The following is a 51,308-nucleotide window of genomic DNA, read 5'->3' as shown; positions in this document are numbered from 1 at the left end:
CATGAAATGTGAAAAGCCAGCGTCTTTAGGCGCTGGCCGGTTTTAGGGGCTTATAGCCCCAGAGCAAACCACCCTTTTGAAGGGTGGTGCTGATTGAGAAGGATAATTTTGAAAAGTATTGCTGTTTAGCTTTGGATAAGTTACGATATTTTTTGAGAAGGTATAAAAAAGAAAGCGAAGGAGTTGGAGAAATGGAAAAGATTTTAAAAAGGGTTGTATTTTCCGGGGTAGTTTTATTGGTGTTGGGAACTTTAGTTGGTTGTTTTGCGAAAAAAGAAACGAGAGTTTTTAAACAAGAGGTAGCGAGTATGATGGAGACGGAGATGGTTTTTGAATGTAGCGGTAATGTTGTAACTGAAAACACGATACGTATTACCATTTTCTATGATGTATTTGGCGTTCGTTCGGAAGAAGAAGCCGAAGAACAGTTTTCCGACGAACTTGAAGAAGAAGTATGTGATGGTTACACGATTGAAATAGATTATCAAAAAGATCGTGTGGTGAAAACTGCGATTATTGATTACAAAAAGGTGGATTTAGTTGAATTTGCAGCGTTGCAAGGCGTAGAAGAAGAACTTGCTGAGCAAGGCGGTAAAAATGCTTATGTCAGCATGGGAAAAGTTGAAAAGACGTTGCTAGGGAGAGGTTTTGAAGAGGTAATAGAATGAGTTGGGATAAGTTGGGCATTGATGCTCAACTTATTTTTTATCGAAATTATTATTTTTTTCTATTTATAAATGAAGTTTTCAGAGAAAAAAATAATTTTTATAAAAAGTTTTCTTTTAGGGAGTTTTTTTGCCGAAATCAGTGATTGAAAATTAACAAAAGAAAATTGCTGAAAACGCAAAAAAAGCTTGCACCGCCTCGATTTTTATACTATAATGACAAAGGTGCTGTCTGTGGAAACACGGAAAAGCATTGGTAGGGGTGAAAAAAATCCTACCGGCTAAGAAACGAGAGGTTGCGACACGCCCGGACGCTTTGCCACGAACGAGCGTGACGGAAATTTTCGTGGAGCTATGTCTACTTTCAAAATAGACGAAGGAGGGAACAAGATGGCAAAACAAAAAATTCGTATCCGTTTAAAAGCGTATGAACATCGTATTTTAGATCAATCAGCGGATAAAATCGTGGAAACTGCAAAAAGAACTGGTGCTAGTGTATCTGGTCCAATTCCATTACCAACTGAACGCAGTTTGTACACAGTTATTCGTGCGACTCATAAATACAAAGATTCACGCGAACAATTCGAAATGCGTACTCACAAACGTCTTATCGACATTGTGAACCCAACACCAAAGACTGTCGATGCTTTAATGAAGCTTGACTTACCATCAGGTGTGAATATTGAAATCAAACTATAAGAAAAAAATTAAGATGGAGGTGTACTCATGACCAAAGGAATCTTAGGGAAAAAAGTGGGGATGACGCAAATCTTTACTGAATCTGGTGAACTTATTCCAGTTACCGTTGTAGAAGCTACTCCAAACGTAGTTTTACAAGTGAAAACTGTTGAAACTGATGGCTACGAAGCTATTCAAGTTGGTTACCAAGATATGCGTGAAGTTTTGTCAAACAAACCTGCGAAAGGTCATGTTGCAAAAGCAAACACGGCTCCTAAGCGCTTCATTCGAGAATTCAGAAATGTTGAGCTGGGAGAATATGAAGTAGGAAAAGAAATTACAGTTGATGTTTTCCAAGCAGGAGACATTATTGATGTTACAGGGACTTCAAAAGGTAAAGGATTCCAAGGGGTTATTAAACGTCACGGCCAAAGCCGCGGACCAATGGCTCACGGTTCTCGTTATCATCGTCGTCCTGGGTCAATGGGTCCAGTTGCACCTAACCGTGTTTTCAAAAATAAAAAACTTGCTGGCCGTATGGGTGGCGATCGCGTAACAATCCAAAACTTGGAAATCGTTCGCGTTGATGCAGAAAGAAACGTAATCTTAATTAAAGGTAACGTTCCTGGAGCTAAAAAATCATTAATTACAATCAAATCAGCTGTTAAAGCTAAATAATTACATGTAGAGGAAAGGAGGAACTAAGGAATGCCGAATGTAGCATTATTCAAACAAGATGGTAGCCAAAATGGCGAAATCACTTTAAACGAAGAAATCTTCGGAATTGAACCAAATGAAAGTGTTGTATACGATGCAATCGTTATGCAACGTGCTTCATTAAGACAAGGAACACACGCAGTGAAAAATCGTAGCGCTGTTCGTGGCGGTGGCCGCAAACCATGGCGTCAAAAAGGAACTGGCCGTGCGCGTCAAGGTTCTATTCGTTCACCACAATGGCGTGGAGGGGGCGTTGTCTTCGGACCAACACCACGTTCATACAGCTACAAACTTCCTAAAAAAGTTCGTCGTTTAGCAATGAAATCTGTATTATCAGAAAAAGTTGCTTCAAATAACTTGGTAGCAGTTGAAGCGTTAAGCTTTGAAGCACCAAAAACAAAAGAATTCAAGCAAGTTCTTGCTAACTTATCAATTGAATCTAAAGTATTGGTAGTTGTTGAACCTGATAATGACTTTGCAGCATTAGCAGCACGCAACTTACCTAAAGTATCAGTAGTTTTCTCTGATAATATCAGCGTTCTTGACGTTGTATCAAGCGATAAAATGTTAGCAACACAAACTGCTCTTACTCAAATTGAGGAGGTGCTTGCATAATGAACTTATTAGACGTAATTAAACGCCCAGTAATCACTGAGAAATCAATGCTTGCTATGGACGAAAAAAAATACACTTTCGAAGTGGATACACATGCCAATAAGACATTAGTAAAACAAGCAGTTGAAGCAGCCTTCGACGTAAAAGTGAAGAACGTAAATATCATCAACGTGCGTCCTAAATTCAAACGCATGGGTAAATACGCTGGTTACACTAAAAAACGTCGCAAAGCGGTTGTTACCTTAACTGAAGATTCAAAAGAAATTCAAATTTTCGAAGCTGAATAAGCGTTGAAGGATAAAATAAAAAATTAGGAGGGAATAGACGTGGCGATTAAAAAGTACAAACCTACCACAAATGGTCGTCGTAACATGACAAGCTCAGACTTTGCTGAAATTACAACTTCAACACCTGAGAAAACATTGTTACAACCTTTGAAAAACAACGCCGGTCGTAACAATAACGGACGTATTACAGTTCGTCATCAAGGTGGCGGCCACAAACGTCAATATCGTGTGATCGACTTCAAACGTAACAAAGATAACGTTGTCGCACATGTTAAAACGATTGAATATGATCCAAACCGTTCTGCAAACATTGCTTTGTTGCATTACGAAGATGGGATTAAAACATACATCTTAGCACCAAAAGGATTAGAAGTAGGTATGACTGTTGTATCTGGCCCAGAAGCCGATATTAAAGTTGGTAACGCACTTCCATTAGCAAATATCCCAGTAGGTACTGTGATTCACAACATTGAAATGAAACCTGGTAAAGGTGGACAATTAATTCGTTCGGCTGGAACAAGCGCTCAATTGCTTGGTAAAGAAGGCAAATACGTATTAATCCGCTTAAACTCTGGTGAAGTTCGTATGATCTTAGCAACTTGCCGTGCTACAATCGGTGCTGTTGGTAACGAACAACACGAATTAATCAACATTGGTAAAGCCGGTCGTTCTCGTTGGATGCGTAAACGCCCAACTGTTCGTGGTAGCGTAATGAACCCTAACGATCACCCACACGGTGGTGGTGAAGGTAAAGCACCAATCGGACGTAAAGCGCCAGTTTCACCTTGGGGCCAACCAGCTATTGGTTACAAAACTCGTAACAAAAAAGCTAAATCAGACAAACTTATTGTTCGTCGTAAAAATAAATAATCTTTTAGACCGTGTGTCGCAAATTTTGAGAGGAGGTTCACCATGGGTCGTAGTTTAAAAAAAGGTCCATTTTGTGATGATCATTTGATGAAAAAAGTTGAAGCACAAGCAGGTTCTGAGAAGAAAAAAGTTATCAAAACTTGGTCTCGTCGCTCAACAATTTTCCCGAACTTCGTAGGTTACACTATCGCAGTTTATGATGGCCGCAAACATGTACCAGTTTACATTCAAGAAGACATGGTAGGACATAAATTAGGTGAATTTGCACCAACTAGAACTTATCGTGGGCATGCCGCCGATGATAAGAAAACTAGACGTTAATTTGAGGGGAGGATAAATTTCCAATGGCAGAACAAATCACATCAGCGAAAGCAATTGCTAAAACAGTTCGCACTTCACCTCGTAAAGCACGTTTAGTAATCGACCTTATCAGAGGGAAAAGCGTGGCGGATGCAATTTCAATTTTGAAATTCACGCCAAACAAAGCTGCAGGCTTAATTGAAAAAGTATTAATGTCAGCAGTTGCTAACGCAGAAAATAATTTCGACTTAGATGTTGAAAACTTAGTTGTAAGTGAAGCTTACGTAAATGAAGGACCAACAATGAAACGTTTCCGTCCTCGTGCGAAAGGTTCAGCTTCACCAATCATGAAACGCACTAGTCATATTACTGTAGTCGTATCAGAAAAATAAGGAGGGACAATCAGTGGGTCAAAAAGTACATCCAATTGGAATGCGTGTAGGCATCATCCGCGACTGGGATGCAAAATGGTATGCTGAAAAAGAGTATGCTGAATACTTACACGAAGATTTAAGAATCCGTAAGTTTATCGCAACTAAACTTGCTGACGCTGCTGTGTCTACTATTGAAATTGAGCGCGCTGCAAATCGTGTTAATGTTTCAATCCACACAGCTAAACCAGGAATGGTTATTGGTAAAGGCGGATCTGAAGTCGAAAACCTAAGAAAAGAATTAAATAAACTAACAGGTAAAAAAGTCCACATTAACATTATTGAGATTAAAAAACCTGATTTAGATGCAAAATTAGTCGGCGAAGGAATTGCTCGTCAACTAGAAAACCGTGTCGCTTTCCGTCGTGCACAAAAACAAGCTATCCAACGCACAATGCGTTCAGGAGCTAAAGGTATTAAAACTCAAGTATCTGGTCGTTTGAACGGCGCGGATATCGCTCGTAGCGAAGGGTATTCAGAAGGCACTGTGCCATTGCATACTTTACGTGCAGATATTGATTATGCTTGGGAAGAAGCAGATACAACATACGGAAAATTAGGAGTTAAAGTGTGGATCTACAGAGGCGAGATCCTTCCAGCTAAAAAGAACACTGAGAAAGGAGGGAATTAATCATGTTAGTACCTAAACGTGTAAAACACCGTCGTGAATTCCGCGGAAAAATGCGTGGAGAAGCTAAAGGTGGCAAGGAAGTATCTTTTGGAGAATATGGCTTAAAAGCTGTTGAATCTCATTGGATTACTAACCGTCAAATTGAAGCAGCCCGTATTGCAATGACTCGTTACATGAAACGTGGTGGGAAAGTATGGATTAAAATTTTCCCTCATAAATCATATACATCAAAAGCCATTGGCGTACGTATGGGTAAAGGTAAAGGGGCTCCTGAAGGTTGGGTAGCACCAGTTAAACGTGAAAAAATCATGTTTGAAATTGCTGGCGTACCAGAAGAAGTAGCTCGCGAAGCATTAAGACTTGCTTCTCACAAATTACCAATGAAAACTAAGATCGTAAAACGTGAGGAAATGGGTGGTGAATCGAATGAAGGTTAAAGAAATCAGAGAATTAACCACTGCCGAAATGCTTGATCAAGAAAAACAATTGAAAGAAGAATTGTTTAATCTTAGATTCCAATTAGCAACAGGTCAATTAGAAAACACTGCACGTATTAAAGAAGTACGTAAATCGATTGCACGCATCAAAACAGTATTGCGTGAACAAGCTAACTAATAGTGGAAGGAGGCCATTACGCGTATGACTGAAGAAAGAAATCAACGCAAAGTTTACCAAGGTCGTGTGGTATCTGACAAAATGGACAAAACAATTACTGTTTCTGTCGAAACTAAGAAAAACCACCCAATCTACGGCAAACGCATGAACTATTCTAAAAAATACAAAGCTCATGATGAAAACAACACAGCTAAAGTTGGCGACATCGTGAAAATTATGGAAACTCGTCCATTATCAGCTACCAAACGTTTCCGTTTACTTGAAGTAGTCGAAGAAGCAGTTATTATCTAATAACACGAGATTTTCCTATATAGATTGAAGCCAAAATCTGAAAGGAGGATACAACTGTGATCCAAACAGAAAGCCGTTTAAAAGTTGCAGACAACTCAGGCGCTAAAGAGATTTTAACAATTAAAGTCTTAGGCGGATCTGGTCGCAAAACTGCCAATATCGGTGACATTATTGTTGCTACCGTTAAACAAGCAACGCCAGGTGGTGTTGTCAAAAAAGGTGAAGTTGTAAAAGCAGTAATCGTTCGTACAAAAACTGGAGCGCGTCGTGCCGACGGTTCTTACATCAAATTTGACGAAAATGCTGCCGTAATTATTCGTGACGACAAGAGCCCTCGTGGTACTCGTATCTTTGGCCCAGTAGCTCGCGAATTACGTGAAGGCAACTTCATGAAAATCGTTTCACTAGCACCAGAAGTTTTATAATCGGAAGCATTTACTTAAAGGAGGTGCGAACAAAGCATGTTTGTTAAAAAAGGCGATAAGGTAAAAGTTATCACTGGTAAAGACAAAAATAAAGAAGGCATCGTTTTAGAAGTCTTTCCTAAACAAAATAAAGTCGTGGTTGAAGGTGTCAATATGATTAAAAAACACCAAAAACCTTCTCAAGCTGCTCCTCAAGGCGGAATCGTTGAAAAAGAAGCGCCATTACAAGCGTCAAACGTGATGGTCTTAGATGCAAATGGTGTCGCTGGCAGAGTTGGCTACAAAGAAGCAGACGGCAAAAAAGTCCGTTTTTCTAAAAAAACCGGTGAAGTTTTAGATAAATAAAAGTAAGGAAGGAGGGGCCTAAAGAATGAACCGCCTAAAAGAAAAATATCTTAAAGAAGTAACACCATCATTGATGGAAAAATTTAATTATAGTTCAGTAATGCAAACACCTAAAGTTGATAAGATTGTCATCAACATGGGGGTTGGTGATGCGGTGTCAAACGCTAAAAATTTAGATAAAGCTGTGGAAGAGTTAGCATTAATTACTGGTCAAAAACCATTAATTACCAAAGCTAAAAAATCAATCGCAGGATTCCGCTTACGTGAAGGAATGCCAATCGGCGCTAAAGTTACTTTACGTGGAGAAAGAATGTACGAATTTTTAGATAAATTAGTATCAGTTTCTTTACCTCGTGTACGTGACTTCCATGGAGTTAGTAAAAAAGCCTTTGATGGTCGTGGAAACTATACTTTAGGTATTAAAGAACAATTAATTTTCCCAGAAGTTGATTATGATTTAGTAGATAAAGTACGTGGTATGGACATCGTTATTGTTACAACAGCTAACACAGACGAAGAGTCTCGTGAGTTGTTGACACAATTAGGCATGCCATTCCAAAAATAATTAAAGGAGGCGAACTACATGGCTAAAAAATCAATGATTGCTAAAAACAAACGCCCTGCAAAATTCTCAACGCAAGAATACACTCGTTGCGAACGTTGCGGACGTCCACATTCAGTTTATCGTAAATTTCATCTTTGCCGTATTTGCTTCCGCGAACTTGCCTATAAAGGACAAATTCCCGGCGTGAAGAAAGCTAGCTGGTAAAAATAAGAAACTTGCAAGGAATGCTTATTCTGCCTAGTGCAACCGCACAATGGCAGTAACCTAGGCATAACAAAGTGAAGGAGGTAAATCACTCAATGGTCATGACAGATCCAATTGCAGATTTTCTAACACGTATTCGTAACGCTAACATGGTTAAGCACGAATCTTTAGAAGTGCCTGCATCAAAAATCAAACGTGACATCGCTGAAATCTTGAAAAATGAAGGTTTCATCCGTGATGTAGAATATATCGAAGATGACAAACAAGGTGTGATCCGCGTTTTCCTTAAATATGGTAGAAATGACGAACGCGTAATTACAAACTTGAAACGTATCTCTAAACCAGGTTTGCGTGCCTATGTAAAAGCTGATGAAGTACCAAAAGTATTGAACGGTTTAGGTATTGCAATCATCTCTACTTCTGAAGGTGTAGTCACTGATAAAGAAGCAAGAGCAAAAAACGTCGGCGGCGAAGTATTAGCTTACGTATGGTAATTTAAATTAATAAACAAGGAGGTGCCATCAAGTGAGTCGTATTGGTAATAAAATTGTTGTATTACCTGCAGGAGTTGAAGTAACTCAAAAAGGTAATCAAGTCACTGTTAAAGGACCTAAAGGCGAATTAACTCGTGAAATTTCTGCTGATATCAAAATGAGCATTGAAGGAAACGAAGTTACTTTCACTCGTCCAGATGACAGCAAAGAAATGAAAACAATTCATGGAACAACTCGCGCGAACTTCAACAACATGGTTGTTGGTGTCAGTGAAGGTTTCCAAAAAGCTTTAGAATTAATCGGGGTTGGGTACCGTGCACAATTACAAGGAACAAAACTTGTATTGAACGTTGGTTATTCTCATCCTGTAGAAATTACACCACCAGCTGGTGTGGTTGTTGAAGTGCCTGCTAACACACAAGTAATCGTTAAAGGCATCAACAAAGAAGATGTTGGCGAATTAGCTGCAAATATTCGTGGCGTTCGTCCTCCAGAACCTTACAAAGGCAAAGGTATTCGTTATGTTGGCGAATTCGTACGTCGTAAAGAAGGTAAAACTGGTAAATAATAGTTGGCAACAACTATTATCAGCGGCTTAGGCTAGCTTAAATAAAGAGGTGACAATTGTGATTACAAAACCAGATAAAAATAAAACACGCCAAAAGCGCCACCGTCGTGTACGTAACAAAATCTCTGGTACTGCTGAGTGCCCACGCTTGAACGTTTTCCGTTCTAATAAAAACATCTACGCACAAATAATTGATGACGTAGCGGGTGTGACGCTTGCAAGTGCCTCTGCCATGGATAAAGAAATTTCAGGTGGAACAAAAACTGAACAAGCAGCAGCTGTCGGTGAATTAGTAGCAAAACGTGCTGCTGAAAAAGGTATTAAAGAAGTAGTCTTTGACCGTGGTGGATACCTTTACCATGGCCGTGTAGCAGCATTAGCAACAGCAGCTCGCGAAAATGGACTAGAATTTTAGGAGAAGGAGGAACACCATTCATGGTTTATATTGATCCAAAATACATGGAACTAGAAGACCGCGTTGTTTCAATTAACCGCGTAACAAAAGTTGTTAAAGGTGGACGTCGTTTACGTTTCGCAGCTTTAGTTGTCGTAGGTGATAAAAACGGACACGTAGGATTTGGTACTGGTAAAGCACAAGAAGTACCTGAAGCAATCCGTAAAGCAATTGAAGATGCGAAGAAAAACTTAATTGAAGTACCAATGGTCGGTTCTTCAATCCCTCACGAAGTTATCGGTGTATTCGGTGGCGGACGTATCCTAATGAAACCTGCTGTAGAAGGTTCTGGGGTTGCTGCTGGTGGACCAGTTCGTGCCGTATTGGAATTAGCTGGGATAGCAGATATCACATCTAAATCTTTAGGTTCAAATACACCAATCAACGTTGTTCGCGCAACTGTTGAAGGGTTAAAACAATTAAAACGTGCTGAAGAAGTTGCGCAATTGCGTGGCAAATCAGTAGAAGAATTAATCGGTTAAGGAGGACAATAAATAATGGCTGAAGTAAAAATTACTTTAAAACGCAGTGTTATTGGTCGTCCTCAAAACCAACGTGACACAGTGAAAACTTTAGGTTTAGGCAAAGTTAACAGCTCTGTTGTTAAAACTGTCAATCCTGCTATTACAGGCATGATTAACACTGTTTCACATTTAGTTGACGTAGAGGAAGTCTAATTTCTGATTTAGATTGATTAAGGAGGTGCCAAGTAATGAAACTTCATGAATTAAAACCTGCAGAAGGCTCTCGCAAAGTACGTAACCGTGTTGGTCGTGGTACTTCATCAGGTAACGGTAAAACATCTGGTCGTGGTCAAAAAGGACAAAATTCTCGTTCAGGTGGTGGTGTACGTTTAGGTTTTGAAGGGGGACAAACTCCTTTATTCCGTCGTTTACCAAAACGTGGCTTTACTAACGTAAATCGTAAAGAATATGCTGTTATCAACTTAGATGTATTAAACCGCTTTGAAGATGGAGCAGAAGTAACACCAGTTGCTTTAGTTGAAGCTGGAATCGTGAAAAATGAAAAAGCTGGAATTAAAGTTTTAGCTAACGGCGAATTAACTAAAAAATTAACTGTTAAAGCTGCTAAATTTTCAGGAGCTGCTAAAACAGCTATCGAAGCCGCTGGTGGATCAGTTGAGGTGATCTAATGTTCAAACTTTTAAAAGACGCCTTCAAAGACAAAGAAATTAGATCACGAATATTTTTCACTTTATTCATTCTGATCGTCTTTCGAATTGGGGCACATATTACCGTGCCAGGCGTTGATGCGAGTAAATTGCAAGAACTTAGTGATCTACCTTTTCTAAACATGTTAGGTATGGTTAGTGGTGGTGCAATTGAAAACTATTCCATTTTCTCAATGGGGGTTTCACCATACATCACAGCTTCAATTATCGTTCAACTTTTACAAATGGATATCGTTCCCAAATTTGTGGAATGGTCCAAACAAGGTGAAGTTGGTCGTCGTAAATTGAATCAAGCTAACCGCTATATCGCTTTAGTTATTGGTATGGGTCAGTCAATGGCGTTGACAGCAGGCTTTAACAGCTTGTCAACTTTCAATGTAACTGACCAAACTGATTTCAAAACTTACCTTGTAATTGGTGTTATTTTAACAGCCGGTTCAATGTTTGTGACATGGTTAGGTGAGCAGATTACTGAAAAAGGAATTGGTAATGGCGTGTCTATGCTGATTTTTGCAGGGATTGTTTCACGAGTACCGGGTGCTGTGAAAGAAATCGTTGATGATTACTTCATTAACGTTGACCCATCAAGAATTGGTAAATCTGCGGTCTTTGTAGCTGTGTTACTTGTTGCAATTTTAATTATTGTAACAGCAGTAACTTTCTTCGAACAAGCAGAACGCAAAATTCCGATTCAATACACAAAACGCGTAACTGGTGCACCACAAAGTAGTTACTTACCATTAAAAGTCAACGCTGCTGGCGTAATTCCAGTAATTTTTGCAGGTTCTTTGATTACCTTGCCAAGTACCATTTTGAGAGCTTTTGGCACTCAATTTGAAGGTGCAGGCTGGTATAAAGTCATGATGGAACTGTTTAGCTACAATACAACACCAGGAGCAATCCTTTATACGGTGTTAATTGTTGTCTTCACATTCTTCTATGCCTTTATTCAAGTTAATCCTGAAAAAATGGCTGAAAATTTACAAAAGCAAGGAAGTTATATTCCGAGTGTTCGTCCAGGTAAACCTACTGAAGATTTTGTTTCAGGTCTTTTAACCCGTATGAGTGTTGTTGGGGCTGCGTATTTAGGCATAATTGCTTTATTGCCAATTATTGCGCAAAATACATGGAACTTACCACAAGCGATCGGTCTTGGAGGAACAAGTTTACTAATCTTAGTCAGTGTTGCTTTGGATACTTCTAAACAATTAGAAGGACTATTATTGAAACGTAAATATAATGGCTTTATGCATTAAGATATAAGAAGTGTGTGTTGAGGTTTTACCTCAGCACCATTCTCACATCTAGTAGAAGGCTGCTAGGAAAATTTCCTTCAGCTAGAAACTAATGAACTAGGAGGACATATAGTGAATCTCATTTTGATGGGTTTACCAGGTGCTGGTAAAGGAACTCAAGCTGAAAAAATTATTGATACTTATGGTATTCCTCAAATTTCAACAGGTGACATGTTTCGCGCTGCAATCAAAAATGAAACGCCCCTAGGTTTAGAGGCAAAATCATTTATGGATAAAGGTGAGCTTGTTCCTGATGAAGTGACTAATGGCATTGTGAAAGAACGATTAGCGGAACCAGATACTGCCAATGGCTTTTTGTTAGATGGTTTTCCAAGAACAATTGAACAAGCACAAGCATTGGATACAATGCTTAAAGACTTAAACAAAAAAATTGATGCTGTCATTGAAATTTTTGTTAAAGAAGATGTGTTAGTCGATCGTTTAGCAGGTCGTTTTATCTGTCGTGATTGCGGTGCAACTTACCATAAAATTTTCAATCCTACAAAGGTTGAAAATACTTGTGATCGTTGTGGCGGACACGAATTTTACCAAAGAGAAGATGATAAACCCGAAACGGTTAAAAATCGTCTAGCTATTAATATTGAAAGTAGTTCGCCAATTCTTGCTCATTATAAAGAAGCTGGCTTATTACAGACAATCGACGGCGATCGCCCAATCGATGAAGTCTTTGTTGATGTAAAATCAATTATAGATAACAAATAGTGATTGCGCGCAAACCTGTGTAATTGTGGTTTCTCTTGTCAAATGTGGCGGTTTGTGATAAAATATGTCAGTCCGACTTCTAGATGATTTGTTTTATTTAGAAGGAGTCAAGTTGAAAGTTCAAGGTGGGAGCTTGAAGTTTCCGCCATTTTATCGTGTGAATACACGAAACAAGTACAAGGAGGTACTATGCGTGGCAAAAGATGATATGATTGAAATCGAAGGTACAGTCGTCGAAACTTTGCCGAATGCAATGTTTAAAGTCGAGTTGGAAAACGGACACGAAGTACTTGCTCACGTATCTGGTAAGATTAGAATGCACTACATTCGAATTCTTCCTGGAGATAAGGTAACAGTTGAACTGTCACCTTACGATTTGAGCCGTGGTCGGATTACCTATCGGTTTAAATAATTGTACTCCGTAAAACCACAGGAGGTATAATCATGAAAGTAAGACCATCAGTAAAACCGATGTGTGAACATTGTAAAGTAATTCGTCGTAACGGACGAGTTATGGTGATTTGCCCAGCAAATCCAAAACACAAACAACGTCAAGGATAATTGGAGGTGTAACAAGAATGGCTCGTATTGCAGGAGTAGATATTCCTCGTGAAAAACGAATCGTAGTTTCCCTTACTTATATTTATGGTATTGGTAGAACTACTGCAGAACAAGTATTAGCGAATGCTGGCGTATCTGAAGATGTACGTGTACGTGATTTAACGAACGAACAAACAGATGCGATTCGTGCAGAAGTTGATAAATTAAAAGTTGAAGGTGATCTTCGTCGTGAAGTGAACTTAAACATCAAACGATTAATGGAAATCGGTTCTTACCGTGGAATGCGCCATCGTCGTGGCTTGCCAACTCGTGGACAAAACACGAAAAACAATGCCCGTACGCGTAAAGGCCCAGCTCGCACAGTAGCAGGTAAGAAAAAATAATTCTTAAGTAAAGGAGGCCAACATTTCATGGCAAAGAAAGTGAATCGTAAACGCCGTGTGAAAAAGAATATTGAAGCAGGAATTGCCCATATTCATTCAACATTTAATAATACAATCGTCATGATTACTGATGTACACGGTAATGCAATTTCATGGTCATCAGCTGGTTCATTAGGTTTTAAAGGAAGTAAAAAATCTACACCATTCGCAGCGCAAATGGCAGCAGAAACTGCTACTAAAGCAGCAATGGAACATGGTTTGAAAACTGTAGAAGTAACAGTTAAAGGTCCTGGTTCTGGACGTGAAGCAGCAATTCGTTCATTACAAGCAACAGGATTAGAAGTAACAGCAATTCGTGACGTAACTCCAGTTCCTCATAATGGTGCCCGCCCTCCAAAACGCCGTCGTGTTTAATGAGTGCCGCTCATTTTGAGTAACTTAAAAACATCATTGAGCAGAGACGTTTCGTTTGAAAGGGGTAAAGATAAGAATGATTGAATTTGAAAAACCAAGAATCGCTAAAATCGATGAAAAAAAAGATTATGGTAAGTTCATTGTTGAACCTCTTGAAAGAGGTTATGGAACTACTTTAGGGAATTCCCTACGTCGTATTTTATTATCTTCTTTGCCGGGTGCTGCAATTACAAATATTCAAATAGATGGTGTTTTACATGAATTCTCAACTGTTAAAGGCGTGAGAGAAGATGTAACACAAATCATTCTGAACATTAAAGGTTTGGCACTTAAGTTATATAGCCAAGAAGAAAAAACCCTTGAAATCGATATTACTGGACCTGCAACAGTAACTGCCGGCGATATTCTCGTTGACAGCGATGTTGAAATCCTAAATAAAGATTTGTATATCTGTGAAGTTTCTGAAGGTGCTACCTTCCATGCTCGCTTATCTGTTAAACCAGGTCGCGGTTATGTACAAGCAGATGAAAATAAAAAAGAAGATATGCCTATCGGTATGCTTCCTGTTGATTCAATCTACACACCAGTTCGTCGTGTAAACTACCAAGTAGAAAACACTCGGGTTGGTCGTCGTGATGACTTCGATAAATTAACAATGGAAATTTGGACAGATGGTTCAATTGAACCATTAGAAGCGATGAGTTTATCTGCAAAAATCTTGACTGAACATTTAGATATCTTTGTGAATTTAACTGATGAAGCCAAAAATGCTGAAATTATGGTGGAAAAAGAAGAAACACATAAAGAAAAAATGTTGGAAATGACAATTGAAGAATTAGACTTATCAGTTCGCTCATACAACTGTCTAAAACGTGCAGGCATTAACACTGTACAAGAATTAACAAATAAATCTGAACCTGAAATGATTAAAGTTCGTAACTTAGGCCGTAAATCTCTTGAAGAGGTTAAAGCTAAATTACACGATTTAGGTTTAGGATTACGTAGAGAAGACTAGAACTTTTTACGAAATGCTTAGATATTATCTAAGTAGAAGACGTAATGAAGGAGGGAAAACAACGTGAGTTACCGTAAATTAGGCCGCACATCAAGCCAACGTAAAGCTATGTTACGTGATTTAACTACTGACTTGTTGATTAACGAACGTATCGTTACAACTGAAGCACGCGCGAAAGAAGTTCGTTCAACTGCAGAAAAGATGATTACTTTAGGTAAACGTGGTGATTTGCATGCACGTCGTCAAGCTGCTGCTTTCGTTCGTAATGAAATCGCAAGTGTACGTGAAGAAGAAGAAAAAATTGTTGTTGAAACAGCTTTACAAAAGTTATTCAACGATATTGCACCTCGTTACGCAGAACGTCAAGGTGGATACACTCGTATCTTAAAAACTGAACCTAGACGTGGTGACGGTGCACCAATGGTAGTTTTAGAACTTGTCTAAAAATCACATAACTATCACTTTATAGATGTGGAGTTTAGAGTGTTATGATGTTGGAGCTAATGGCTCCGAGTCTAGCTCGATGCTACTCTCCAGTTTTTAACTGGAGAGTATGCACTCATCATAAAGTGTTTTTTTTATCTTATGAACTGTCTTGACAGGTCTTAATTTAAAAAAAGCACTTTATTTTTGTATCATTTGCAGAAATCTTTCAGTTGTGGTGAAATAAAGGCAGCTTATGAATAGAAAAAGAAAAGGCTCAGCGCATTAGCAGTAAGATGAAACTAATGTTCCAGCCAAACTAGGCGGTGTAAATAGTGATGCAACCAATCGTGAAATTAGAAAATATTGATTTTAAATATCCGAATGATGAAGAAAAGTATGCTTTAAAAGATGTTTCTCTAGAGATTCAAAGAGGAGAATGGATTGCCATCATTGGCCATAATGGCTCAGGAAAATCGACTTTAGCTAAAACGATTAATGGTTTACTGTTACCAGAAAATGGTGCGGTGACAATTAATGACAAACCGTTGAATGCTGAAAACATTTGGGATATCCGCAAAATGGTGGGGATGGTTTTTCAAAATCCTGACAATCAGTTTGTTGGTGCAACAGTTGAAGATGATGTCGCTTTTGCGTTAGAAAATCAAGGTGTTCCCCGTGATGAAATGTTAGTGCGAGTAAAAGCCGCTTTAACGAAAGTTCGCATGTGGGATTTTGCCAGTCGTGAACCCGCTCGTTTATCAGGTGGACAAAAACAACGGGTAGCCATTGCTGGTGTAGTTGCTTTACGACCAGATATTATTATTTTAGATGAAGCGACTAGTATGTTGGATCCTGAAGGTCGAGAAGAAGTGATTCAAACGATTAAAGAGATTAAAGAAGAGAGCAATTTGACGGTAATTTCCATCACTCATGATATTGATGAAGCCGCCAATGCCAATCGAATATTTGTTATGAAGCAAGGAGAATTGATTAAAGAAGGACAGCCAGCAGAGATTTTTTCAGCGGGACCAGAATTAATTAGTTTAGGGCTAGATTTACCTTTTCCTGAAAAATTGAAATTAGCTTTAAAAGAAAAAGGGATTGCGGTTCCTGATCGCTATTTAACTGAAGAAGGGATGATTGATTGGTTATGGACATCCGTTTTGAACAAGTAGGCTATACTTATCAGCAAAATACACCTTTTGAGCAACCAGCTTTATTTGATTTAGATTTAACCATAAAAGAAGGTTCTTATACAGCAATTGTTGGTCATACAGGCAGTGGGAAATCCACTTTGTTGCAGCATTTAAATGCTTTAGTCAAACCGACTAAGGGCAAAGTTTGGATTGGTGATCGGGAAATTTTGCCAGATTCAGATAATAAAAATTTAAAACCGATTCGCAAAAAAGTCGGCATTGTTTTTCAGTTTCCCGAAGCGCAATTGTTTGAAGAAACGGTTGTAAAAGATATTGCTTTTGGCCCAAAAAATTTCGGCGTTAGCGAAGAGGAAGCTGCTAAATTAGCAGCAGAAATGCTGCAGTTGGTGGGCTTAGATGAAAGTTATTTAGAGCGTTCCCCGTTTGATTTATCTGGGGGACAAATGCGTCGGGTGGCCATTGCGGGCGTGCTAGCGATGGAACCTGAAATTTTAGTTTTAGATGAACCAACAGCTGGTTTAGATCCACAAGGTCGTAAAGAAATGATGCAAATGTTTCAAGAGTTGCATCAAAAGAAAAATTTAACAATCGTCTTAGTTACGCATTTAATGGATGATGTTGCCAATTATGCTGATTATGTTTATGTTTTAGAAAAAGGCCGGATTGTGAAAAATGGTAGTCCGAAAGAAGTTTTTGACGACATTCAATGGTTGAAAGACAAACAATTAGGGGTACCGACTGCTGCTGATTTTGCTCAGAAATTACAAGCAAAGGGCTTGGTTTTACCAGATTTACCGTTAACTGCTGAAGCATTGGCAGAAATGATTGTTGATTTAGCAGGAGGTGAGGGAAATCATGAATAAATTGATTTTAGGCCGTTATATTCCTGGTGATTCAGTCATTCATCGTTTGGACCCTCGTTCTAAATTAATTGCTAGTTTTTATTATATTGCGATTATCTTTTTAGCGAATAATTGGCAAAGTTATCTATTGGTAGCTGCCTTTACGCTAGGAGCAATTGCTTTATCGAAAATTGATTTGATGTACTTTATTCGTGGTGTGCGCCCGTTAATCTTTTTAATGCTTTTCACGGTGGCGCTACAGATTTTCTTCACTAAAGGTGGCGAAGGAGATATCACCTATTGGAGTTGGGGGATTTTTAGTATCACCGCTTTTGGGGTGAAAAACGGGATTTTTATCTTCTGCCGTTTTGTTCTGATTATTTTTATGTCTACTTTGTTAACGTTAACGACGCAACCACTGGAGTTGGCGGATGCGATTGAATATTTATTACGTCCTTTAAATGTCATTCATTTTCCTGTACATGAAATTTCATTGATGTTGTCAATTGCGCTACGCTTTGTGCCAACTTTAATGGATGAAACTGAAAAAATTATGAATGCGCAACGAGCTCGTGGGGTGGACTTTGATGAAGGTAGCATCCTTGAGCGAATGAAAGCAGTCGTACCTTTGCTGATTCCTTTGTTTGTTTCCAGTTTTAAACGAGCAGACGACTTAGCAACTGCCATGGAAGCCCGTGGTTATCAAGGTGGCGACGATCGTAGTAAATATCGCGTGTTAGATTGGCATGTCAAAGATACTTTGGTGATTATCGCTTTAGCAGTTTTAACAATTATTTTAGTTTTCATCAGACAATAAGGCTGGGAAACCAGTCTTTTTGTTACTTACTTAAAGGGAAATGTGAGAGGAGTTGCAGAATGGTTCGTTATAAAGCGATTATTGCTTATGATGGCAGGAAGTTTAATGGTTTTCAAAGTCAACCCAATGGCCGTACTGTTCAAGGAGAGTTGGAAGCAACTTTAACTAAAATGGCCAATGGTAAAAGGATTACTGTTTTTGGTTCCGGACGCACTGATGCTGGCGTTCATGCCAAAGGACAAGTGATTCATTTTGATTTTCCTTATGAACGCCCCTTAGAAAAAATGCGTTTTGGTCTAGATACTCAATCGCCAGAAGATATTGCGGTTAAAGAAGTGACAATTGTAGCCGAAGATTTTCATGCTCGCTATTTAGCGCAAGAAAAAACTTATGAATTTCGGGTAGATATTGGTAAACCCCGCAGTCCTTTCCGGCGTTTTTACGCTAGCTATTTTCCTTATCCAGTTGATATTGCTTTAATTCAGCAAGCTTTACCTGATTTGTTAGGGACCCATGATTTTACTTCTTTTTGTGCGACAGGTAGTTCGGTGGAAGATAAAGTGCGAACGATTTATCAAGCGGACTTAGCGGTGAATCCAGCAGGGGATGAATTAGTCTTTACTTTTCGAGGAGATGGCTTTTTGTATAAGATGGTGCGGATTTTAGTGGGTACCCTTTTAAAAATTGGCAATGGTCGCATGGATCCGACTAGTATCCCTGAAATCATTGCTGCTAAAGATCGCAATGCTGCGGGACCCACCGCTCATCCCGAAGGATTATATTTAGTCGAAGTCGCTTATGAACATCAATCATAATAAAAGGCAGAAAAAGTAAATTTTTTCTGCCTTTTTTGCTATAATGAAGAGGTATATGAATTGCCATGAAAAAAATGAACATGGAGGGTAACATGAAAAAAAGTGAACGCCAACAGTTGATTAAGCAAATTATTTTGCAAAATGTTATTGGTAGTCAAGAAGAATTGTTAAGCAAGCTGGAAGAAGCTGGGGTTAAAGCCACCCAAGCAACTATTTCGCGAGATGTCCGAGAGTTAAGTATTGTAAAAAATCACGATAATAATGGCAATGTTCGCTATGGTATTTTTGCACAACAAACAGAGGCCAATAAAGAAGATAAATTGGCAGCTTCTGTTAAAGATCATGTTTTGCGAATTGAACAAGTTCAATTTACCGTGATTATTCATACTACGCTAGCTAGCGCTAATGTGGTTGCCAATTGGATGGATGATATTAGTTATCCAGAAATTGCTGGAACTGTTGCCGGTGAAGATACGATTTTAATTATTTGTCGTAGCGAAGCCGAAGCAACTAGTTTTGCCGCTAAAATACAAGAAATGCGAGATTTTAGTTAGTTTCTATAAAATGATTGTTAACAAGAAATACAAAAATATTTTTGGGAGGATTTTTAATGGATTTAGCTACCTTACAAAATGGTTCAGATATTCGGGGAATTGCCATTACCAACGAAACAGAAACCGCTAATTTAACACCAGCAGCTGTTGCTGAAATCGGTAAAGGTTTAGTCGCTTGGCTGCGACAAATGGATGAAACGGGCTACCAACAAGGAAAATTAAAAGTGGGTATCGGCTATGATAGTCGTTTAAGTGGCCCAGCTTTAAAAGAGGCCTTGATGAATAGTTTGTTAAGCCAAGGCATCGATGTAATTGATTTTGCTATGGCGACCACGCCAGCGATGTTTATGGCGACGCAATTTCCGCAGTTTGACTGCGATGCCAGTATTATGTTAACTGCCAGCCACTTGCCTTATTATTTTAACGGTATTAAAATTTTTAGCCGTAAAGGTGGCGCTGAAAAAGCCGACATTAAATATATTTTGACGCATTTGACAGAAAATACTAACGGTCAAACCGGAGCGGTCAGCAATGCCGATTTAATTACACCTTATGCGGCTGATTTGGTAACTAAAATTCGTAAAGGCATGCAGACAACGGCTGAAAAACCATTAGCTGGTTTGAAAATTATTGTCGATGCTGGTAACGGTGCAGGTGGTTATTTTGCAGAGCAAGTTTTAGCAGTTTTGGGGGCAGATACGACAGGTTCACAATTTTTAGAGCCAGACGGTCATTTTCCAAATCATATTCCGAATCCTGATAATAAGGAAGCGATGGCAAGTATTCAGGCTGCGGTTTTAGCGACTGGCGCTGATTTAGGGGTAATTTTTGATACCGATGTCGACCGTTCAGCGATTGTTGCGAAAAATGGTGAGGCCATCAACCGCAATAATTTAATCGCTGTACTGAGTAGCATTACTTTAGCGGAGCATCCTGGTACCCGCATTGTGACTAATTCACCAACCACCAATCATTTAAAAGCTTTTATTGAAGCAAAAGGTGGCATTCAAGTTCGTTATATTTCAGGCTATCGGAATGTCATTAATAAGGCGATTGCCTTAAATGAAGCGGGCTTAGATTGTCAATTAGCGATTGAAACTAGCGGTCATGCGGCTTTTAAAGAAAATTATTTCTTAGATGATGGCGCCTACGTGATTGCTAAAATTTTAATGCTATTACCCCAGCTGCAAAAAGAAGGTCGCTCGATTGATGAAATAATTCGTGAATTAAAACAACCTGTTGAAACGATTGAGTTTCGTTTTAAACTAGCGGGAACTGATTATCGTCCTTTAGGAGAAAAAGTAATTGCTGAGTTGCCTGCTTATTTGGTAGATAAACCAGGCTTTAGCTTTGACCCTGAAAATGAAGAAGGGGTTCGTTATACAGTTGATACCCCTTATGGCAGCGGTTGGTTTTTATTGCGGATGAGTTTGCATGAGCCACTATTAGTTTTACAAGTTGAAAATGATTCTGCAGGCAATAACCGCAAAGTTTTAGCGGCTTTGGCTGAGCATTTTACTAGTTACGCTGCAGCTGGCGTTGATGCCAAAAATTTAGTTGCTTATTTAGCTGAATAAAGCAACTTAGGACCTTTCAATTATTTTCTTGCAGAAGATGATTGAAAGGTTTTTTGTGTGTGGAGAACCATTCTCTTCGCTTTTTTATAAAAATTTCAGCTATTTATTTGCGGTTATTAAGCAATTCGTGCTATTCTATCAATGATTGTTATTTTAGTAAATGTGGGAAAAATGGAGGAGAACAATTATCATGGATCTTTTTCGTAAAAAAAGCTTAAAGCCAAGTGTTTTAAGTGGTATGAAAAAAGAATTAAAAACGAAAGATTTAATATTTTTAGGGATTGGTGCTATTATTGGAACCGGGATTTTTGTCATTACAGGAGAAGCAGCGGAAGCTTATGCAGGACCGGCGTTGACGTTGTCCTTTTTATTAGCGGCGGTTGTCGTTGTATTGGCTGGTTTTTGTTTTGCGGAATTTGCTTCGCGAGTACCGGTTTTAGGTGGCGCTTATGCTTATATGTATGCCGTATTTGGCGAGTTGATTGCTTGGCTAACGGGTTGGTTTTTAATCTGTGAGTTTATGTTGGCTGTTTCGGCGGTGGCATCTGGCTGGTCGGGCTATTTTCAAGGCTTTTTAAAAGCGATGGGCATCGAAATTCCCCATGCTTTAACAGCTGCTTATAATCCGGCAAAAGGCACTTATATTGATATTGTCGCGGTAATCGTTTTATTATTTGTCACTTATTGGGTTTCTTTGGAAGCTAAAACCGCTTTACGTTTAAACAACTGGATGGTTTATGTAAAATTTGCAATTATTATTTTATTTATTGTGGTAGGCGTCTTTTTTGTAAAACCAGGAAATTGGACACCTTTTATGCCTTATGGTTTTAGTGGGGTAGTGGATGGTGCTGCTTTGGTGTTCTTCGCCTTTTTAGGTTTTGATGCGGTGGCGATGGCAGCTGAAGAAGTTAAAAATCCCCAAAAAGATATTCCCCGCGGGATTATCGGTTCGATTGGGATTGCGACAGTTTTATATATCGTGGTGACTTTGATTTTAACGGGGATTGTGCCTTCAAGTCAATTAGGGGTGAAAGATCCGGTAGCTTTTGCGATGCGTTTCGTTGGTCATGACATGGTGGGATCAATTATTTCGGTAGGTGCGATTTTAACTTTATTAACAGTTACGATTTCAATGATGTATTCTTTAGCCCGCTTACTTTACGCAATCAGTAAAGATGGCTTATTACCTAAAGCCATGAGCAAGTTGGATGAAAAACATCGGACACCGAAAAATGCGACTTATGTAGCTGGTGTGGTAGCGATGTTCTTTGCCGGTATGTTCCCAATGGGGATTTTAGCTGAGTTAACGAATATTGTGGCTTTAAGCTATTTAATGTTTATGGGCTTAGGCATTATTAAACTAAGAAAAATGGCTGGTAAACCCAAAGCCGGCGAATTTAAAATGCCATTGGTACCAGTGTTGCCTTTAGTGTTAGTGGCAGCTTGTGTAGTGTTGATGTTGCGTTTCCAAGCGATGACTTGGATCGTCTTTATGATTTTTATCATCATTGGTTTAGGGATTTATATTTTTTATGGTTATAAAAACAGTGCGCTAAATCAAACTGAAAAATAAAGGAAATAAATGAAGTGGGGAAGCTAGTTACGTAGCTTCCCCACTTTTTATTAATATAAATAGAAATCTTGTAAAGTTTTAATATCAGCAGCTGATATTTTTAAGGCTTGTTGGGCGTAATTTGCCATTGTGCCATAAGTATTTTTCATAGCTGTAAAAGCACTATCTAAATATTCAGCTTTAGTTTTTTGTAAAGAAGCTAAATAATCTAGCACAAAAGCATTATCCGTGTATTGGCGATAAATATCCATCCGCCCTTGATTGCGGGGTTGATTATATTTTTCAGTTAAGAAATAATCTTGATAAATCACCTCTTCAGGAACATTTAGCAAGCCTAAAATAATAGCAGCGCCCCAACCCGTACGGTCTTTCCCACCTTGGCAATGGAAAAATAGCGGCACTTCTTTACGCAATAAGACTTGTAAAAAATCTTGATAAGCTTTTTGCGCTGGTTCTGTAAGCACTAAATCATGCATTTGGCTAACCATTTGTTGCTGCATGGCAATTAATTGTTCTTGCCCCGCTTGTGTTTTTGCCATTTGCTCTAATTTTAAAACTTTTTGTTGGTCTTTATTAGAGTGCTTACTAGGTGTTTCGCTAGCTTGTTTGGCAATTTCAGCGTGGGGGTTGAAGTTGTAATGCTTTTTTTCTGCAAAAGGAATATCAGGATTGTGCTGAATTTCTTTCGGAGAACGTAAATCAATCACTGAACCAAAAGCCATTTCTGATAAATAGTTGACATCTTCAGCCGTTAAATGGTCAGGAGCATCTCCGCGATAAATTAACCCCCATTTAGTTAAACGTCCTTCAGTAGTTTGATAGCCCCCTAAATCACGACCGTTGAATAAACTGTGGACAGGAATCCGCCGGGTTGCCGCAATATATAAGTCTTCCCCTAATTGAATTTGAAAAAAACTTCGCTGATTTAAGGGATTAGGAAAATTTGCTTTTCCTTTTTCAAAATTCAGTTTAAAAACTTTTTCGGCTGTTAATGATAAAGGCTGAGTAGCTAAACTAACTGTTGCTTCTCCAGTAAAATCATTAGCTAAATCAAAAAAGTAAGTTTCAGCTTGCAAGGAAACATGAAAGGTTTTTATCAATAAAATCACAACTTTCTAAGATAATTTTAGTCAGCAGTTGTTGTTTGGCTTTCTGCTGTTGTTTCTCGGATATCCAATCTCTTCATAAATGGTAAGTATAGTAAAACAACTGCTACAAATTGGATGATTTGTACGACTAAACCTTGCCAACCACCTGCTAAAAAGCCAGTTAAAAAGGTTGGTAAGTTTCGAGGAATCGCCATACTAGTGATTGGTAAGAAACCAATTAAAGTGGCCACATAAGCAATCGCAATACACATTGGTGCTGCTAATGTTAAGGGAACAAATAGCAATGGATTTAAAATTTGCGGAATCCCGAATTTCATAGGTTCAGTAATTCCGAAAACACTAGGGACAATTGAAATTTTACCAATTGATTTAAACTTCTCACTACGACAAAGAAGTAATAAAATCACCGCTAAAGCTAAAGCCCGGGGACCTTTGTATGCATCTAGGAAGAAAGAGTTAATGACATTTTCAGCAGTACCACCAGCAGCAACAGCTTCCATATTGGCATAAGCTTGTGAAGCGTATAAAACAGTAATGATAGAAGAAGTGACGTTACTACCATGAATCCCGAACCACCATAGTAGTTCTGATAAGAACATGATGAATAAAGCTGACCAAATGGTGCCACCTAATTTTTCTAAAGGTGCTTGTAATAAAGTATAAATGAAATCGTGAATATTACCATACTTAGTGCCATTGAAAATTACACTAATAATAATTGCGGCAAAGAATAAAATAGCAGCGGGAATAATCGCCGCAAAAGTTTTTGAAATAAATGGTGGTACGCTATCAGGCATTTTGAAAGTAATATTTTTTTCGCAAAGTTTAGCAAAACACCATGAAACTAAAATAGAACTAATCATTCCGACGAAAATCCCTTTAGAACCTAAATAACCTAATTCTAAAGCTGCTACGGGTTTATCGCCACCCACATCAAATTGTGTAATTGGTGTCAATAAAAGGAAACAAGCAGCTGATAAAATCATCGATGCTGGAATATCACTTTTAACTTCACGAGCCATTGCATAAGCCATCCCTAGAACAATGTATAAAGCGATAAAATTGCTGGAAATAGTAGTTCCTAGTGTGCAGGCTTGGTTGACAATATCAGGTAAGTTGGGAATCATTTGAATAACCATTAACATACTACCAACAATCGTAACTGGTAAAGTTAACATCATCCCGTTAGCAACAGTTTTAATTACAATATTGTTAGAAAATTTAATAATGACTTGGTTTAACTTTTCACCAAATCCATTGCTTTTTTTCTCCATTTAAAATTCCTCTTTTCTATTATTTTTGAATTTTACTTAGGGCAAGTTGTAAAACTTTTTCACCATTCATCATGCCATAGTCAAACATATCAATGACTTCAATGGGAATTGCCGGATATTTTTGAGCGACTTCTGCTTTTTGGAAACCCATTTGCGGGCCTAATAAAATCACATCAGCGCCAGCAACGTGTTCTTCTAATTCACTAATCCCGTAAGCTTCAATTTCAGCCACAAGATTTTGGCTTTTCGCAACTTCTTTCATTTTAGTGACTAACATACCAGTCGACATTCCGCCAGCACAGGCTAATAAAATTTTCATACAATCAAGGCTCCTTTCTGTTAAATTTTTTAATTTGCTGCTAATTGAGCAATTTGTTGTTTGATATCTGTCAAATCACGGTGGACATCTAAAAACTCTTTGGCTAAATCAATCGTGGTTATGGCAGACATTAAATGGTCTTCACTATGAACCATAAAAAGACTTAGTTGAAAAGCGGGTTCTTCTTCAGCAGAAGTGCTTAAAATCTTATTATGGCTTTGATGAGCAGCTTTCAAATTGCTTTGGGCATCAACTAATAAGTTTTCGGCTTGAGAAAAATCAGCTTTTTTAGCTGCAAAAATGCTTTCCATCGCTAAAGAACGGGCTTTCCCACCATACATAATAATTTCCATAATTTCGTTCTCCATTGCAAATCTCCTTTCGCTTAAAAAATGTAATTGACCAGCAATTACTGAACGTTTTCTCACTTGAATAATAAGCAATTATCATGCCAAAACAGTTAGAGCTAGCATTGATAAGCTTTCCCTGACGGAAAATAGTAAGTGTTTTATTTACGAAACACTTATCAAAAAAATAAAACAGATAGCTTTGACAGTTTTGCTAAAAGCGGTTACAATGACAAAGAATCATGGAGGTGACACAGGTGCAACGTAAAGAACGAATCTATCAACATATTCAGGGGTTACCTAAAACAACAAAAATTACCGCCCAACAAGTGGGTGAAGCCTTAGGAATTAGCCGCGCTAATGCCAGCAGCGATTTAAATCAATTGGTTAAAGAAGAGCTTTTACAAAAAGCAGGTAGTAAGCCTGTTACGTTTTTTCTACCGCCAGCAAGTACAGCAGATTTTTGGGGAGACTTTGATCAAAGGAATCCTAGTTTACATACCGCTTTAGAGCAAGCCAAAGCCGCTGTGCTTTATCCACCACAGCGAATGCATATTCTTTTAAGTGGCGAAACCGGTGTGGGGAAAAGTATGTTTGCGGAGTTGATCTATCGTTTTTCAAAAGAGCAACAACGGATTCAGGAAAATAGTAAATTGATTACTTTTAACTGTGCTGATTATGCCAGCAATCCCCAGTTGATTTTAGGGCAATTATTTGGTGTGGTGGAAGGTGCTTATACCGGTGCTTTAGCAAGGCGTGGCTTAGTAGAAGAAGCTGATGGAGGTATTTTATTTTTAGATGAAGTTCATCGCTTACAACCAGAAGCGCAAGAAATGTTGTTTACTTTTATTGATAAAAAAGTGTTTCGCCGTTTAGGAGAAAGTGAGTTTAACCGCAGTGGGGATGTTCAAATTATTTGTGCTACCACCGAAGAAATTGATTCTTCTTTATTGCAAACTTTTATTCGTCGAATCCCGATGAAAATTTATTTACCTTCTTTACAAGAGCGGGATTTACAAGAGCGTTTAAAATTAATCAGTCATTTTTTTGATGAAGAAGCGCGCAACTTAGCTAGAAACATTAAAGTCTCTCGTAATTCTTTACGGGCGTTATTAAGTTATCCTTGCCGCAATAATATCGGTCAGTTAAAAACCGATGTGCAACTGCTTTGTGCCCAAAGTTATGCCCGACTGGTTTCTTCTAAACAAGAATTTTTGACGATTACTAGTTATGATTTGCCAGAATATATTAAAGAAGGTTTGTATTCGGCTGATAAGAGAATGGAGTTATGGAAATTAACCCCTTCACAAACCAGTCGTTTTATTGAGTTTCAAAAAGATCAAGATAGCCAACTGACAATGGCTGAAAATGAAATCAGTGATATTTATCAATTGATTGATCATAAAATGACCGACATGGAAAAAATTGGTTTAAACACCCCGGCCACCATGGAAGTTGTTGATATGACGATTCAGGATTTCTTTCAATCATTGAAAAAGAATAATGAAGAAAATCAAGATAGTATCGCTAATTTAGTAGGGAGTGAAATTTTAATCACCGCCAAACGCTTTTTACAAGCAACCGCGATTTCCGTGGATGAAACCACTGATGAAATGGTCTCCGGCTTAGCAATTCATCTTTACAATTTAGTACAGCGAATTAAATCGGGACAAAGAATTATTAATCCCCGTTTAGGTGAGATAAAAAAACATCACGCTCAATATTTTGCGGCGGTTAAACAACATAGCCAGATCATTGAAGAGGACTTAGCGATTGCTTTACCCGAAGATGAATTAGCTTTTCTGACTTTATTTTTAGTCCCACAAATCACTAGTCAAGACAATAATAAAGTCAAAGTGCTAGTAGTAGCCCATGGGGAAACTACCGCTTCTAGCATGGCGGCGGTTGCCAATGATTTGTTAGATAATCAAAGCGTAGCAGCTTTCAATATGCCGTTAACTTGTCAGCCTAAAAGCATTTTATTAGAGGTAGAAGCTTATTTGCGACAAATTAAACAACAAAATGTTTTGATTTTAACGGATATGGGTTCCTTATCTAATTTTGCTGAAGAATTAAGCAAGCGACTGAAATATAACGTGCAGTGTTTGGATTTAGTAAGTACTCTTCATGTTTTAGAGGCTAGCCGCAAAGCTCGCTTAGGCTATAGCTTAACAGAAATCATCAATGATTTACGCAAAATTACGCACCTTGATCAACAACAGTTAAGTTTTTCAGCCCCAGAAAAAGCGGGAAAAACTTTTATCGTGACGGCTTGTACTACCGGAACGGGTTCCGCCAAAATGATTAAAGAACTTTTGCAAAAACAATTAAATCTTTATCAAAATGCCGTAGAAATTCAAGCCTTACAAATTACTAATGAGGAAAATTTAGCGGAAGAATTGCGCTTGCTAAAAGATCAAGGAGAAGTTTTATGTTCGGTTAGTAATTTTAAAATCGCTGATTTACATTGTCCGAATTTTTCGATTTCACAGGCTTTTGATAGTCAGTCATTAGCGCAAATTCAACAGCTAGTAGATTTTGACTATACCGCCAATTTAGTTATTGAAAATGTAGCTGAGATGATTGGTACTTTAGATGGGCGTTTATTATTAGAAAATTTAAAACATTGGTTAATCGCTTTAGAACGGGAGTTAGCCGAATTGATTCCCGTGGAAATTAAAGTCGGCTTACTTTGTCATTTAGCTGGCGTGATTGATCACTTGCGGAAAGAAAAAAATAACTTGGCAATGGAAAAAATCATTTGTCAGTCAGCCGCAGAAAAATTAGTTTATCATGAATTGCGTTCTCTTGAAGCGATTTATGGGGTACAGTTCTCACAAGAAAATTTACAACATATTTGTGCTTATATTTATAAAGAAAAAGTCAGCCTATAAAAAAAGCTAAGTCCTTTTACAAAAGGGCTTGGCTTTTCACTGTTTTATTGAGTTAATTCTAATAATTTTTGTTTCAAATCTTCTTCCAGTTGTGCTAATTCAAATTCAGCGGTACGGCGTTTTTCTTTACCTTCTTGTTGGATCCGCAATGTTTCTTGAATCGTTTCAAGTAAATCATTTTGGGTTTTTTGCAAGGTTTCAATATCAACGATGCCCCGTTCATTTTCTTTGGCTGTTTCAATGGCAGATATTTTCAGCATTTCTGAATTTTTCTTCAATAAATCATTAGTTGTTTCAGAAACTTGACGTTGTGCTGTAACAGCTTCTTTTTGACGTAATAAGGTCAAGGCGATGACCACTTGGTTTTTCCAAAGCGGAATCGCTGTGTTGATAGAAGCGTGAATTTTTTCCGCTAAAGCTTGGTTAGTATTTTGGATTAAACGAATTTGTGGTGCTTGTTGAATCGTGATTTCTCGCGCTAAACGTAAATCATGGGTACGTTTATCTAAGCGGTCCAAGAATTGTGTATAGTCATTAGCGATTTGTACATCCATTTGGTCGCCAGATTGTTCAGCTTTGGCGATGGCTTCAGGAATTGTTTTGGTTTGCAACTCTTCCATTTTTAATTCGCCAGCTGCGATATAAATGTTTAAAGCATCAAAATAATCTTTATTTTTAGTATATAGCTGTTCCAACATTAAATTATCTTTTAACAAGCCATCTTTTTCTTTATTCAATTTTACCGCAACTTTATCAATTTGGGCACCAATTTTTTGATATTTCGCTGTTACTTCATAGATAGATTGTTTAACTTTCCCCATGAATTTTTGGAAAAAGTTGCCTTCACCTGCCCGTAATTCACTAGGGTTAGCTTCTTGCAAACGATACATCAATTCAGTTAAAGAATCACCAACCGGACCAATATCTTGAGCTTGTACGTGATTCAACATGGATTGTGAAAATTCACTTAATTTATTTTGAGCAGTGGCACCGTAAGTAATCACCGCTTGTGAATCGTTGGTGTCAATTTTAGCCGCTAAATCTTTGGCTTGTGCTTGATATTCAGGTGATAATTTATCAATTAGGCGAGGTGCCATTTTTTGTTCATTTAAATCATTCAGTTCATTTTTTTGAAATTCAGTTAATGAGTTTAGGCTAGCATCAGTAAATGGATTGCTTAATAAATCATCTAAAGTGCTACCAGTTGTAGTTGTTGTTGGGTTGATTACTTTTTCATCATCCATGGAAAATCCTCCTTAAAGTATTAATTTTTCAAAGAAAAATCAAGTTTATGCGTCAGTAAAACGCTTAATTGCTAAAATTTAATTTCATTATAGCATAGAACATCAGCTAAATCGTTATTTTTTCTAAGGGCTAACTAAAAAAATCTCTCAGCAAGCATTAGCGATAAAAAAAGAGAAGGCAACATTTAGGCGATAGTTGTTAAAAAGTCCTAACATTTCGGGGATTTTCTCCTACTTTTTAGTAGATCCTCTTTACTTAAAGAAGCAATAACTGCGTCTTTGAGCAATGTTGGAACTTAGCAACGATCAAACCTAAATGCCCCATCCTCTTGTCCTGTTTATTTTAAGTTATTGTAATCATGATCCCGTTTAATGCTTTGCTTCGCAATTGTCATTTCAACATCTAAATCCTCTAAATCTTCCGAAACAAAATCTTGATAATCTTTGACAATTAAAATAGCTAATTGATCAATAATCTTGATACTTTCATCTAATTTAGCATAAGTTTCTTTGCTTTTAACTTCGTGGGCATCAATTTCCACGTATTTATCAGTTAAGTCAGCCAAGTTAGGTAAGTGGGTATATAAAAAGTGGCTGGCATCGTGAAGCCGTGTTGGTTCTTTAGCTAACGCTTTAAATAATGCTTTAGCTGCCCGCATAGTATCGTGACGCAAATCAATCGCTTTTAGTTTTGAAGAACGAGCGACATTTTTTTGAATCCGTTCAATTTGGCTTTTGCTACTATTCATTGTATCCCGGAAAAGATCAATTTCATTAGGTTTCATCCCTAATTTTTCGTAGAAATCTTCTTTTTCTTTTGTTAATTCAGGTATATTTAGGTTGTTTCTCTTTTTTTTATTTGCAAATCTTTCAATTATCGACATAATAATCAGTAACCCCCCACCGAAGAAAGCTAAAGTAATAAGCATATCACTAAAAGTAGAGCCGCTATCAGCTGTAATTAGCCCAAGGACAGCTAGACAAGCAACTATTAAGACACCAAATTTTTTCATGTTGTTCCTCCAATCTTTTTTCGTTCTACTATTATTTTTTAAGTTATTATCTTTGACATCTATTATTCTAGCATAAAACGACCTAGATTTAGTATCGGACTAAAGGTTGATTTTTACGATTTACGAAAAAAATAAACTTTTCTATGGTAGAATATGGATAATGAATTTTATAAATAGGAAGGAATTAATAAAAGTGGAGTTGAACTTAGTCGATTTTGAAAAGAATCAAGCTAAATTTATTGAAAAGACGGTGAAGCGTCAAGAGATTTTTAAAGGTCAAATTATTGATGTGGCTCTTGATACGGTGCAACTACCTAACGGCCAAGAAGCTAGTCGTGAGTTGGTTTTTCATCCGGGTGGTGTCGGTATCATTCCGGTTTTAACTGATGGACGGATTTTATTTGTAAAGCAGTTTCGTAAACCGCTGGAGAAAATTATTTTAGAAATTCCTGCTGGAAAAATCGAACCCACTGAAAATCGATCTCCTGAAGTAACGGCTAAACGCGAATTGGAAGAAGAAACTGGTTATCAAGCTAGCAATTGGCAACATCTTATTGATATGTACGTTTCCCCCGGCTTCGCTGATGAGTGTTTGCATATTTACTATGCAGATGGTTTGCAAAAAGTTGAAAATCCCTTACCGCAAGATGAAGATGAAGTCATTGAATTATACGCTTTAACGCTGGCTGAGGCCAAAGAAGCGGTGGCTAAAGGCTGGATTTGTGATGCTAAAACTTTGTATGCTGTACAATATTGTGAGTTGCAACAGTTACAAGGAAAATAGAAAAGTTTATAAATGAAAGAGTTGACAGTATGAGTAAAGAACCTTTAATTACCCGTAGTGAGTTGCGGCGCAGACGTGAAGCCGAAGAACGCCGCCAAGCTGAATTAGCTGAAGAACAAGAGCAGTATAGAGAAGAAAGCTATCATCAGCCTGAGCCAGAAGTGGATTCAATTTATCGTAAAAGCAATAAAAAAGTTAAACCTTTAAATAAAACTCGCAGTGGCGAACAAATGAAAATGCGGGAGCGCAATACTTTTTTAAATAAAGCGATTTTAGTTGTGATTGTCTTTATTATAATTGTGGCGCTATTGGTCTTTTTTGTATAAAAAATAAAAGCGACAAGAAATTGTTGTAAACAAAGATAGAAAGAGGAAATAATTATGAAAATCGGCATAATTGGTGCGATGGAACAAGAAATTAAACTTTTAAGAGAAGCTTTAACAGAAACACAAGCTTGGTCACAAGCCGGCGCAGATTTTATTCAAGGAAAAGTGGGCAATCATGAAGTGATTTTGGTGCGCTCTGGTATCGGCAAAGTTTTAGCTAGTGTAACCACGGTTTTACTAATTCAAAAATATGATGTGGATATGGTGATTAACACTGGTTCGGCTGGGGGCATCGGGGCTGGTTTAGCGGTAGGGGATTTAGTTATTGCTGAAAAATTAGCTTACTATGATGTGGACGTAACCGGTTTTGGTTATGCCAAAGGGCAATTACCAAAAATGCCATTATATTATGAAACTAGTGGCTTTTTACAAAGAGAAATGACTAAAGCTGCCGAAGCTACCCAACATCATGTGAAAAATGGTTTAGTAGTAACCGGCGATAGCTTTATTGATAATCCTGAAAAAATTCAACAAATTTTGGCTGATTTCCCAGAAGCTTTAGCTTGTGAGATGGAAGGAGCGGCTATTGCGCAAACAGCCGCACAATTTAACGTACCTTGTTTAGTCGTTAGAGCGATTAGCGATACGGCTGATCATGCTGCTACTCAAAGTTTTGATGAATTTATTGATGAAGCTGGCAAGCGTTCTGGCGAAATGGTGTTAACTTTTGTAAAAAATTTAATTTAGTAATTATCAATCAAAGATTGGAGCTGGAGCTTTATGAAAGGTTTAGTAGTTATTGATTATACCAACGATTTTGTAGCAACCAACGGCGCTTTAACCACCGGTTTACCTGGACAAGCAATTGAAGCAGCGTTAGTTGCTACTACCAAAGAATTTATTGAAAAGCAAGATTTTGTTGTGATGGCTGTCGATATTCACGATCAAAAGGGTCAGTATCATCCGGAAAATCGCTTATTTCCACCGCATAATCTAGCCGGCACTAGTGGCCGTGAGCTTTTTGGTAGTTTGAAGGAGCTTTATGAAGCTGACGAAGAGGCTGTTTATTGGTTGGATAAGCGGCATTATTCAGCTTTTAGCGGAACGGATTTAGATATTCGTTTGCGGGAAAGAGGGATTAGTGAGTTGCATTTAGTCGGTGTTTGCACCGATATTTGTGTCTTGCATACGGCGGTAGATGCTTACAATTTAGGTTATCGTTTAGTTATTCATCAAGATGGCGTTGCCAGTTTTGATGCAGTTGGTCATGACTGGGCATTAAAGCATTTTGAAAATACTTTAGGCGCTGAAATTGTAGGGAAATAAATTAACTTTTCAAGTATAAAAAGGCAGGTTTACTAAACTGATGAATGAAGAATTAGGTTTTGTTTTTGATGTAGATGATACGCTGTATGACCAATTGGCACCTTTTCGGAAGGCTTATCTAAATAATTTTTCGCAAGAATTGACGGCAGAAGAAATCACAGAGCTGTATAAGCAAAGCCGCCATTTTAGCGATTTAACTTTTGAAAAAACGGCTTCTGGTGAAATGAAGATTTGGGATATGCGAGTTTATCGTAGCCAACAAGCTTTTGCCAGCTTAGGCATCTCAATTTCCGAAGCCCAAGCTATTCAGTTTGAAAGAGCCTATGCGGAAGCTTTAACTGAAATCGAATTAATGCCTGAAATGGTAGAAGCTTTAAATTTTTGCCAACAACAAGGCTCTAAAATTGGCATCATCACTAATGGACCAGCAAAACGGCAACGAGAAAAAATCCAGCAGTTAGGCGTAGCTAATTGGGTTGCACCAGAAGATTGCATTATTTCTGGGGAAGTGGGAATTAATAAACCTGAGCTGGCAATTTTTCATTTAGCTGCTGAAAAATTACAACTAAATCCCGCTACAACTTACTATATTGGTGATTCATACGCTAATGATGTGGTGGGGGCTAAAGCGGCGGGTTGGCAAGCAATCTGGCTAAACCACCGTCGAAGGCCCCTGCCAGAAGAAAACGTTGGTATGCCTAAATCAGAAATTTTAGATGTTAAAGATTTATTAGCTTGTTTAAAAAATTTACATTAATGATTGAAAAAAATAGACTGGTATAAAAATCAAAGGATTTCCTGATTTTCATGCCAGTCTATTTCATTTTTTGATTGATTAGCTAATTGTGCGGCCGAGTATAAGTGTTATTGCTAAAATAACTAAACTAGCTGCTGAACACGCACTTTGAATCATTGCTAAAATCTGATAAATTGTCCCTAAGTTGCCTTTTTTTACCATTCCATAGGTAAGTAATCCTGACACAGAATAACCAATCGCTAAAATAAATAATAATAATAACATTTCCTATACCTCCTTGTTAAGTTAACAAAAGCATAGCACAGGAAAAGACCTATTCTACTTATTTTTCTCAAACTGTTAAAAATTTGTCCTGAATGGTCATTTTATTTATTATTTTTGCCAATTTTCATTAGCCTTTCGGTTTTTTAGCTGAATTATTTTTCTTCCATTCTTGAATACGATAATATTGTTGTGCTAAAGCTTGTTCGTATTTACCAGTATCTTTCGGTTGATAATATTGGGCGTTTTTAAATTTATCGGGTAAATATTGCTGATTAACCCAAGCGTTATCGAAATCATGAGGATATTGATAGCCAATGCCGCGTTCCAAATCTTTAGCGCCTTTATAATGACTATCGCGCAAATGGTCAGGAATTTCGCCGGCATTATATTTGCGAATATCTTCAACAGCCGCATTCAAAGCGTGATTAGCGGAATTGGATTTTGGCGATAGACATAAGTCGACAACCGCTGCCGATAAAGGCATTTTCGCTTCTGGTAAACCTAAACGTTCAGCGGCTAGTACAGCTTCTACTGTGCGGGCTGCCGCTGCGGGATTGCCTAAACCAATATCTTCATAACCAATCACCATTAATCGCCGACAAATAATCGGTAAATCACCAGCTTCAAGTAAACGTCCTAAATAGTGCAAAGCCGCGTTAACATCACTGCCACGAATGGATTTTTGAAAAGCGGAAATCACGTCATAGTGAGCATCGCCATCTTTATCATGAGTTAAGGCTTTGCGTTGTACGCATTCTTCAATAATTTCTAAGGTTAAATGAATTTCTTCTTTTTCATTTTTCGGGGTGGATTTTACCGCTAACTCCAAGCCGTTTAAAGCACTCCGCAAATCACCGTTAGTTGCCCGCGTTAAATGTAGCAAAGCGTTGTCATCTAAAACTACCGGATAATCACCTAAGCCTCGTTCTTTATCTTTTAAAGCCTGTTCAATTGCCACCTTAATATCAGTTTCTTGCAAAGGCTTGACTTCAAAAATTTGGGTACGACTGCGAATCGCAGGATTAATCGTAATATAAGGATTTTCCGTGGTGGCACCAATCATAATAATGCGGCCGTTTTCTAAATGTGGTAGCAAGAAATCCTGTTTAGTTTTATCTAAGCGATGAACTTCATCTAATAATAAAATCACCGTGCCGCTCATGCGGGCTTCTTCCGCAACGATTTGTAAATCTTTTTTTGTATCAGTCGCCGCATTTAAAGTGCGGAAAGCATATTGAGTTGAACCGGCAATGGCGCTAGCGATACTGGTTTTACCTGTACCAGGCGGGCCGTATAAAATCATGGAAGACAACATTTTAGCTTCAACCATGCGGCGAATAATTTTTCCTTCCCCCACAAGTTGTTGTTGGCCAACGACTTCATCTAAATGACGAGGGCGCATCCGATAAGCTAACGGTTGTTGCATAAGCTTCACCTACTTTTTTCAATAATATATGCTTTAAGTATACCACGAAATCACAAAAGAACGTATATTCGATTTTGTGATTTTGTAAAAAAATATTTGTAACTGAAAAGTTGTTAAGCTTTTTTATTGTTAGCGGATAATTTATAAAAAATAGGGATATTTCACAGCGTTTTTCTCCAGAAAGATAGCCAGAAACCTAAGAATTGTGTATGATAAGGAAGGTGAAGAAAAATGCGGATAACTACAGAATTTTTTGAAAATAAGAAAACCGAAGAAATCGCGGAAAGCTTGTTAGGGCAATATTTAGTTCATGAAACATCGCGGGGGATTTTAGCAGGCTATTTGGTTGATGTAGAAGCTTACTTAGGACCTGAAGATGAAGCGGCCCACAGTTTTGGTTTACGGCAGACACCGCGGCTAGCTGCTATGTACCAACCAGCGGGGACGATTTATTTATATACGATGCACACTCATTTAATTCTGAATTTTGTGACGCAAGCTGCGGGACAACCGCAAGGGGTTATGATTCGTGGACTACAACCAGTTGAAAATATTCCTTTAATGATAGAAAACCGTCAAGGAATTTCTTCCGTAGAAATCAGTAATGGTCCGGGAAAATTAGTGACTGCAATGGGAATCACTAAAGAATTATATGGTAAGACTTTATTTGGTAGTGAATTATACTTACTTAGTGAAAAAGCTAAACAACCTCAAGAGATTTTACGCTTGCCGCGCATCGGTATCCCTAATAAAGGGATTTGGACAGATAAACGTTTGCGCTATGCGGTAGCTGGCAATCCTTATATTTCAAAACAAAAAAAGCAAGCCATTGACCAAGAAAATTTTGGGTGGCTACCAGAAGATAAAAAGGAGAACGAATAATTCATGAAGAAAAAAGATTTTTTAAATTATTTAGATGAACGTTTAACTGAAAAAATGCTTGATTTTGACGTTGCTTTAGATTGGGATACTAAAAATCATACAATAGAAATTATTTTTCGCTTATTTGCTGAAAATAAAGGCCAACAAGCGATTGATGATGCAACCGGGGTGGTTTCTGAAGAAGAAGTCATTGAGTTTGAAGATGGCATTTTATTGTATAACCCGCAAAAATCAAAATTTGTGACAGAAGATTATTTAACTACTATTGCCTATGAAGGAAAAAAAGGTTTAAGCGTTGGTTTTATCAATGGACTGGTGGATTATTTAAATGATGTGCTAACTACTGGTATGGATGATTTGTTGGATTTCTTGAGCGATGATTCCGAAGCCGAAGTTTTTGAATTAAAATGGCAAGCAGCGGATTTGCAAGCCAGTGTTGAAAAATATGCTGCGGAAGCTAATGAATATTTAGCTTACCCTAGCTATTAAAGAAAAGAGGAAGACTGATTGAAGTGGAATGAAGTAAAGGTTGAAACTGCAAGTGAAGCAGTTGAGGCGATTTCAAATATTATGATTGAAGCTGGCGCTAGTGGCGTTGCCATTGAAGATGTTTTAGATTATGAACATTATCAAAGCGACGGTTTTGGTGAAATTGTAACGCGCGAAAATTTTACTGATTTAGAAGCAGGCGCCCTAGTAATGGCTTATTTTCCCGAAACGACTTTTTTACCAGAAATTTTACCAACAATTAAAGAGCAAATTGCAAAACTGCCTGAATTTGGTTTAGCAATCGGTAAAAATTTACTGACAGTCAATGAAGTTGCCGAAAAAGATTGGGCGACCGCTTGGAAAAAATATTATCATCCCGTGCGGATTACACGCTATTTAACCGTTGTACCTAGCTGGGAAAATTATCAACCAGAACATTCAGATGAAAAAATTATTACTTTAGATCCGGGGATGGCTTTTGGTACTGGCACGCATCCGACAACTTCTTTAACCTTAACTGCGTTGGAAGCTGTTTTACGTGGTGGCGAAACGGTCATTGATGTTGGTACAGGTTCTGGTGTGTTAAGTATCGCTAGCAAACATTTAGGGGCGGAAGATGTCTATGCTTATGATTTAGATGAAGTTGCTGTTTTAGCGGCTAAAGAAAATATGGCGATGAATCCTGTGGCTGCCGATGTTCAGGTGGCGGCTAATGATTTATTAAAAGGGCTTGAAATGCAAGCCGATGTGATTGTCGCGAATATTTTGGCGGATATTATTGTGTTGATGTTAGCAGATGCCCATCGTTTATTAAAAAATCAAGGGCGGTTGATTATTTCCGGAATTATTGAAGATAAAAAAGCGATGATTTTAGCCGCATTAGAGCAGCAACAATTTGAAGTAGTACAGATTTTCCAACAAAAAGATTGGTATGCGATGATTGTAAAAAAAGCTGAAGAAGTCCCAGTGGAAACTGAGGTGTAAGATGCAACGCTATTTTATTGAAGAAAAATATCAACCGCAGGTAAGCTATCAGCTAACAGGTGAAAATTTTCATCATATTGTGCGGGTGATGCGGATGCAACCTGATGAGGAAGTTTATTTAGTTTTTAGCGACCAAGTGAGTATTATCGCGGCGATTAGCCAAATTACCGAAGAAGCGGTTTGGTTAAAAGAAATCAGGCGAGAGCAGCAAAATAAAGAACTGCCGGTAGAATTAACGATTGCCTGTGCTTTTCCAAAAGGGGATAAGCTGGAATGGGTGATTCAAAAAGGCACCGAATTAGGCGCGCAACACTTTATGGCTTTTCCCGGGCAAACATCAGTAGCGAAATGGGATGAAAAAAAATTAGCGAAAAAAGAGCAACGCTATCAAAAAATCGCTCAAGAAGCAGCCGAACAATCTCAGCGGCAATATGCACCGAAAATTACTTTGTTTGCCAATCAAAAAAAATGGCTACAACAACTTTCGCAATTTGACTATATTGTGGTGGCTTATGAAGAATCTGCTAAACAAGGGGAACAAGCTAATTTAGTTAAGATTTTACAGCAAGCGCAGCCAGGTGAAAAAATTGTGGCGATTTTTGGCCCTGAAGGTGGTTTAACACCAAAAGAAATTGAAGAATTAAATGAATTAGGTGGCGTTTGTTGCGGTTTAGGCCCACGAATTTTGCGAGCCGAAACAGCACCTTTGTATTTTCTCAGCGCAGCCAGTTATCAGTTAGAATTATTGAAAAAATAATTAGTTGAAAAATACTACTAAAGTCCCTATTCAACCAAATAGAAAAGCGCTATGCTAATCTCCCAAGGCTACTAATACAAATGTTGGGCCCAAAAGTAAAAGAACGCCTAAGCAATGGGAGTAATAACTGCAGTAAAATGAAAAAAATTAAAACCTTAAAACGAACAAGGATGTCAGTTCCACTTATCAAAGAATCAAGCTAGTGGAATGATATACGGCGTGAGAATCAAACTAATTTTTCAGAGAAAAATTAATACCTTAAAACGAACAAGGAGTGGAAAACATGAGTATTAAAAGAGCAGAAAAATTCAAAGAAAAATCCGAGGGACCTGTGACACCACGAGCAATTAAGTTGATTATCCAACTTGCGGTTGTGGCAGTTGTTGTTGTGTTGGCTAGTTTCAAATTCTTTGAAAAAATTGACAATGGGTACGTTGGGGTTCGCTATTCAATCAATGGCGGGATTAAGGATGAAGTTTTAGCTCAAGGGGTGAAATTTGTCGGTATTGATAACGTGATTCAATATCCAATTCGCTTGCAAACCATCCAAGCAGAAGGCGTTTCTGTTTCAACTTCTGATGGTAAAAAAACAAGCATCAATATTAAATACGATTACAAAGTAGATTCTACTCGCGCTTCAAAAATGTACAAGGAATTTGGGAATATTACCCCAGATGATATTGAAGAAGGTTGGTTAAAATCTAAATTACAAAAAGAAGCTCGCGAAGTTTATTCAAAATATAGTTTATTAGATGTGTTATCTGGTAAATCTTCCGCTGTTGAAGCAGAATTACTAGAAAATTTTGCTAAAGCTGTTGAAGGTAAAGGGTTTATCGTAGAAGACGTAACGGTAGGGGTGCCAGAAGTTGATGAAGAAACTCAAAAATCAATTGATGCGATTATTCGCGCTGGTCAAGAAAACGAAAAAGCTAAATTAGATTCTGAAACAACGAAAACACAAGCTGACGCTAATGCTTATGAAGTAACTAAAGCAGCCGAAGCTGAAGCCGAAGCGAACCGCAAAATTGCTGAATCAATTACCGATGAGTTAATTCGTTATGAAGAAGCACAAGCTCGTAAAGAACACGGCTGGGTGACGGTAAATGGCGCTGGTACCGTTGTAACAGATACGACAGGTGAATAAAAATGGGATATTTTATCTTTAGAATTTTATTAATGATTGGCTTACCTTTATTGGTGTTATACAGTCTGTTGTCAGTAGTAAAGTTTTTTAGAGGAAAAAAAGCCAATAAAAAAGCTGAATCAAAATCGAAATCTGATGATGACGATGACTGGGCAGCGTTTTAAGAAATAAAAGGAAGCAGACAATCCAATGCGATTGTCTGCTTTTTGCAATTAGTTGTTAATAAATACCAATAATCTTGGGAATCCTGGTCTTCCAGATTGAAAAAAGTAGTGAAAATTTGTATAATAAGTAAAATTAGTGCTGCTGATTTAGTAGTGCTTTTATTTATTAAGCAGTGCTTTTGAAGAATTGCTTTTTAAATAGAGGAAGGAGTGTGAATCACGATGCCAAGAGAAGAAAATATGACCGGCGAAGAAGTTATCGGTCTTGTAAGTAAATATATGTCGCCAGAACATACGGCGTTTGTACAAAAGGCATGTGATTATGCTGCTAAGGCTCACGAAAAACAAGTACGTAAATCAGGGGAGCCTTATATTATTCATCCGATTCAAGTGGCGGGCTTATTAGCCGAATTACGCATGGACCCGCATACGGTAGCTACTGGTTTTCTCCACGATGTTGTTGAAGATACTGAAATCACCTTGGAAGATTTAGCTGAGGAATTCGGTGAAGATGTGGCGATGTTAGTTGATGGCGTAACGAAATTAGGGAAGATTAAATATAAATCTCACGCTGAACAATTAGCTGAAAACCACCGAAAAATGTTATTAGCGATGGCTCAAGATTTACGGGTCATCATGGTTAAATTGGCTGACCGTTTGCACAATATGCGGACTTTGAAGCATTTAAGAGAAGATAAACAACGGCGGATTGCCCAAGAAACTTTAGAGATTTATGCGCCTTTAGCGCATCGCTTAGGGATTAGTACCATTAAATGGGAATTAGAAGATACAGCTTTACGCTATTTAAATCCTAAACAGTATTATCGCATCGTTAATTTAATGCAGTCTAAACGGGAAGAGCGGGAAGATTACGTTTCAACCACGATTGAAGAGATTCGTTTAGCAACCGAAGAATTAGAAATTTATGGCGAAATTTATGGACGACCAAAACATATTTATTCGATTTATCGCAAGATGAAGGACCAAAAGAAACAGTTTGATGAAATTTATGATTTATTAGCGATTCGGGTAATTGTTGATAATATTAAAGATTGTTACGCGGTTTTAGGGGCGATTCATACGAAATGGACGCCAATGCCCGGTCGTTTTAAAGATTACATTGCGATGCCTAAAGCCAATATGTATCAGTCGTTGCATACCACGGTGATTGGACCTAAAGGCAATCCGGTGGAAATTCAAATTCGAACCTATGAAATGCATGAAATTGCTGAATTCGGGGTAGCCGCTCACTGGGCTTACAAAGAAGGCAAAACTGAAAAAGTTTCTCCTGATAACATGACTAAACATTTAAGCTGGTTCCACGAATTGATTGAACTGCAAGATGAAAGTTATGATGCTTCTGATTTTATGGAAGGTGTTAAAGGCGATATTTTCAGCGATAAAGTCTATGTTTTCACGCCAAAAGGTGATGTAACAGAATTGCCAAAAGGCTCTGGACCACTAGATTTTGCTTATAGTATCCATACGGATGTGGGAAATAAAACCACCGGTGCTAAAGTTAATGGCAAAATGGTGCAGTTGGATTATAAGCTTAAAAATGGCGATATTATTGAAATTTTAACTTCACCTAATTCTTTTGGCCCGAGTCGCGACTGGTTGAAAATGGTAGCTACTAGCAAAGCTCGCAATAAAATTAAACGCTTCTTTAAAATTCAAGACCGCGAAGAAAATATTATTAAAGGGCGCGACGCGATTTACAAGAGCTTGCAAGATTTAGAGTTTACGCCGAAAGAATTTTTCACAAAAAACAAAATAGCCGAAGCGTTAGAGCGATTCAATTTTCAAACGGAAGACGATTTATTTGCGGCTGTCGGCTACGGCGAAGTCAGTCCTTTAACGGTAACCAATCGTTTAACAGAAAAAGAACGACGAGAACGAGATAAAGAAAAACAACTGCAAGAAACCGAAGAGTTGTTAAATAATAAAAAAGAACCTGAAAAAATGAAAGTGCGCCACGAAGGCGGCATCGTCATTCAGGGGATTGATAACTTGCTGATTCGGATTAGTCGCTGTTGTAATCCGGTTCCTGGCGACGAAATTGTCGGCTACATTACCAAAGGTCGCGGCGTTTCCATTCACCGCGCAGACTGTCCTAACGTGAAAAATCAATCCGAAGTAGCTGAGCGTTTGATTGAGGTTGAGTGGGAAGATGCTGTTGGCAGCGCGAAAAATTATGATGCCGATTTAGAAATTTATGGTTATAATCGCACTGGTTTATTAAATGATGTTTTACAAACGATTAGTTCCATGACGAAAAATTTAGTCAGCGTTGAAGCGAAACCAACTAAAGATAAGATGGCCGTAATTCATTTGACGATTGCCATTCAAAATTTAGCTCATTTGCGAACGATTGTTGATAAGATTAAAAGCGTGCCTGACGTTTACAGCGTACGGCGGACAAATGGTTAAGTTAATGTACTCTTAGTTGTAGGAATATTTTCCTACAACTTTTTTGATAAAATAAGGAGGTTAGTGATGAAAGCAGTTATTCAGCGGGTTACTCAAGCCAGCGTAACGATTGAAAAGCAAGTGATTGGAGAAATTCAACAAGGTTTTGTTGTTTTGCTAGGGGTTCATGAAGAAGACACTGAAGCAGAGGTGGATTACTTAGTCCGAAAAATTACCATGATGCGGATTTTTTCTGATGGAGAAGGGAAAATGAATTTAAGCATTCAAGATATTCAAGGGAGTATTTTAAGTATTTCTCAGTTTACTTTATACGCCGATACTAAAAAAGGTAATCGTCCGAGTTTTGTTAAGGCAGCTAGTCCAGAGCAAGCGATTGCTTTATATGAATCTTTTAATCGTAAATTGGCGCAACAAAATATTTCGGTGGCAACGGGAGAATTTGGTGGCGATATGCAAGTGGCGCTAAACAATGACGGACCGGTAACGATTGTCATTGACACTAGAGATAAATAACGTAAATTATTTTAAAGACTAGTTTTATCATTTTTTCGTTTAAACAAAAAAATGATAAATTTAGTCTTTTTTGTTGATTTCTAACAGGGAATTTGAAGAAAAAATGCTGAAATGAGCTTCTGTCACATGCTTTTTTTAGAAAAAGTGCTATACTGTAGGTAAGAAATTTGTTTGTAAAAATGACGTTTTCAATAATTTAGTAGAAGTGTGATAATATTTCTGCTTTTAGCAATAAAAAATGAGTTTAGTCCATATTTTAGCGAGGAGTATTTAGTGAGTCCTAAGTATTTCTGCTGGGTTAAGAGGTGAGTATTTTGGAAATAATTTTATCAACTGCCATGCATCGCCGAATTGAGTTGTTAAATATCTTAAGTACGGCAAAAAGCTGGTTGCACTTGGATAAATTGGCACGAGCAGTAGACGCTTCTAAAAAAACCGTCATGAGTGATTGCCAATATCTTGAAGACCGTTGGCCGCATATTTTAACGATTGAAACCAGCAAAAAAGATGGTGTACGCCTGCTGGAAGCTAATAATCGTTCTGTTCATGATATCTATGTAGAGATGATTCGCGAGTCAACAACTTTTTCACTGTTGGAAGGCGTCTTTTTTGAACCTAATCGTTCCAGTGAGTATTGGGAGAAGAAGCTTTTTTTAAGTGCTTCGAGTTTATATAGGGCGACTGGTAAGTTGAATAATGCTTTACAAAATCGTAATATGGAACTAAATCGCAGTCCTTTTCAATTGGTTTCAGAAGATGAACGGGTTGCTCGCTACTTCTTTTCTTCTTATTTTTTAGAAGTTTATGGCATTCATGAGTGGTCGTTTGCGGTACCTAAGCAGACGGTTATCAAATTGGCGATGAAAATGAATCAAGATTTTAACTTAAGATTGAACGATTCGCAAATGGTTGAGTTGGCGTTTTTAATCGTAGTCACGCTTTATCGGGAGCAACAAGGCTGGTTGATTACCAATGTTAACTTTGAAGATCCCCTTTATCGTGAACGAGTTGAAAAAATGAAACGCTATGAAGATGAAATTCAAGAAATTTTGGATTCCATGGGAGTGGTGATTGATACCAATCTCGGTAGTGACTTTACTTATTCGATTTTCTGGTGGGAATTTGGTTGGGATAATCCGCAAGAGCGCATTAGGATTGATCAATTGGCGACTAATTTTACCAATATTTTAACTGATGTATTAAACGTCCCACTTTCTGAAGAAAATTTGGAGAAAATTGTTTTACTTTTTGAATATGTCTATGCCAAACATAAAATGTATCCTTATAAAAAATATATCGTTTATAATCGCACTCTCTTTTCCAGTGTTGGGTTGCAACAATCCTTTGTACTATACACTAAAGTGGTTGAAAAAACCTTAAAAGAAAAAGAGAAAAAATATAAATTTCCTTGGTATTCCATGTATTATGAAGAAATTTTAGATGAAGTTTTAATTCGCTGGGATAATTTAGCAGAAGATTTAGTGGCTCGTAGACCGCAAATCAAAATTGGTGTCTTTAGTGATTTGGGCATTGATCACGCCAAATTGTTGGCAAATTTAGTGGGGCGCCATCTTTATGAAAATGTCGAAGTTGTGGTGCAAAATCGGCCTTTCCATGAAGTCAATCGCTACACTTTTCCTGATTTAGAGTTTTATGTGTCGAATTTTAATATTGAAGGGATTCCTGAAGAAAAATTATTTATTGTGGAAGATTTTCCTTCTTTCAAAAATCAATTAGATCTACGCCGGCGGATTGATGATCGTCGCTTAAGCTATTCCCGCAAAATTCCTTATTTATTAGAGTAAAAAAAGATTTGTTTCAATCAGCTGACGATAACCCGTCAGCTGATTTTTTGTAGAAAATCAAAGAAATAGCTAGCTTCAATTGACAGCGCAAACTTGTGAGGTACAATAGAAATTAAAAGGGGATACAGATATGAAGAAAATAGTGATAAGTTTACTTGCAATTGGCGGACTGTTTTTATTTGCTGAAGAAGCTGAGGCAGCTGGCGCAGCAACCATGTATCGGATGTATAACCCAAATAGCGGTGAACATTTTTATACAGGAAATACCTTTGAGCGAGATGGTCTATTTGTTAAAGGGTGGAATTACGAAGATGTGGCTTGGTATATTGATTCTGATGCTGGTGGTGAGGTTTATCGCCTGTATAATCCCAATAACGGCGACCACCACTACACTTTAGATATTAATGAAGTAGCCCATTTGGAAAAAGTCGGTTGGAAATACGAAGGCCTTTGTTGGTATTCAGATTTAAATGAAGCAATTCCGATTTATCGGGTTTATAATCCGAAAGCGAAAGTTGGCAGTCATCATTATACAGCTGACCTTAATGAAGTTAAACAGTTAGTTAAAGCTGGTTGGAAAGATGAAGGAATTGGTTGGTATGCCTATGCTTTAGATAATTCTAAAGGATTAGTTCCTGCTGAAATTAGAGGCACTTATGAAGGTCGTACCAATGATAAGCAGCCTTTGCGTCTATGCTTTGCCAAAAATGAAGTGTTGACTAATGATACTTCTGTCAAAGTGGAGAGCGTTAATTTTGCAAATGGCGGTTATTATATTGCGTGGGATGTGGCTGAATATGAAGCTCGCTACAATGAAACGTTGTTAGGCCCACAAGCTCTTTCTCTTAGAGCTGAAGGCGACCACTACATTTACTTTGGAAATTATACCGTTTATAAAAAATAAGTGAACTTTGCTATTAAGGATAAAATTCAGAGAATTAATTTCTGCTGGATTTTGTCCTTTTTTATAAAAACTATTCGGTTAAAGCAAGTGTCATCCCGGTATTGATTTCTGAAATTTGCTCACCAAGCACCTGTTTTAATAGTTTATAAGCTTTTTTACCGGTACAGTGACAAGTGAGAATTTTTTTAATAGGTAATTGCTGGAGCTGTTTACCCAAATTGATAATGCTGTCCTTATCGGTGTTTAAATTATTCAAATAAGGAACGCTAATCAAATGAAAACCGCCAATTAAGTATTTGATTGGTTTATTAGGAAATAAAGTCAGTGCTGTTTCTACCATATTCAAAATTCCGTGGTGGCTGCAACCGGTGAAAAGAATGATTTCATCCGCTAATTCTTTAATCAGCATTACTTCATCTTCAAAAGTATCTAAAGCTATTTTGTTGTTTCTTTTTACATATAGATTTTTAGTAGGGATTTTTGCAGTACCTAAAGGAACTAAGTATAATTTATCGGCAATTGCTGTTTTTTCTGTAATATAGTTTAGCTTGAATTTTGTTAAAGGAATTTTTTTCGGCAGACCAACATAAAATTTTGTTTTAAAAACTTGGATGTATTTAGCAGCTAAAGCATCTTTTGATAGATAAAGGGGTGTCTGATTTGTTGGTAAATAGCGCAAGCCGCCAGCGTGGTCGGCATGACCGTGAGAAAGAATAATCCCATGCAAGTTATTTAAGTTTACTTGTAACTGCTGCGCGTTAGCAATAATCTTTTTATTTGGCCCGCTATCGAATAAAAATTGCTGCTGTTGGTCTTCGATTAAAAGACTTAAACCGTGAGCTTGTGTAACCGATTTATTTAATCGAGAATTTTCTACTAAAACCGTAATTTTCATTATTTACCCTCCTTGCACATGAATGTGCGTACATATGAATTCTTGTTCATGTTAAAAGAAATCGGTGCTTTTGTCAATTCTTATCTGTGAAATAATTGTAGCGATTTCCTGAAGCAATTTTGAACTTTAGCGAAAAAATCGCTAAATCACCTTGACTTTTCTTGATGTTTCTAGTAATTTAGAGATAATCTAAATTCTGTGAAAGAAAGAGTACGCTTTAGAAATTTTTAGAGAAAACTGTCGTGGCTGAAAGCAGTTTAACCAATAAAGCTGAAAGACATTCTGGAGAAGGGTTGAAGTAAAGCTGCCCCGTGTACGAGCGTTAATCGTTTGAGGAAAGAGTAATCTTTCAAAATTAGGTGGTACCACGTATGACTTTCATCCGTCCTTGTTCATAGAACAAGGGCGTTTTTTTGTTTTTTATGAAATATTTTAATAGGAGGAAAAACATGAAATACCAACGACCAAAAGGCACAAGTGATATTTTGCCTGGTGAAATAGAAAAATGGCAATTTGTTGAAGTTACAGCACGTTCGTTGTTTGGCAATTATCAATATCAAGAAATTCGCACGCCGATTTTTGAACATTTTGAAGTGATTTCCCGCAGTGTGGGGGATACAACGGATATTGTTTCAAAAGAAATGTATGATTTTTACGATAAAGGGGAGCGTCATATTACGCTACGCCCTGAAAATACGGCGCCAATTGTCCGGGCTTTTGTAGAAAATAAATTATTTGGTCCGGAATTTGCGAAGCCTTATAAAACTTTTTATTGTGGACCAATGTTTCGTTATGAACGACCACAAAAAGGTCGCTTACGGCAATTTCATCAGTTAGGGGTAGAAGCTTTTGGTAGCAGCAACCCAGCAACTGATGTGGAAACAATGGTGATGGCCTTAGCTTTCTTTAAAAAATTAGGCATGAAGCAATTTCGTTTAGTGATTAATTCTTTAGGGGATAAGGAAAGCCGTCAAAATTATCGTCAAGCGTTAATTGACTATTTAACACCACATTTTGAAGAATTAAGTGGCGACTCGCAACGGCGCTTGCAAGAAAATCCTTTGCGAGTTTTAGATAGCAAAGATAAAAGAGACCAACAGTTTGTGGCAGATGCGCCATCTATTTTAGATTATTTAACGCCAACTGCCAAAGCCCATTTTGAAACAGTTACAAAAATGTTAGATGAGCTAGCTGTGCCTTATGAAATTGATAGCAATATGGTGCGGGGCTTAGATTATTACACTCACACAATTTTTGAAATTATGAGTGATGCACCTGGCATGGGGGCGCAATCAACGATTTGTGCTGGCGGCCGCTATGACAATTTGGTGGAAGAATTAGGTGGACCTGAAACACCAGCCTTTGGTTTTGCCATGGGGATGGAACGGATTTTAATTGTTTTAGAAGCAGAAGGCGTTACGCTGCCTGCCGCTCACCATTTAGATGCTTACGTGGTGAATTTAGGGGAAGTAACCAATATTGAAGGCTTGAAAGTTACCCAAAGCATTCGTGATGCTGGTTTTTCGGCAGATCGTGATGTGATGAATCGCAAAGCCAAAGCGCAATTTAAAGCTGCGGATCGTCAAAAAGCCCAACTGGTATTAACTTTAGGTGAAGACGAGTTGGCAAAAGGTGTAATTAACGTAAAATCAATGGCAACACGCCTTGAGAAAGAATACAAATTGGTAGATGTGTATGAAAACTTTGCAGCAATTTATGCAGAAATGACACAAGTTTAAAAAACGGAGGGATATTTAATGGCAAAAAGAACAACTTATTGTGGCTTGGTAGCTGCAGATTTATTAGAAAAAGAAGTAACTTTAAAAGGCTGGGTTCAAAAACGTCGGGATCTTGGTGGGGTCATTTTTATTGATTTAAGAGATAGAGAAGGCATCGTCCAAGTTGTTTTCAACCCAGAACTTTCAAAAGAAGCGTGGGAAATCGCAGATAAATGCCGTAGCGAATACGTAATCGAAATCACCGGGAAAGTCATTCGTCGTGATGCTGAAGCGATTAATCCGAAAATGGTAACTGGTGAGTTTGAAGTAATGGCAAATACGATTACGATTTTAAATGCCGCTAAAACACCACCATTTATGATTGAAGATGAACAAAATGTTAATGACGAAATGCGGATGAAATATCGTTATTTAGATTTACGTCGTCCCAAAATGAGTAATAATTTCAAATTACGTCATAAAGTGACGAAAGCGGTTCGGGAATATTTAGATGGCAATGACTTTTTAGATATTGAAACGCCTTATTTAGCAAAATCAACACCAGAAGGCGCTCGTGATTATTTAGTTCCTTCACGAGTACATGCCGGGCATTTTTATGCTTTACCACAATCACCACAAATTTTGAAACAGTTATTAATGGGGGCTGGTTTTGACCGTTATTATCAAATCGTTCGTTGTTTCCGTGATGAAGATTTACGGGGAGACCGCCAACCAGAATTTACTCAAATTGATATCGAAACAACTTTCTTAACACCGGAAGAAATTCAAACTTATACAGAAGAAATGATTGCTAAAGTCATGCAAGAAGCTTTAGGGATGACCGTGACTCTACCATTTCCACGGATGAGCTATGACGAAGCCATGAGTCGTTATGGTAGCGATAAACCTGATACTCGCTTTGATATGGAGTTAATTGATTTAGGAGAAGCGGTTAAAGACGTTGACTTCAAAGTTTTCCAAGCGGCTTTAAGCAATGGCGGCGTGGTTAAAGCGTTAAACGCTAAAGGCGCGGCTGAAAAATATTCTCGTAAAGATATGGATAACTTAGGCACTTACGCCAGTCAATTTGGCGCTAAAGGCTTAGCTTGGTTAAAAGTTGAAGAAGACGGCTTGAAAGGCCCAATTGCTAAATTTATGGGAGATGCTACCGAAGCGATTATTGCAGCGACTAATGCTGAAGTTGGCGATTTATTAATGTTTGGCGCTGATGATAGCAAAATTGTTGCAGCGACGCTAGGGGCGATTCGTTCACGCTTAGGTAAAGAACTAGGCTTAATTGACGAAAGTAAATTCAATTTCTTGTGGATTGTTGACTGGCCATTGTTTGAATACGATGAAGATGCCGGTCGTTATGTGGCAGCTCACCATCCATTTACTTTGCCAAAAGCGGAAGATATTCCTTTGTTAGAAACAGCACCGGAAAAAGTTTATGCCGAAGCTTACGATATCGTCTTAAACGGTTATGAATTAGGTGGCGGTTCATTGCGGATTTATCAACGGGAATTACAAGAAAAAATGTTCGCTACTTTAGGGTTCGATAAAGAAACTGCTGAAGAACAATTTGGTTTCTTGCTAGATGCGTTGGATTATGGCTTCCCACCACACGGCGGTATCGCTTTAGGTTTAGACCGCTTAGTGATGTTGTTGGCCGGCGAAGACAATATTCGTGAAGTTATCGCCTTTCCGAAAAACGGTCGGGCAGCTGACCCAATGACCGAAGCGCCAAGCCCTGTTTCACCATTACAATTATTCGAATTAAACATTGATGTAACTGCAATTGAAGAATAAAACTGTTAAAATCTGAATTATTAGAAAATTCTAGAACAACTTTAATCGGTTGTTCTTTTTTTTTATGAAAAAAAGTTGTATACTGTAGCTAATTTTGATGATTAACTAGCCGCGGGATTTTGCTGATAGACAATTGCTTGATACCTACTGCTTTTTATTGGGAGAAAATAAAGTTTTATGAAAAAGTTTTATGAAGAGTTAAGTGACAATAAATATACTAGTAAACTTTCCGTGGCAATTGTCTATGCTTTAATGTCATCCATTGCCATTAACTTTTTTTACCAACCGGGGAATATCTATTCTTCAGGGATTACCGGTTTAGCTCAAATTTTGACTAGTCTATTTTTGAAAAAGTTAAGCATGAATATTCCAGTTTCTGTTACTTTGTATTTATTGAATATTCCTTTGTTCTTAATGGCCTGGAAAACAATCGGCAAACGCTTTACAATTTTTACTATCTTAACCGTTACTCTTGGTTCTTTGGCTGTTCAAATTATGCCAGAAACAGTTTTAACAACTGATCCGATTATTTGCGGGATTTTTGGTGGAGGCTGTATGGGTTTTGGCGTCGGTTTTGCTTTGAAAAATGGCCTTTCTTCAGGTGGTTTAGATATTATTAGTTTGACAATTCGTAAAAAAACCGGTCGGACAATCGGTTCGATTTCGATATATTTTAATGCTTTTATTGTTTTTATTTCTGGTTTATTATTTGGTTGGCAATATATGTTTTACAGTGCGCTATCAATCTTTGTGTCCGGCAAAGTAACCGATGCTGTCTATACGAAACAAAAGAAAATGCAAGTGATGATTGTGACGAAGCACCCGGAAAAAGTTATCTGTGGCATTCAAGAGCGCATGCGCCGTGGTATTACGATTATTCACGAAGCAGAAGGCGCCTATAACCACGACAAACAAACGGTCTTATTTACCGTGGTAACCCGCTTTGAATTGCCAATGTTAGAGGCAGCCATGAAGCATACCGATCCCCATGCTTTCGTTAGTATTTCAGATAATGTAAAAATTTTAGGGCGTTTTTATGAGGAAACGATATGAAAGAAAAAAGGCAAGAATCTCGCTGGGAACTGACCCAGAATAGTGGGACATAATAAAAAAGCACTTCTTGTTGAATTCAAGTAATGTACCGACCCCCAAAAGTTAGACCAAAAATCTAACATTTGGAGGTCGGTATTTTTATGGCTAAATATAGTTTTGAACTCAAATTGAAAATAGTT

At 37.9% G+C, this 51,308-nt stretch carries 65 protein-coding genes and 1 other annotated feature; of the genes, 56 read left to right on the top strand and 9 right to left on the bottom strand.

Translation table 11 applies throughout. The features are described 5' to 3' along the window. The first annotated feature begins 191 nt into the window (after positions 1–191). The 37 genes from M2139_RS10400 to M2139_RS10220 all read left to right on the top strand — a co-directional run bounded on the left by M2139_RS10400 (position 192) and on the right by M2139_RS10220 (position 22,499). A complete protein-coding gene (locus M2139_RS10400) occupies positions 192–668 on the top strand; it encodes a DUF1307 domain-containing protein (RefSeq protein WP_280738720.1) in 477 nt (158 codons plus the stop codon). 387 nt (positions 669–1,055) lie between these two features. After that, positions 1,056–1,364 (top strand): 30S ribosomal protein S10, encoded by a 309-nt coding sequence (gene rpsJ / locus M2139_RS10395; protein ID WP_005880808.1) that lies wholly within the window; start codon positions 1,056–1,058, stop codon positions 1,362–1,364. A 27-nt stretch (positions 1,365–1,391) separates the two neighbouring features. Then, positions 1,392–2,021, top strand: a complete 630-nt coding sequence (gene rplC, locus M2139_RS10390) for a 50S ribosomal protein L3 (RefSeq protein WP_280738721.1) — start codon at positions 1,392–1,394, stop codon at positions 2,019–2,021. Positions 2,022–2,051: 30 nt separating this feature from the next. After that, positions 2,052–2,675: a 50S ribosomal protein L4 gene (gene rplD / locus M2139_RS10385; RefSeq protein WP_280738722.1), complete on the top strand. Its 624-nt coding sequence runs from the start codon at positions 2,052–2,054 to the stop codon at positions 2,673–2,675. After that, positions 2,675–2,962, top strand: a complete 288-nt coding sequence (gene rplW, locus M2139_RS10380) for a 50S ribosomal protein L23 (protein WP_280738723.1) — start codon at positions 2,675–2,677, stop codon at positions 2,960–2,962. Before rplD ends, rplW begins: the two co-directional genes overlap by 1 nt. A gap of 39 nt (positions 2,963–3,001) precedes the next feature. After that, entirely contained in the window at positions 3,002–3,832 is an 831-nt protein-coding gene (gene rplB, locus M2139_RS10375) for a 50S ribosomal protein L2 (protein WP_280738724.1), read from the top strand. A 42-nt stretch (positions 3,833–3,874) separates the two neighbouring features. Beyond that, positions 3,875–4,153 carry a 30S ribosomal protein S19 gene (gene rpsS / locus M2139_RS10370; RefSeq protein ID WP_280738725.1) on the top strand — a complete coding sequence of 93 codons (279 nt, stop codon included), beginning with the start codon at positions 3,875–3,877 and terminating at the stop codon, positions 4,151–4,153. Positions 4,154–4,176: 23 nt separating this feature from the next. Continuing rightward, positions 4,177–4,524 carry a 50S ribosomal protein L22 gene (gene rplV, locus M2139_RS10365; RefSeq protein WP_280738726.1) on the top strand — a complete coding sequence of 116 codons (348 nt, stop codon included), beginning with the start codon at positions 4,177–4,179 and terminating at the stop codon, positions 4,522–4,524. 13 nt (positions 4,525–4,537) lie between these two features. Then, positions 4,538–5,194 carry a 30S ribosomal protein S3 gene (gene rpsC / locus M2139_RS10360; RefSeq protein WP_280738727.1) on the top strand — a complete coding sequence of 219 codons (657 nt, stop codon included), beginning with the start codon at positions 4,538–4,540 and terminating at the stop codon, positions 5,192–5,194. A gap of 2 nt (positions 5,195–5,196) precedes the next feature. After that, complete coding sequence (rplP, locus tag M2139_RS10355) at positions 5,197–5,631, top strand: 50S ribosomal protein L16 (RefSeq protein WP_280738728.1); 435 nt, start codon at positions 5,197–5,199, stop codon at positions 5,629–5,631. Next, the gene (gene rpmC / locus M2139_RS10350) at positions 5,621–5,809 is read left to right on the top strand and encodes a 50S ribosomal protein L29 (RefSeq protein WP_161870262.1); all 189 of its coding nucleotides are present in this window, start codon (positions 5,621–5,623) and stop codon (positions 5,807–5,809) included. The genes rplP and rpmC overlap by 11 nt, the downstream gene beginning before the upstream one ends. Positions 5,810–5,833: 24 nt before the next feature. Next, positions 5,834–6,100 carry a 30S ribosomal protein S17 gene (gene rpsQ, locus M2139_RS10345; protein ID WP_280738729.1) on the top strand — a complete coding sequence of 89 codons (267 nt, stop codon included), beginning with the start codon at positions 5,834–5,836 and terminating at the stop codon, positions 6,098–6,100. 56 nt (positions 6,101–6,156) lie between these two features. After that, a complete protein-coding gene (rplN, locus tag M2139_RS10340) occupies positions 6,157–6,525 on the top strand; it encodes a 50S ribosomal protein L14 (protein WP_280738730.1) in 369 nt (122 codons plus the stop codon). Positions 6,526–6,561: 36 nt separating this feature from the next. Beyond that, entirely contained in the window at positions 6,562–6,870 is a 309-nt protein-coding gene (gene rplX / locus M2139_RS10335; RefSeq protein ID WP_280738731.1) for a 50S ribosomal protein L24, read from the top strand. A gap of 25 nt (positions 6,871–6,895) precedes the next feature. Then, positions 6,896–7,435 (top strand): 50S ribosomal protein L5, encoded by a 540-nt coding sequence (gene rplE / locus M2139_RS10330; RefSeq protein WP_280738732.1) that lies wholly within the window; start codon positions 6,896–6,898, stop codon positions 7,433–7,435. Between the two features lie 18 nt (positions 7,436–7,453). Then, positions 7,454–7,639 carry a type Z 30S ribosomal protein S14 gene (locus M2139_RS10325; RefSeq protein ID WP_003128010.1) on the top strand — a complete coding sequence of 62 codons (186 nt, stop codon included), beginning with the start codon at positions 7,454–7,456 and terminating at the stop codon, positions 7,637–7,639. 95 nt (positions 7,640–7,734) lie between these two features. Then, positions 7,735–8,133, top strand: coding sequence for a 30S ribosomal protein S8 (gene rpsH, locus M2139_RS10320; protein ID WP_280738733.1), 399 nt, complete (start codon positions 7,735–7,737; stop codon positions 8,131–8,133). A gap of 31 nt (positions 8,134–8,164) precedes the next feature. Continuing rightward, entirely contained in the window at positions 8,165–8,701 is a 537-nt protein-coding gene (gene rplF / locus M2139_RS10315) for a 50S ribosomal protein L6 (RefSeq protein WP_280738734.1), read from the top strand. Between the two features lie 58 nt (positions 8,702–8,759). Further along, positions 8,760–9,116, top strand: coding sequence for a 50S ribosomal protein L18 (gene rplR / locus M2139_RS10310; protein ID WP_280738735.1), 357 nt, complete (start codon positions 8,760–8,762; stop codon positions 9,114–9,116). Positions 9,117–9,136: 20 nt separating this feature from the next. Continuing rightward, complete coding sequence (gene rpsE, locus M2139_RS10305) at positions 9,137–9,637, top strand: 30S ribosomal protein S5 (RefSeq protein WP_280738736.1); 501 nt, start codon at positions 9,137–9,139, stop codon at positions 9,635–9,637. Positions 9,638–9,652: 15 nt separating this feature from the next. Then, on the top strand, positions 9,653–9,832 hold the full coding sequence (gene rpmD / locus M2139_RS10300) for a 50S ribosomal protein L30 (protein ID WP_280738737.1): 180 nt from the start codon (positions 9,653–9,655) through the stop codon (positions 9,830–9,832). 35 nt (positions 9,833–9,867) lie between these two features. Beyond that, positions 9,868–10,308: a 50S ribosomal protein L15 gene (gene rplO / locus M2139_RS10295; protein WP_280738738.1), complete on the top strand. Its 441-nt coding sequence runs from the start codon at positions 9,868–9,870 to the stop codon at positions 10,306–10,308. Then, on the top strand, positions 10,308–11,603 hold the full coding sequence (gene secY / locus M2139_RS10290) for a preprotein translocase subunit SecY (RefSeq protein ID WP_280738739.1): 1,296 nt from the start codon (positions 10,308–10,310) through the stop codon (positions 11,601–11,603). The genes rplO and secY overlap by 1 nt, the downstream gene beginning before the upstream one ends. Before the next feature lie 111 nt (positions 11,604–11,714). Then, on the top strand, positions 11,715–12,365 hold the full coding sequence (locus M2139_RS10285) for an adenylate kinase (protein WP_280738740.1): 651 nt from the start codon (positions 11,715–11,717) through the stop codon (positions 12,363–12,365). A 193-nt stretch (positions 12,366–12,558) separates the two neighbouring features. Then, a complete protein-coding gene (gene infA / locus M2139_RS10280) occupies positions 12,559–12,777 on the top strand; it encodes a translation initiation factor IF-1 (protein ID WP_010756460.1) in 219 nt (72 codons plus the stop codon). Positions 12,778–12,809: 32 nt separating this feature from the next. Beyond that, entirely contained in the window at positions 12,810–12,926 is a 117-nt protein-coding gene (rpmJ, locus tag M2139_RS10275; protein WP_010742772.1) for a 50S ribosomal protein L36, read from the top strand. 17 nt (positions 12,927–12,943) lie between these two features. After that, positions 12,944–13,309 (top strand): 30S ribosomal protein S13, encoded by a 366-nt coding sequence (gene rpsM, locus M2139_RS10270; protein ID WP_280738741.1) that lies wholly within the window; start codon positions 12,944–12,946, stop codon positions 13,307–13,309. 27 nt (positions 13,310–13,336) lie between these two features. Beyond that, entirely contained in the window at positions 13,337–13,723 is a 387-nt protein-coding gene (rpsK, locus tag M2139_RS10265) for a 30S ribosomal protein S11 (protein WP_280738742.1), read from the top strand. Positions 13,724–13,799: 76 nt separating this feature from the next. Then, the gene (locus M2139_RS10260; RefSeq protein WP_280738743.1) at positions 13,800–14,738 is read left to right on the top strand and encodes a DNA-directed RNA polymerase subunit alpha; all 939 of its coding nucleotides are present in this window, start codon (positions 13,800–13,802) and stop codon (positions 14,736–14,738) included. Between the two features lie 63 nt (positions 14,739–14,801). Continuing rightward, complete coding sequence (gene rplQ, locus M2139_RS10255; RefSeq protein WP_280738744.1) at positions 14,802–15,182, top strand: 50S ribosomal protein L17; 381 nt, start codon at positions 14,802–14,804, stop codon at positions 15,180–15,182. A 317-nt stretch (positions 15,183–15,499) separates the two neighbouring features. Beyond that, a complete protein-coding gene (locus M2139_RS10250) occupies positions 15,500–16,339 on the top strand; it encodes an energy-coupling factor ABC transporter ATP-binding protein (RefSeq protein ID WP_280738777.1) in 840 nt (279 codons plus the stop codon). Beyond that, entirely contained in the window at positions 16,315–17,184 is an 870-nt protein-coding gene (locus tag M2139_RS10245; RefSeq protein WP_280738778.1) for an energy-coupling factor ABC transporter ATP-binding protein, read from the top strand. The genes M2139_RS10250 and M2139_RS10245 overlap by 25 nt, the downstream gene beginning before the upstream one ends. After that, positions 17,174–17,980, top strand: a complete 807-nt coding sequence (locus M2139_RS10240; protein ID WP_280738779.1) for an energy-coupling factor transporter transmembrane component T — start codon at positions 17,174–17,176, stop codon at positions 17,978–17,980. Before M2139_RS10245 ends, M2139_RS10240 begins: the two co-directional genes overlap by 11 nt. A gap of 59 nt (positions 17,981–18,039) precedes the next feature. Continuing rightward, positions 18,040–18,795 (top strand): tRNA pseudouridine(38-40) synthase TruA, encoded by a 756-nt coding sequence (gene truA / locus M2139_RS10235; protein ID WP_280738745.1) that lies wholly within the window; start codon positions 18,040–18,042, stop codon positions 18,793–18,795. 92 nt (positions 18,796–18,887) lie between these two features. After that, positions 18,888–19,349: an arginine repressor gene (gene argR / locus M2139_RS10230; protein WP_280738746.1), complete on the top strand. Its 462-nt coding sequence runs from the start codon at positions 18,888–18,890 to the stop codon at positions 19,347–19,349. Between the two features lie 56 nt (positions 19,350–19,405). Then, positions 19,406–20,926 (top strand): phosphomannomutase/phosphoglucomutase, encoded by a 1,521-nt coding sequence (locus M2139_RS10225; protein ID WP_280738747.1) that lies wholly within the window; start codon positions 19,406–19,408, stop codon positions 20,924–20,926. Between the two features lie 190 nt (positions 20,927–21,116). Then, a complete protein-coding gene (locus tag M2139_RS10220) occupies positions 21,117–22,499 on the top strand; it encodes an amino acid permease (protein WP_280738748.1) in 1,383 nt (460 codons plus the stop codon). Positions 22,500–22,549: 50 nt separating this feature from the next. Here the strand turns inward: M2139_RS10220 and M2139_RS10215 are convergent, their stop codons facing one another. The 4 genes from M2139_RS10215 to M2139_RS10200 are packed head-to-tail and all read right to left on the bottom strand — an operon-like array spanning position 22,550 to position 25,569. After that, entirely contained in the window at positions 22,550–23,599 is a 1,050-nt protein-coding gene (locus M2139_RS10215; protein WP_280738749.1) for a tyrosine-protein phosphatase, read from the bottom strand. 26 nt (positions 23,600–23,625) lie between these two features. After that, positions 23,626–24,882, bottom strand: a complete 1,257-nt coding sequence (locus tag M2139_RS10210; RefSeq protein ID WP_280738750.1) for a PTS transporter subunit EIIC — start codon at positions 24,880–24,882, stop codon at positions 23,626–23,628. Positions 24,883–24,901: 19 nt separating this feature from the next. Then, positions 24,902–25,201 (bottom strand): PTS sugar transporter subunit IIB, encoded by a 300-nt coding sequence (locus tag M2139_RS10205; RefSeq protein WP_280738751.1) that lies wholly within the window; start codon positions 25,199–25,201, stop codon positions 24,902–24,904. 29 nt (positions 25,202–25,230) lie between these two features. Beyond that, entirely contained in the window at positions 25,231–25,569 is a 339-nt protein-coding gene (locus tag M2139_RS10200) for a PTS lactose/cellobiose transporter subunit IIA (protein WP_280738752.1), read from the bottom strand. Between the two features lie 236 nt (positions 25,570–25,805). On the opposite strand from M2139_RS10200, the gene M2139_RS10195 reads away from it, so the two are divergent. Further along, complete coding sequence (locus tag M2139_RS10195) at positions 25,806–28,442, top strand: sigma 54-interacting transcriptional regulator (protein WP_280738753.1); 2,637 nt, start codon at positions 25,806–25,808, stop codon at positions 28,440–28,442. A 44-nt stretch (positions 28,443–28,486) separates the two neighbouring features. On the opposite strand, the gene M2139_RS10190 is transcribed toward M2139_RS10195, so the two are convergent. Both M2139_RS10190 and M2139_RS10185 read right to left on the bottom strand, forming a co-directional pair. Further along, positions 28,487–29,686: a toxic anion resistance protein gene (locus tag M2139_RS10190; RefSeq protein ID WP_280738754.1), complete on the bottom strand. Its 1,200-nt coding sequence runs from the start codon at positions 29,684–29,686 to the stop codon at positions 28,487–28,489. 338 nt (positions 29,687–30,024) lie between these two features. After that, positions 30,025–30,699, bottom strand: a complete 675-nt coding sequence (locus M2139_RS10185; protein ID WP_280738755.1) for a 5-bromo-4-chloroindolyl phosphate hydrolysis family protein — start codon at positions 30,697–30,699, stop codon at positions 30,025–30,027. 193 nt (positions 30,700–30,892) lie between these two features. On the opposite strand from M2139_RS10185, the gene M2139_RS10180 reads away from it, so the two are divergent. From M2139_RS10180 to M2139_RS10160, 5 genes are read left to right on the top strand one after another with little or no spacing between them, the layout of a single operon-like run. Continuing rightward, positions 30,893–31,483: an NUDIX hydrolase gene (locus M2139_RS10180; protein ID WP_280738756.1), complete on the top strand. Its 591-nt coding sequence runs from the start codon at positions 30,893–30,895 to the stop codon at positions 31,481–31,483. Between the two features lie 29 nt (positions 31,484–31,512). Continuing rightward, entirely contained in the window at positions 31,513–31,809 is a 297-nt protein-coding gene (gene macP, locus M2139_RS10175; protein ID WP_280738757.1) for a cell wall synthase accessory phosphoprotein MacP, read from the top strand. Between the two features lie 54 nt (positions 31,810–31,863). Then, positions 31,864–32,556 (top strand): 5'-methylthioadenosine/adenosylhomocysteine nucleosidase, encoded by a 693-nt coding sequence (locus tag M2139_RS10170; RefSeq protein ID WP_280738758.1) that lies wholly within the window; start codon positions 31,864–31,866, stop codon positions 32,554–32,556. Between the two features lie 33 nt (positions 32,557–32,589). Then, a complete protein-coding gene (locus M2139_RS10165; RefSeq protein ID WP_280738759.1) occupies positions 32,590–33,135 on the top strand; it encodes an isochorismatase family cysteine hydrolase in 546 nt (181 codons plus the stop codon). A gap of 40 nt (positions 33,136–33,175) precedes the next feature. Beyond that, positions 33,176–33,892 (top strand): HAD family hydrolase, encoded by a 717-nt coding sequence (locus tag M2139_RS10160; protein ID WP_280738760.1) that lies wholly within the window; start codon positions 33,176–33,178, stop codon positions 33,890–33,892. Between the two features lie 78 nt (positions 33,893–33,970). Here M2139_RS10160 and M2139_RS10155 read toward each other — a convergent pair whose 3' ends face one another. Next, on the bottom strand, positions 33,971–34,156 hold the full coding sequence (locus M2139_RS10155; RefSeq protein WP_280738761.1) for a hypothetical protein: 186 nt from the start codon (positions 34,154–34,156) through the stop codon (positions 33,971–33,973). 127 nt (positions 34,157–34,283) lie between these two features. After that, the gene (locus tag M2139_RS10150) at positions 34,284–35,582 is read right to left on the bottom strand and encodes a replication-associated recombination protein A (RefSeq protein WP_280738762.1); all 1,299 of its coding nucleotides are present in this window, start codon (positions 35,580–35,582) and stop codon (positions 34,284–34,286) included. A gap of 231 nt (positions 35,583–35,813) precedes the next feature. On the opposite strand from M2139_RS10150, the gene M2139_RS10145 reads away from it, so the two are divergent. The 10 genes from M2139_RS10145 (at position 35,814) to M2139_RS10100 (ending at position 45,654) form a co-directional block, all read left to right on the top strand. Continuing rightward, positions 35,814–36,464: a DNA-3-methyladenine glycosylase gene (locus M2139_RS10145; protein ID WP_280738763.1), complete on the top strand. Its 651-nt coding sequence runs from the start codon at positions 35,814–35,816 to the stop codon at positions 36,462–36,464. Between the two features lie 3 nt (positions 36,465–36,467). Then, a complete protein-coding gene (locus tag M2139_RS10140; protein WP_280738764.1) occupies positions 36,468–36,953 on the top strand; it encodes a DUF3013 family protein in 486 nt (161 codons plus the stop codon). Positions 36,954–36,971: 18 nt separating this feature from the next. Next, positions 36,972–37,937 (top strand): 50S ribosomal protein L11 methyltransferase, encoded by a 966-nt coding sequence (gene prmA, locus M2139_RS10135; RefSeq protein WP_280738765.1) that lies wholly within the window; start codon positions 36,972–36,974, stop codon positions 37,935–37,937. A 1-nt stretch (position 37,938) separates the two neighbouring features. Next, the gene (locus tag M2139_RS10130) at positions 37,939–38,694 is read left to right on the top strand and encodes a 16S rRNA (uracil(1498)-N(3))-methyltransferase (RefSeq protein ID WP_280738766.1); all 756 of its coding nucleotides are present in this window, start codon (positions 37,939–37,941) and stop codon (positions 38,692–38,694) included. Between the two features lie 283 nt (positions 38,695–38,977). Further along, positions 38,978–39,838 carry an SPFH domain-containing protein gene (locus M2139_RS10125; protein WP_280738767.1) on the top strand — a complete coding sequence of 287 codons (861 nt, stop codon included), beginning with the start codon at positions 38,978–38,980 and terminating at the stop codon, positions 39,836–39,838. A 2-nt stretch (positions 39,839–39,840) separates the two neighbouring features. Further along, entirely contained in the window at positions 39,841–40,002 is a 162-nt protein-coding gene (locus M2139_RS10120) for a hypothetical protein (RefSeq protein WP_280738768.1), read from the top strand. Between the two features lie 222 nt (positions 40,003–40,224). Further along, entirely contained in the window at positions 40,225–42,432 is a 2,208-nt protein-coding gene (locus M2139_RS10115) for a bifunctional (p)ppGpp synthetase/guanosine-3',5'-bis(diphosphate) 3'-pyrophosphohydrolase (protein ID WP_280738769.1), read from the top strand. Between the two features lie 66 nt (positions 42,433–42,498). Continuing rightward, positions 42,499–42,945 (top strand): D-aminoacyl-tRNA deacylase, encoded by a 447-nt coding sequence (dtd, locus tag M2139_RS10110; protein ID WP_280738770.1) that lies wholly within the window; start codon positions 42,499–42,501, stop codon positions 42,943–42,945. A gap of 314 nt (positions 42,946–43,259) precedes the next feature. Beyond that, complete coding sequence (locus M2139_RS10105; RefSeq protein ID WP_280738771.1) at positions 43,260–44,750, top strand: helix-turn-helix domain-containing protein; 1,491 nt, start codon at positions 43,260–43,262, stop codon at positions 44,748–44,750. A 130-nt stretch (positions 44,751–44,880) separates the two neighbouring features. Next, the gene (locus M2139_RS10100; protein ID WP_280738772.1) at positions 44,881–45,654 is read left to right on the top strand and encodes a hypothetical protein; all 774 of its coding nucleotides are present in this window, start codon (positions 44,881–44,883) and stop codon (positions 45,652–45,654) included. Positions 45,655–45,724: 70 nt separating this feature from the next. On the opposite strand, the gene M2139_RS10095 is transcribed toward M2139_RS10100, so the two are convergent. Then, positions 45,725–46,549 carry an MBL fold metallo-hydrolase gene (locus M2139_RS10095; RefSeq protein WP_280738773.1) on the bottom strand — a complete coding sequence of 275 codons (825 nt, stop codon included), beginning with the start codon at positions 46,547–46,549 and terminating at the stop codon, positions 45,725–45,727. 189 nt (positions 46,550–46,738) lie between these two features. After that, positions 46,739–46,942: a binding site (T-box leader), on the top strand. A 56-nt stretch (positions 46,943–46,998) separates the two neighbouring features. Between M2139_RS10095 and hisS the strand changes: the two genes are divergently transcribed. The 3 genes from hisS (at position 46,999) to M2139_RS10080 (ending at position 51,129) form a co-directional block, all read left to right on the top strand. Continuing rightward, complete coding sequence (hisS, locus tag M2139_RS10090) at positions 46,999–48,288, top strand: histidine--tRNA ligase (RefSeq protein ID WP_280738774.1); 1,290 nt, start codon at positions 46,999–47,001, stop codon at positions 48,286–48,288. 18 nt (positions 48,289–48,306) lie between these two features. Then, positions 48,307–50,076, top strand: a complete 1,770-nt coding sequence (gene aspS / locus M2139_RS10085) for an aspartate--tRNA ligase (protein ID WP_280738775.1) — start codon at positions 48,307–48,309, stop codon at positions 50,074–50,076. Positions 50,077–50,253: 177 nt separating this feature from the next. After that, on the top strand, positions 50,254–51,129 hold the full coding sequence (locus M2139_RS10080) for a YitT family protein (RefSeq protein ID WP_280738776.1): 876 nt from the start codon (positions 50,254–50,256) through the stop codon (positions 51,127–51,129). Positions 51,130–51,308: the final 179 nt, after the last annotated feature.

The organism is Enterococcus sp. PF1-24 (genome assembly GCF_029893325.1).
GTDB lineage: Bacteria > Bacillota > Bacilli > Lactobacillales > Enterococcaceae > HY326.
Note: the sequence above shows the minus strand (reverse complement) of the source record. Positions and strands in the feature narration are given on the sequence as shown.

Excerpts from the sequence above, each read along its gene's own strand:
- rplE (WP_280738732.1), top strand. The coding sequence starts at position 6,896 with ATGAACCGCCTAAAAGAAAAATATCTTAAAGAAGTAACACCATCATTG.
- M2139_RS10250 (WP_280738777.1), top strand. The coding sequence starts at position 15,500 with ATGCAACCAATCGTGAAATTAGAAAATATTGATTTTAAATATCCGAAT.
- M2139_RS10400 (WP_280738720.1), top strand. The coding sequence starts at position 192 with ATGGAAAAGATTTTAAAAAGGGTTGTATTTTCCGGGGTAGTTTTATTG.
- M2139_RS10245 (WP_280738778.1), top strand. The coding sequence starts at position 16,315 with ATGGACATCCGTTTTGAACAAGTAGGCTATACTTATCAGCAAAATACA.
- M2139_RS10125 (WP_280738767.1), top strand. The coding sequence starts at position 38,978 with ATGAGTATTAAAAGAGCAGAAAAATTCAAAGAAAAATCCGAGGGACCT.
- rplW (WP_280738723.1), top strand. The coding sequence starts at position 2,675 with ATGAACTTATTAGACGTAATTAAACGCCCAGTAATCACTGAGAAATCA.
- M2139_RS10185 (WP_280738755.1), bottom strand. The coding sequence starts at position 30,699 with ATGAAAAAATTTGGTGTCTTAATAGTTGCTTGTCTAGCTGTCCTTGGG.
- rpsS (WP_280738725.1), top strand. The coding sequence starts at position 3,875 with ATGGGTCGTAGTTTAAAAAAAGGTCCATTTTGTGATGATCATTTGATG.
- M2139_RS10170 (WP_280738758.1), top strand. The coding sequence starts at position 31,864 with ATGAAAATCGGCATAATTGGTGCGATGGAACAAGAAATTAAACTTTTA.
- aspS (WP_280738775.1), top strand. The coding sequence starts at position 48,307 with ATGGCAAAAAGAACAACTTATTGTGGCTTGGTAGCTGCAGATTTATTA.
- M2139_RS10220 (WP_280738748.1), top strand. The coding sequence starts at position 21,117 with ATGGATCTTTTTCGTAAAAAAAGCTTAAAGCCAAGTGTTTTAAGTGGT.
- rpsJ (WP_005880808.1), top strand. The coding sequence starts at position 1,056 with ATGGCAAAACAAAAAATTCGTATCCGTTTAAAAGCGTATGAACATCGT.
- secY (WP_280738739.1), top strand. The coding sequence starts at position 10,308 with ATGTTCAAACTTTTAAAAGACGCCTTCAAAGACAAAGAAATTAGATCA.
- rplV (WP_280738726.1), top strand. The coding sequence starts at position 4,177 with ATGGCAGAACAAATCACATCAGCGAAAGCAATTGCTAAAACAGTTCGC.
- argR (WP_280738746.1), top strand. The coding sequence starts at position 18,888 with ATGAAAAAAAGTGAACGCCAACAGTTGATTAAGCAAATTATTTTGCAA.
- M2139_RS10205 (WP_280738751.1), bottom strand. The coding sequence starts at position 25,201 with ATGAAAATTTTATTAGCCTGTGCTGGCGGAATGTCGACTGGTATGTTA.
- rplD (WP_280738722.1), top strand. The coding sequence starts at position 2,052 with ATGCCGAATGTAGCATTATTCAAACAAGATGGTAGCCAAAATGGCGAA.
- truA (WP_280738745.1), top strand. The coding sequence starts at position 18,040 with ATGGTTCGTTATAAAGCGATTATTGCTTATGATGGCAGGAAGTTTAAT.
- M2139_RS10190 (WP_280738754.1), bottom strand. The coding sequence starts at position 29,686 with ATGGATGATGAAAAAGTAATCAACCCAACAACAACTACAACTGGTAGC.
- macP (WP_280738757.1), top strand. The coding sequence starts at position 31,513 with ATGAGTAAAGAACCTTTAATTACCCGTAGTGAGTTGCGGCGCAGACGT.
- M2139_RS10100 (WP_280738772.1), top strand. The coding sequence starts at position 44,881 with ATGAAGAAAATAGTGATAAGTTTACTTGCAATTGGCGGACTGTTTTTA.
- M2139_RS10140 (WP_280738764.1), top strand. The coding sequence starts at position 36,468 with ATGAAGAAAAAAGATTTTTTAAATTATTTAGATGAACGTTTAACTGAA.
- rpsK (WP_280738742.1), top strand. The coding sequence starts at position 13,337 with ATGGCAAAGAAAGTGAATCGTAAACGCCGTGTGAAAAAGAATATTGAA.
- M2139_RS10325 (WP_003128010.1), top strand. The coding sequence starts at position 7,454 with ATGGCTAAAAAATCAATGATTGCTAAAAACAAACGCCCTGCAAAATTC.
- M2139_RS10155 (WP_280738761.1), bottom strand. The coding sequence starts at position 34,156 with ATGTTATTATTATTATTTATTTTAGCGATTGGTTATTCTGTGTCAGGA.
- M2139_RS10120 (WP_280738768.1), top strand. The coding sequence starts at position 39,841 with ATGGGATATTTTATCTTTAGAATTTTATTAATGATTGGCTTACCTTTA.
- M2139_RS10165 (WP_280738759.1), top strand. The coding sequence starts at position 32,590 with ATGAAAGGTTTAGTAGTTATTGATTATACCAACGATTTTGTAGCAACC.
- rpsQ (WP_280738729.1), top strand. The coding sequence starts at position 5,834 with ATGACTGAAGAAAGAAATCAACGCAAAGTTTACCAAGGTCGTGTGGTA.
- M2139_RS10225 (WP_280738747.1), top strand. The coding sequence starts at position 19,406 with ATGGATTTAGCTACCTTACAAAATGGTTCAGATATTCGGGGAATTGCC.
- M2139_RS10210 (WP_280738750.1), bottom strand. The coding sequence starts at position 24,882 with ATGGAGAAAAAAAGCAATGGATTTGGTGAAAAGTTAAACCAAGTCATT.
- M2139_RS10200 (WP_280738752.1), bottom strand. The coding sequence starts at position 25,569 with ATGGAGAACGAAATTATGGAAATTATTATGTATGGTGGGAAAGCCCGT.
- M2139_RS10160 (WP_280738760.1), top strand. The coding sequence starts at position 33,176 with ATGAATGAAGAATTAGGTTTTGTTTTTGATGTAGATGATACGCTGTAT.
- rplC (WP_280738721.1), top strand. The coding sequence starts at position 1,392 with ATGACCAAAGGAATCTTAGGGAAAAAAGTGGGGATGACGCAAATCTTT.
- M2139_RS10115 (WP_280738769.1), top strand. The coding sequence starts at position 40,225 with ATGCCAAGAGAAGAAAATATGACCGGCGAAGAAGTTATCGGTCTTGTA.
- dtd (WP_280738770.1), top strand. The coding sequence starts at position 42,499 with ATGAAAGCAGTTATTCAGCGGGTTACTCAAGCCAGCGTAACGATTGAA.
- M2139_RS10150 (WP_280738762.1), bottom strand. The coding sequence starts at position 35,582 with ATGCAACAACCGTTAGCTTATCGGATGCGCCCTCGTCATTTAGATGAA.
- rplX (WP_280738731.1), top strand. The coding sequence starts at position 6,562 with ATGTTTGTTAAAAAAGGCGATAAGGTAAAAGTTATCACTGGTAAAGAC.
- M2139_RS10260 (WP_280738743.1), top strand. The coding sequence starts at position 13,800 with ATGATTGAATTTGAAAAACCAAGAATCGCTAAAATCGATGAAAAAAAA.
- rpsH (WP_280738733.1), top strand. The coding sequence starts at position 7,735 with ATGGTCATGACAGATCCAATTGCAGATTTTCTAACACGTATTCGTAAC.
- hisS (WP_280738774.1), top strand. The coding sequence starts at position 46,999 with ATGAAATACCAACGACCAAAAGGCACAAGTGATATTTTGCCTGGTGAA.
- M2139_RS10080 (WP_280738776.1), top strand. The coding sequence starts at position 50,254 with ATGAAAAAGTTTTATGAAGAGTTAAGTGACAATAAATATACTAGTAAA.
- rpmJ (WP_010742772.1), top strand. The coding sequence starts at position 12,810 with ATGAAAGTAAGACCATCAGTAAAACCGATGTGTGAACATTGTAAAGTA.
- rplP (WP_280738728.1), top strand. The coding sequence starts at position 5,197 with ATGTTAGTACCTAAACGTGTAAAACACCGTCGTGAATTCCGCGGAAAA.
- M2139_RS10095 (WP_280738773.1), bottom strand. The coding sequence starts at position 46,549 with ATGAAAATTACGGTTTTAGTAGAAAATTCTCGATTAAATAAATCGGTT.
- rpsM (WP_280738741.1), top strand. The coding sequence starts at position 12,944 with ATGGCTCGTATTGCAGGAGTAGATATTCCTCGTGAAAAACGAATCGTA.
- rplO (WP_280738738.1), top strand. The coding sequence starts at position 9,868 with ATGAAACTTCATGAATTAAAACCTGCAGAAGGCTCTCGCAAAGTACGT.
- rpmD (WP_280738737.1), top strand. The coding sequence starts at position 9,653 with ATGGCTGAAGTAAAAATTACTTTAAAACGCAGTGTTATTGGTCGTCCT.
- M2139_RS10130 (WP_280738766.1), top strand. The coding sequence starts at position 37,939 with ATGCAACGCTATTTTATTGAAGAAAAATATCAACCGCAGGTAAGCTAT.
- rpmC (WP_161870262.1), top strand. The coding sequence starts at position 5,621 with ATGAAGGTTAAAGAAATCAGAGAATTAACCACTGCCGAAATGCTTGAT.
- rpsE (WP_280738736.1), top strand. The coding sequence starts at position 9,137 with ATGGTTTATATTGATCCAAAATACATGGAACTAGAAGACCGCGTTGTT.
- M2139_RS10145 (WP_280738763.1), top strand. The coding sequence starts at position 35,814 with ATGCGGATAACTACAGAATTTTTTGAAAATAAGAAAACCGAAGAAATC.